General features: G+C 70.4%; 60 protein-coding genes and 1 tRNA gene (1 of these 61 only partly in view). 24 read left to right on the forward strand and 37 right to left on the reverse strand.

What is annotated here, in order from left to right; translation table 11 throughout:
* Nucleotides 1-195: 195 nt before the first annotated feature.
* The 3 genes from ACLQ3K_RS15240 to ACLQ3K_RS15250 form a co-directional block, all read right to left on the reverse strand.
* The gene (locus ACLQ3K_RS15240) at nucleotides 196-405 is read right to left on the reverse strand and encodes a YgaP family membrane protein (RefSeq protein WP_168547854.1); all 210 of its coding nucleotides are present in this window, start codon (nucleotides 403-405) and stop codon (nucleotides 196-198) included.
* Nucleotides 406-630: 225 nt separating this feature from the next.
* Nucleotides 631-1020 carry a carboxymuconolactone decarboxylase family protein gene (locus ACLQ3K_RS15245; RefSeq protein WP_246208423.1) on the reverse strand — a complete coding sequence of 130 codons (390 nt, stop codon included), beginning with the start codon at nucleotides 1018-1020 and terminating at the stop codon, nucleotides 631-633.
* 26 nt (nucleotides 1021-1046) lie between these two features.
* On the reverse strand, nucleotides 1047-3212 hold the full coding sequence (locus tag ACLQ3K_RS15250) for an MMPL family transporter (RefSeq protein WP_168547855.1): 2166 nt from the start codon (nucleotides 3210-3212) through the stop codon (nucleotides 1047-1049).
* 122 nt (nucleotides 3213-3334) lie between these two features.
* Between ACLQ3K_RS15250 and ACLQ3K_RS15255 the strand changes: the two genes are divergently transcribed.
* Both ACLQ3K_RS15255 and ACLQ3K_RS15260 read left to right on the forward strand, forming a co-directional pair.
* Nucleotides 3335-3739, forward strand: a complete 405-nt coding sequence (locus ACLQ3K_RS15255) for a DUF302 domain-containing protein (protein ID WP_426000468.1) — start codon at nucleotides 3335-3337, stop codon at nucleotides 3737-3739.
* Nucleotides 3736-3996, forward strand: a complete 261-nt coding sequence (locus ACLQ3K_RS15260; protein ID WP_426000470.1) for a metal-sensitive transcriptional regulator — start codon at nucleotides 3736-3738, stop codon at nucleotides 3994-3996. The genes ACLQ3K_RS15255 and ACLQ3K_RS15260 overlap by 4 nt, the downstream gene beginning before the upstream one ends.
* A 150-nt stretch (nucleotides 3997-4146) precedes the next feature.
* On the opposite strand, the gene ACLQ3K_RS15265 is transcribed toward ACLQ3K_RS15260, so the two are convergent.
* The 3 genes from ACLQ3K_RS15265 to ssd form a co-directional block, all read right to left on the reverse strand.
* Nucleotides 4147-4488: a hypothetical protein gene (locus ACLQ3K_RS15265; RefSeq protein ID WP_426000472.1), complete on the reverse strand. Its 342-nt coding sequence runs from the start codon at nucleotides 4486-4488 to the stop codon at nucleotides 4147-4149.
* Nucleotides 4489-4599: 111 nt separating this feature from the next.
* A complete protein-coding gene (locus ACLQ3K_RS15270; RefSeq protein ID WP_426000474.1) occupies nucleotides 4600-5697 on the reverse strand; it encodes a TadA family conjugal transfer-associated ATPase in 1098 nt (365 codons plus the stop codon).
* Nucleotides 5694-6797, reverse strand: coding sequence for a septum site-determining protein Ssd (ssd, locus tag ACLQ3K_RS15275; RefSeq protein ID WP_426000476.1), 1104 nt, complete (start codon nucleotides 6795-6797; stop codon nucleotides 5694-5696). Before ssd ends, ACLQ3K_RS15270 begins: the two co-directional genes overlap by 4 nt.
* A gap of 139 nt (nucleotides 6798-6936) precedes the next feature.
* Here ssd and ACLQ3K_RS15280 point away from each other — a divergent pair, with 139 nt between their 5' ends.
* Nucleotides 6937-7767, forward strand: a complete 831-nt coding sequence (locus ACLQ3K_RS15280) for an HAD family hydrolase (RefSeq protein ID WP_426000879.1) — start codon at nucleotides 6937-6939, stop codon at nucleotides 7765-7767.
* Between the two features lie 459 nt (nucleotides 7768-8226).
* Here the strand turns inward: ACLQ3K_RS15280 and ACLQ3K_RS15285 are convergent, their stop codons facing one another.
* Genes ACLQ3K_RS15285 through ACLQ3K_RS15305 form a run of 5 tightly spaced genes read right to left on the reverse strand, consistent with a single transcriptional unit; the run spans nucleotide 8227 to nucleotide 14281 of the window.
* Nucleotides 8227-8964 carry an oxidoreductase gene (locus tag ACLQ3K_RS15285; protein ID WP_426000478.1) on the reverse strand — a complete coding sequence of 246 codons (738 nt, stop codon included), beginning with the start codon at nucleotides 8962-8964 and terminating at the stop codon, nucleotides 8227-8229.
* 39 nt (nucleotides 8965-9003) lie between these two features.
* Nucleotides 9004-10782, reverse strand: coding sequence for a dipeptide ABC transporter ATP-binding protein (locus tag ACLQ3K_RS15290; RefSeq protein WP_426000480.1), 1779 nt, complete (start codon nucleotides 10780-10782; stop codon nucleotides 9004-9006).
* A complete protein-coding gene (locus ACLQ3K_RS15295) occupies nucleotides 10782-11732 on the reverse strand; it encodes an ABC transporter permease (RefSeq protein ID WP_426000482.1) in 951 nt (316 codons plus the stop codon). Before ACLQ3K_RS15295 ends, ACLQ3K_RS15290 begins: the two co-directional genes overlap by 1 nt.
* Nucleotides 11725-12651, reverse strand: a complete 927-nt coding sequence (locus ACLQ3K_RS15300; RefSeq protein WP_426000484.1) for an ABC transporter permease — start codon at nucleotides 12649-12651, stop codon at nucleotides 11725-11727. The genes ACLQ3K_RS15295 and ACLQ3K_RS15300 overlap by 8 nt, the downstream gene beginning before the upstream one ends.
* A gap of 4 nt (nucleotides 12652-12655) precedes the next feature.
* Nucleotides 12656-14281, reverse strand: a complete 1626-nt coding sequence (locus ACLQ3K_RS15305) for a peptide ABC transporter substrate-binding protein (protein ID WP_426000880.1) — start codon at nucleotides 14279-14281, stop codon at nucleotides 12656-12658.
* Nucleotides 14282-14511: 230 nt separating this feature from the next.
* Here ACLQ3K_RS15305 and acs point away from each other — a divergent pair, with 230 nt between their 5' ends.
* The 4 genes from acs to ACLQ3K_RS15325 are packed head-to-tail and all read left to right on the forward strand — an operon-like array spanning nucleotide 14512 to nucleotide 19130.
* Nucleotides 14512-16458 (forward strand): acetate--CoA ligase, encoded by a 1947-nt coding sequence (gene acs / locus ACLQ3K_RS15310; protein WP_426000486.1) that lies wholly within the window; start codon nucleotides 14512-14514, stop codon nucleotides 16456-16458.
* A 35-nt stretch (nucleotides 16459-16493) separates the two neighbouring features.
* On the forward strand, nucleotides 16494-17354 hold the full coding sequence (locus tag ACLQ3K_RS15315) for an ABC transporter permease (protein WP_426000488.1): 861 nt from the start codon (nucleotides 16494-16496) through the stop codon (nucleotides 17352-17354).
* A complete protein-coding gene (locus tag ACLQ3K_RS15320) occupies nucleotides 17347-18174 on the forward strand; it encodes an ABC transporter permease (protein ID WP_224650668.1) in 828 nt (275 codons plus the stop codon). Before ACLQ3K_RS15315 ends, ACLQ3K_RS15320 begins: the two co-directional genes overlap by 8 nt.
* The gene (locus ACLQ3K_RS15325; RefSeq protein ID WP_224650666.1) at nucleotides 18171-19130 is read left to right on the forward strand and encodes an ABC transporter ATP-binding protein; all 960 of its coding nucleotides are present in this window, start codon (nucleotides 18171-18173) and stop codon (nucleotides 19128-19130) included. Before ACLQ3K_RS15320 ends, ACLQ3K_RS15325 begins: the two co-directional genes overlap by 4 nt.
* Here the strand turns inward: ACLQ3K_RS15325 and ACLQ3K_RS15330 are convergent.
* On the reverse strand, nucleotides 19103-19627 hold the full coding sequence (locus ACLQ3K_RS15330; protein ID WP_426000491.1) for a nuclear transport factor 2 family protein: 525 nt from the start codon (nucleotides 19625-19627) through the stop codon (nucleotides 19103-19105). The genes ACLQ3K_RS15325 and ACLQ3K_RS15330 overlap by 28 nt on opposite strands.
* Before the next feature lie 57 nt (nucleotides 19628-19684).
* Here ACLQ3K_RS15330 and mug point away from each other — a divergent pair, with 57 nt between their 5' ends.
* The gene (gene mug / locus ACLQ3K_RS15335) at nucleotides 19685-20284 is read left to right on the forward strand and encodes a G/U mismatch-specific DNA glycosylase (protein ID WP_426000493.1); all 600 of its coding nucleotides are present in this window, start codon (nucleotides 19685-19687) and stop codon (nucleotides 20282-20284) included.
* Here the strand turns inward: mug and ACLQ3K_RS15340 are convergent.
* Together ACLQ3K_RS15340 and ACLQ3K_RS15345 are read right to left on the reverse strand one after the other, a co-directional pair.
* Nucleotides 20241-21137 (reverse strand): 2-dehydropantoate 2-reductase, encoded by an 897-nt coding sequence (locus tag ACLQ3K_RS15340; RefSeq protein ID WP_426000495.1) that lies wholly within the window; start codon nucleotides 21135-21137, stop codon nucleotides 20241-20243. The two genes, mug and ACLQ3K_RS15340, sit on opposite strands and share 44 nt — an antisense overlap.
* Before the next feature lie 3 nt (nucleotides 21138-21140).
* Nucleotides 21141-22460, reverse strand: coding sequence for an MFS transporter (locus ACLQ3K_RS15345; protein ID WP_426000497.1), 1320 nt, complete (start codon nucleotides 22458-22460; stop codon nucleotides 21141-21143).
* A gap of 79 nt (nucleotides 22461-22539) precedes the next feature.
* On the opposite strand from ACLQ3K_RS15345, the gene nhaA reads away from it, so the two are divergent.
* The 3 genes from nhaA (at nucleotide 22540) to ACLQ3K_RS15360 (ending at nucleotide 25336) form a co-directional block, all read left to right on the forward strand.
* Nucleotides 22540-23754 carry a Na+/H+ antiporter NhaA gene (gene nhaA / locus ACLQ3K_RS15350; RefSeq protein WP_426000499.1) on the forward strand — a complete coding sequence of 405 codons (1215 nt, stop codon included), beginning with the start codon at nucleotides 22540-22542 and terminating at the stop codon, nucleotides 23752-23754.
* Between the two features lie 97 nt (nucleotides 23755-23851).
* The gene (locus ACLQ3K_RS15355) at nucleotides 23852-24346 is read left to right on the forward strand and encodes a phage holin family protein (RefSeq protein ID WP_224650652.1); all 495 of its coding nucleotides are present in this window, start codon (nucleotides 23852-23854) and stop codon (nucleotides 24344-24346) included.
* Between the two features lie 24 nt (nucleotides 24347-24370).
* A complete protein-coding gene (locus ACLQ3K_RS15360; protein ID WP_336670845.1) occupies nucleotides 24371-25336 on the forward strand; it encodes an alpha/beta hydrolase in 966 nt (321 codons plus the stop codon).
* A gap of 42 nt (nucleotides 25337-25378) precedes the next feature.
* Here the strand turns inward: ACLQ3K_RS15360 and ACLQ3K_RS15365 are convergent, their stop codons facing one another.
* Genes ACLQ3K_RS15365 through nth form a run of 4 tightly spaced genes read right to left on the reverse strand, consistent with a single transcriptional unit; the run spans nucleotide 25379 to nucleotide 28741 of the window.
* Nucleotides 25379-26578 carry a MarP family serine protease gene (locus tag ACLQ3K_RS15365; RefSeq protein WP_426000502.1) on the reverse strand — a complete coding sequence of 400 codons (1200 nt, stop codon included), beginning with the start codon at nucleotides 26576-26578 and terminating at the stop codon, nucleotides 25379-25381.
* Nucleotides 26575-27285 (reverse strand): CoA pyrophosphatase, encoded by a 711-nt coding sequence (locus tag ACLQ3K_RS15370; RefSeq protein ID WP_336670844.1) that lies wholly within the window; start codon nucleotides 27283-27285, stop codon nucleotides 26575-26577. Before ACLQ3K_RS15370 ends, ACLQ3K_RS15365 begins: the two co-directional genes overlap by 4 nt.
* Nucleotides 27282-27974: a TlpA family protein disulfide reductase gene (locus tag ACLQ3K_RS15375; RefSeq protein WP_426000504.1), complete on the reverse strand. Its 693-nt coding sequence runs from the start codon at nucleotides 27972-27974 to the stop codon at nucleotides 27282-27284. Before ACLQ3K_RS15375 ends, ACLQ3K_RS15370 begins: the two co-directional genes overlap by 4 nt.
* Entirely contained in the window at nucleotides 27971-28741 is a 771-nt protein-coding gene (gene nth, locus ACLQ3K_RS15380; protein ID WP_426000506.1) for an endonuclease III, read from the reverse strand. The genes ACLQ3K_RS15375 and nth overlap by 4 nt, the downstream gene beginning before the upstream one ends.
* Nucleotides 28742-28816: 75 nt before the next feature.
* On the opposite strand from nth, the gene ACLQ3K_RS15385 reads away from it, so the two are divergent.
* Together ACLQ3K_RS15385 and ACLQ3K_RS15390 are read left to right on the forward strand one after the other, a co-directional pair.
* Nucleotides 28817-29032 (forward strand): hypothetical protein, encoded by a 216-nt coding sequence (locus tag ACLQ3K_RS15385; protein ID WP_068626517.1) that lies wholly within the window; start codon nucleotides 28817-28819, stop codon nucleotides 29030-29032.
* Nucleotides 29033-29227: 195 nt separating this feature from the next.
* The gene (locus ACLQ3K_RS15390) at nucleotides 29228-29902 is read left to right on the forward strand and encodes a Crp/Fnr family transcriptional regulator (RefSeq protein ID WP_068523121.1); all 675 of its coding nucleotides are present in this window, start codon (nucleotides 29228-29230) and stop codon (nucleotides 29900-29902) included.
* A gap of 163 nt (nucleotides 29903-30065) precedes the next feature.
* Here ACLQ3K_RS15390 and ACLQ3K_RS15395 read toward each other — a convergent pair whose 3' ends face one another.
* From ACLQ3K_RS15395 to ACLQ3K_RS15405, 3 genes are read right to left on the reverse strand one after another with little or no spacing between them, the layout of a single operon-like run.
* Entirely contained in the window at nucleotides 30066-30881 is an 816-nt protein-coding gene (locus tag ACLQ3K_RS15395) for an MBL fold metallo-hydrolase (RefSeq protein ID WP_426000509.1), read from the reverse strand.
* Nucleotides 30878-31342: a RidA family protein gene (locus ACLQ3K_RS15400; protein WP_224650635.1), complete on the reverse strand. Its 465-nt coding sequence runs from the start codon at nucleotides 31340-31342 to the stop codon at nucleotides 30878-30880. Before ACLQ3K_RS15400 ends, ACLQ3K_RS15395 begins: the two co-directional genes overlap by 4 nt.
* Nucleotides 31339-31503, reverse strand: coding sequence for a hypothetical protein (locus tag ACLQ3K_RS15405; RefSeq protein WP_426000511.1), 165 nt, complete (start codon nucleotides 31501-31503; stop codon nucleotides 31339-31341). The genes ACLQ3K_RS15400 and ACLQ3K_RS15405 overlap by 4 nt, the downstream gene beginning before the upstream one ends.
* Nucleotides 31504-31642: 139 nt before the next feature.
* Between ACLQ3K_RS15405 and ACLQ3K_RS15410 the strand changes: the two genes are divergently transcribed.
* Together ACLQ3K_RS15410 and ACLQ3K_RS15415 are read left to right on the forward strand one after the other, a co-directional pair.
* Complete coding sequence (locus ACLQ3K_RS15410; RefSeq protein ID WP_224650632.1) at nucleotides 31643-32683, forward strand: ArsA family ATPase; 1041 nt, start codon at nucleotides 31643-31645, stop codon at nucleotides 32681-32683.
* The gene (locus ACLQ3K_RS15415) at nucleotides 32680-33780 is read left to right on the forward strand and encodes an ArsA family ATPase (RefSeq protein ID WP_426000514.1); all 1101 of its coding nucleotides are present in this window, start codon (nucleotides 32680-32682) and stop codon (nucleotides 33778-33780) included. Before ACLQ3K_RS15410 ends, ACLQ3K_RS15415 begins: the two co-directional genes overlap by 4 nt.
* A 105-nt stretch (nucleotides 33781-33885) precedes the next feature.
* On the opposite strand, the gene ACLQ3K_RS15420 is transcribed toward ACLQ3K_RS15415, so the two are convergent.
* Complete coding sequence (locus ACLQ3K_RS15420; RefSeq protein WP_224650628.1) at nucleotides 33886-34200, reverse strand: WhiB family transcriptional regulator; 315 nt, start codon at nucleotides 34198-34200, stop codon at nucleotides 33886-33888.
* 245 nt (nucleotides 34201-34445) lie between these two features.
* Here ACLQ3K_RS15420 and ACLQ3K_RS15425 point away from each other — a divergent pair, with 245 nt between their 5' ends.
* Together ACLQ3K_RS15425 and ACLQ3K_RS15430 are read left to right on the forward strand one after the other, a co-directional pair.
* The gene (locus tag ACLQ3K_RS15425; RefSeq protein ID WP_224650626.1) at nucleotides 34446-36971 is read left to right on the forward strand and encodes a penicillin-binding protein; all 2526 of its coding nucleotides are present in this window, start codon (nucleotides 34446-34448) and stop codon (nucleotides 36969-36971) included.
* A gap of 2 nt (nucleotides 36972-36973) precedes the next feature.
* Nucleotides 36974-37762: a hypothetical protein gene (locus ACLQ3K_RS15430; protein WP_426000516.1), complete on the forward strand. Its 789-nt coding sequence runs from the start codon at nucleotides 36974-36976 to the stop codon at nucleotides 37760-37762.
* Between the two features lie 357 nt (nucleotides 37763-38119).
* Here the strand turns inward: ACLQ3K_RS15430 and ACLQ3K_RS15435 are convergent, their stop codons facing one another.
* Nucleotides 38120-39769 carry an acyl-CoA dehydrogenase family protein gene (locus ACLQ3K_RS15435; RefSeq protein ID WP_426000518.1) on the reverse strand — a complete coding sequence of 550 codons (1650 nt, stop codon included), beginning with the start codon at nucleotides 39767-39769 and terminating at the stop codon, nucleotides 38120-38122.
* Between the two features lie 738 nt (nucleotides 39770-40507).
* Between ACLQ3K_RS15435 and ACLQ3K_RS15440 the strand changes: the two genes are divergently transcribed.
* Nucleotides 40508-41227 (forward strand): PaaX family transcriptional regulator C-terminal domain-containing protein, encoded by a 720-nt coding sequence (locus tag ACLQ3K_RS15440; protein ID WP_426000520.1) that lies wholly within the window; start codon nucleotides 40508-40510, stop codon nucleotides 41225-41227.
* Here the strand turns inward: ACLQ3K_RS15440 and ACLQ3K_RS15445 are convergent, their stop codons facing one another.
* The 3 genes from ACLQ3K_RS15445 to ACLQ3K_RS15455 all read right to left on the reverse strand — a co-directional run bounded on the left by ACLQ3K_RS15445 (nucleotide 41228) and on the right by ACLQ3K_RS15455 (nucleotide 43143).
* On the reverse strand, nucleotides 41228-41458 hold the full coding sequence (locus tag ACLQ3K_RS15445; protein ID WP_426000522.1) for a hypothetical protein: 231 nt from the start codon (nucleotides 41456-41458) through the stop codon (nucleotides 41228-41230).
* 117 nt (nucleotides 41459-41575) lie between these two features.
* On the reverse strand, nucleotides 41576-42355 hold the full coding sequence (locus tag ACLQ3K_RS15450; protein ID WP_224648274.1) for a crotonase/enoyl-CoA hydratase family protein: 780 nt from the start codon (nucleotides 42353-42355) through the stop codon (nucleotides 41576-41578).
* Nucleotides 42352-43143, reverse strand: a complete 792-nt coding sequence (locus ACLQ3K_RS15455; protein ID WP_426000524.1) for an acyl-CoA thioesterase domain-containing protein — start codon at nucleotides 43141-43143, stop codon at nucleotides 42352-42354. The genes ACLQ3K_RS15450 and ACLQ3K_RS15455 overlap by 4 nt, the downstream gene beginning before the upstream one ends.
* A gap of 90 nt (nucleotides 43144-43233) precedes the next feature.
* Here ACLQ3K_RS15455 and ACLQ3K_RS15460 point away from each other — a divergent pair, with 90 nt between their 5' ends.
* Nucleotides 43234-43842 carry a class I SAM-dependent methyltransferase gene (locus tag ACLQ3K_RS15460; RefSeq protein ID WP_426000526.1) on the forward strand — a complete coding sequence of 203 codons (609 nt, stop codon included), beginning with the start codon at nucleotides 43234-43236 and terminating at the stop codon, nucleotides 43840-43842.
* The gene (locus tag ACLQ3K_RS15465; RefSeq protein ID WP_426000528.1) at nucleotides 43839-44273 is read left to right on the forward strand and encodes a hypothetical protein; all 435 of its coding nucleotides are present in this window, start codon (nucleotides 43839-43841) and stop codon (nucleotides 44271-44273) included. Before ACLQ3K_RS15460 ends, ACLQ3K_RS15465 begins: the two co-directional genes overlap by 4 nt.
* A 21-nt stretch (nucleotides 44274-44294) precedes the next feature.
* Here the strand turns inward: ACLQ3K_RS15465 and ACLQ3K_RS15470 are convergent, their stop codons facing one another.
* The 3 genes from ACLQ3K_RS15470 to ACLQ3K_RS15480 form a co-directional block, all read right to left on the reverse strand.
* The gene (locus tag ACLQ3K_RS15470; protein ID WP_426000530.1) at nucleotides 44295-45662 is read right to left on the reverse strand and encodes an MFS transporter; all 1368 of its coding nucleotides are present in this window, start codon (nucleotides 45660-45662) and stop codon (nucleotides 44295-44297) included.
* Between the two features lie 41 nt (nucleotides 45663-45703).
* Nucleotides 45704-46540 carry a hypothetical protein gene (locus ACLQ3K_RS15475; protein ID WP_426000532.1) on the reverse strand — a complete coding sequence of 279 codons (837 nt, stop codon included), beginning with the start codon at nucleotides 46538-46540 and terminating at the stop codon, nucleotides 45704-45706.
* Between the two features lie 158 nt (nucleotides 46541-46698).
* Nucleotides 46699-46929, reverse strand: coding sequence for a hypothetical protein (locus ACLQ3K_RS15480; RefSeq protein WP_224648262.1), 231 nt, complete (start codon nucleotides 46927-46929; stop codon nucleotides 46699-46701).
* A 238-nt stretch (nucleotides 46930-47167) separates the two neighbouring features.
* Here ACLQ3K_RS15480 and ACLQ3K_RS15485 point away from each other — a divergent pair, with 238 nt between their 5' ends.
* On the forward strand, nucleotides 47168-47587 hold the full coding sequence (locus ACLQ3K_RS15485; protein WP_426000534.1) for a hypothetical protein: 420 nt from the start codon (nucleotides 47168-47170) through the stop codon (nucleotides 47585-47587).
* 151 nt (nucleotides 47588-47738) lie between these two features.
* Here ACLQ3K_RS15485 and ACLQ3K_RS15490 read toward each other — a convergent pair whose 3' ends face one another.
* Nucleotides 47739-48476 (reverse strand): class I SAM-dependent methyltransferase, encoded by a 738-nt coding sequence (locus tag ACLQ3K_RS15490; protein ID WP_426000536.1) that lies wholly within the window; start codon nucleotides 48474-48476, stop codon nucleotides 47739-47741.
* A gap of 85 nt (nucleotides 48477-48561) precedes the next feature.
* Here ACLQ3K_RS15490 and ACLQ3K_RS15495 point away from each other — a divergent pair, with 85 nt between their 5' ends.
* Nucleotides 48562-48948 (forward strand): YunG family protein, encoded by a 387-nt coding sequence (locus tag ACLQ3K_RS15495; protein WP_224648255.1) that lies wholly within the window; start codon nucleotides 48562-48564, stop codon nucleotides 48946-48948.
* 77 nt (nucleotides 48949-49025) lie between these two features.
* Here ACLQ3K_RS15495 and ACLQ3K_RS15500 read toward each other — a convergent pair whose 3' ends face one another.
* The 3 genes from ACLQ3K_RS15500 to ACLQ3K_RS15510 all read right to left on the reverse strand — a co-directional run bounded on the left by ACLQ3K_RS15500 (nucleotide 49026) and on the right by ACLQ3K_RS15510 (nucleotide 50468).
* Complete coding sequence (locus ACLQ3K_RS15500; protein ID WP_224648253.1) at nucleotides 49026-49277, reverse strand: hypothetical protein; 252 nt, start codon at nucleotides 49275-49277, stop codon at nucleotides 49026-49028.
* A gap of 111 nt (nucleotides 49278-49388) precedes the next feature.
* Nucleotides 49389-49462, reverse strand: a tRNA-Pro gene (locus ACLQ3K_RS15505).
* A 55-nt stretch (nucleotides 49463-49517) separates the two neighbouring features.
* Entirely contained in the window at nucleotides 49518-50468 is a 951-nt protein-coding gene (locus tag ACLQ3K_RS15510) for a metallophosphoesterase (protein WP_426000539.1), read from the reverse strand.
* Nucleotides 50469-50521: 53 nt separating this feature from the next.
* Here ACLQ3K_RS15510 and ACLQ3K_RS15515 point away from each other — a divergent pair, with 53 nt between their 5' ends.
* Both ACLQ3K_RS15515 and ACLQ3K_RS15520 read left to right on the forward strand, forming a co-directional pair.
* Nucleotides 50522-50986 carry a GatB/YqeY domain-containing protein gene (locus ACLQ3K_RS15515; RefSeq protein ID WP_224648249.1) on the forward strand — a complete coding sequence of 155 codons (465 nt, stop codon included), beginning with the start codon at nucleotides 50522-50524 and terminating at the stop codon, nucleotides 50984-50986.
* Nucleotides 50987-50997: 11 nt separating this feature from the next.
* Complete coding sequence (locus ACLQ3K_RS15520; RefSeq protein ID WP_224648247.1) at nucleotides 50998-51489, forward strand: hypothetical protein; 492 nt, start codon at nucleotides 50998-51000, stop codon at nucleotides 51487-51489.
* A gap of 61 nt (nucleotides 51490-51550) precedes the next feature.
* Here the strand turns inward: ACLQ3K_RS15520 and ACLQ3K_RS15525 are convergent, their stop codons facing one another.
* The 4 genes from ACLQ3K_RS15525 to ACLQ3K_RS15540 form a co-directional block, all read right to left on the reverse strand.
* Entirely contained in the window at nucleotides 51551-51907 is a 357-nt protein-coding gene (locus tag ACLQ3K_RS15525; protein WP_224648245.1) for a fluoride efflux transporter FluC, read from the reverse strand.
* The gene (locus tag ACLQ3K_RS15530) at nucleotides 51904-52278 is read right to left on the reverse strand and encodes a fluoride efflux transporter FluC (RefSeq protein WP_426000881.1); all 375 of its coding nucleotides are present in this window, start codon (nucleotides 52276-52278) and stop codon (nucleotides 51904-51906) included. Before ACLQ3K_RS15530 ends, ACLQ3K_RS15525 begins: the two co-directional genes overlap by 4 nt.
* A gap of 7 nt (nucleotides 52279-52285) precedes the next feature.
* Nucleotides 52286-52711, reverse strand: coding sequence for an organic hydroperoxide resistance protein (locus ACLQ3K_RS15535; protein WP_426000542.1), 426 nt, complete (start codon nucleotides 52709-52711; stop codon nucleotides 52286-52288).
* Nucleotides 52712-52825: 114 nt separating this feature from the next.
* Nucleotides 52826-53199: the 3' portion of a Fur family transcriptional regulator gene (locus tag ACLQ3K_RS15540; protein ID WP_336670818.1), read on the reverse strand. Its footprint extends 46 nt past the window's final position; 374 of the gene's 420 nt are visible here — the last part of the coding sequence; its start codon lies beyond the right edge, outside the window; the stop codon is at nucleotides 52826-52828.

The following is a 53199-nucleotide window of genomic DNA, read 5'->3' on the forward strand; positions in this document are numbered from 1 at the left end:
CGAATACGAGACCATCATCAACACAGCCGCCTCGGCGGCATAACACCGCAACTGTCACCTATCGGTGCAGCAGTCCCAACACCGCAACTGTCACCTATCGGTGCAGCAGTCCCGGATGCCAGCGCTTGCTGAGGCAAGCCGACGCTCGCTCGTAATGCGCCCGGTGCCAGGTTTCTAGGCGACCTTAGGTCGGGCTCAAAACGGGCTGCCTTGGCGCAGGCCGAATCGCTTGAGCAGCATTGCCGCGGGGCAGAAGCCGGTGAAGCTTGATTGGATGAGGTTCAGTGATACGAACCCCGACAGTAAGAGCCACCAAGGTGAGGCGGTGACGCTGAGGGCGACGCCGGTGAGGTTCAGGGTTCCGGCGAGGAGCAGGACTGCTTGGTCGATGTTGGGTTTGCGCATGCGGTGAGTTCGTTTCGTGTCGTCGATGTGGTTGGGCGCGCGTGGGTTAGAACCAGCGGCGTTTCGGGCGCGTGGTAGCGGGCTCGGAGTGGCCGGGGCACCAGTTTTCGGGTGGGACAGTCCGTCGGACGGCTTCGATGTGGCTTCCGCATCCGGCCCAGGTGGTTTTGTCGCAGGTTCGGCATCGGGTGGCGTGGCACATGGTGGCTTTCGCTCCTGGGTGGGTCAGTTGTTGTCGGGGTTGGTGAATCCGCGGAAGACGTCGTAGGCGCGGGCTCCGTGGATGGTGGCGGGGCCGCCGTGCATGAGGAAGGTCACGCCGATCGCTTCGGCGGCTTCTTGGTTCGTTGCGCCGGCGCGGGCTGCGGCTTGGCCGTGCGATGCGATGCAGCCGTCGCATCCTTCGACGACTCCGATGGCGAAGGCGATGAGTTCTTTGGTCTTGCGGTCGAGTGCGCCGTCCGCGAACGCCGCCGTACTCAGTGCGCCGAAGCCAGCGTAGACGTCGGGGATCGCTTTGCGCAGGTCCCGATGCTGCGGTTGTAGTCGCCGCAGGGTGGCTGCTCCTGATTCGGAGGAGTGATCGAGTGCTGTGGTTTCGGGCTTGTTAGTCATAGTTGCGCTCCTGTAAGAGGTAGGTGTTACTCGTGGGCGAAGCTGATGTTCGGCAGTATCCGGGCGAGCCATGCAGGGCAGGCCCATGCTGCGCGTCCTGCCAGGCGCAGTGCGACGGGGAGCAGGATCAGCCGGATGAGAAAGGTGTCGAGGAGAACAGCGACGCCGAGGATGACGCCCATCTCCTTCGGGGGCAGTGGCCCGGACAGGGCGAAGGTGAAGAAGACGGCGACCATGACGCCGCCGGCGGCGAAGATGACACGACCGGAGTGGGCAACGGCTCCGATCATCGCTTCTTTCGGGTCACCGGAGCGTTCCCAGTGCTCCTTGGCGGACGAGAGCAGGAACACGGTGTAGTCCATAGCGATCGCGAAGATCATCGCGAAGAAGAACACCGGCGCCCATGCATCGAGGAAGCCTTGGGATTCGAAGCCGAACAGGCCGGCGCCGATACCGTCCTGAAACACCAAGCGGGCCACACCGAACGCCGCCGCGGTGGACAGCAAGCTCACCACGGTGCCGATCAGGGCGATCAAAGGCGCACGTAGTGCGACCAGCAGCAGCGCGAAGCCCAACAGAAGGACCACAGCGATCACTATCGGGGTTGAGGTGTCGAGCTGTGCCTTCAGGTCGAGATTCTCCACTGCAGCGCCGCCGACCAGGGTGCCGTCGGGAAGATCGGAGCGGAGCCGGTCGACCGTCGCAGTCAGGCTCGAGTCTGAGGGGTCAACCTTCGGTACCGCGGAGATCAGTGATAGGCCGCTGTTATCTGCTGCGGCGACGGGCGGCATCGCGCCGGCGATTCCTGGATCAGCGGCCAGCGCCTGGTGCGCCTGCGGGGCGAGCGAGGACGGGGTGATGATTTGCAGGGTTCCAGGAGCGCCGGGGCCGAAGGCCTGCTTGACCTGGTCGTAGCCGACTCGCGCGTTGGCATCGGACGGTAGCACCGCGATCGACGGCATCGCGGTCTTCAGTCCCGCGAGGGGGATCGACAGCGCGATCAGGATCGCCAACGCCGCGGCGCCCCACGCGAACGGGCGCTTCCACAGTCGTTGTCCCCATCGCTCGAAGGCAGGTGAGCGGTGCTCACCGACTCGAGCCCACGGCAACGCCAGCGCGTTGATCCGCTTGTCGAGCTTGACCAGCACCAGCGGCAGCAGTGTCAGCGTCGCGGCGAGGACGAACACGACAGAGAGCATGATCCCGCCAGCCATCGACCGGAACGACGGCGACGGCACGAGCATCACCGCGGACAAGGAGATCAGCACGGTCGCCCCGGACAGCAACACGGCCTTACCGGCGGTGTCCATGGTCTGCGCGATCGCTTCCCGAGGTGACACGCCGTGTCCGAAGCGCGCTGCGCGGTACCGCACCACCAGGAACAGGGCGTAGTCGATGCCCAGCGCGAGGGAGAACATCATCGCGAAGTTCATCGCCCAGATCGATACGGGCACGATCTCGTTGATCAGCACCAGGGCCCCGGCCGAGGCAACCAGCCCGGCCAAGGTGAGCAGGAGCGGCAGGCCTGCGGCGACCAAGGTACCGAAGGCGATCACCAGGATTGCGAGAGTCACGGGCCACGACAGCATCTCCGAGGTGAGCATCGCCTCCAGGTTCGCCGCGTTGAAGTCCGACCAGAGCACCGACGAGCCGGTCGGATTCACCGACACCGCGTCCGTCGAGAGCGCACTGAGTGATCCCTTGAGGTCGGTCGCTGCCCGGACCATCTCGTTCGTATCTGCCCCGGCGCCGGCGAGGACGATCGCCGTCTTACCGTCGACGCTCAAGGTCATGCCCGGTTGTGGCGCGATGACCTGGGCGATCCGCGGATCCGCCTTCAGTTCAGAGGTCACCTGCGCGAGGATCTGAGGCCCCTGTCCTTCTGTCAACGCCGCGGTGTCGCTATGAACGACCACCTGGATTGCGTGACTGGCGTTGCCACCGAAATGTTGCTGCGCCAGCTCCCGCACCTGCACCGACTGCGAACCGTCCGCCTGCCAGCCCGCACCGGAGAGATTCTTCTCCACAAACGGCGCGAAAATCCCCAGCCCCACAACCAACAGCACCCACACCGCCGTGACAACCCGGCCATGCTCACTGACCCAGACGCCAAGGCGCCCCAGCGCGCCGGTCAACGATGACCTCGTTGCACCCGACGCCGATTTCGGCGCATCTCCGACTGTCTCTGCCATTGCCTTCACTCCTCGTATTAACCCCCTGGAGGGATCTTGGTTGCATCGAAGCTAACATCCCCCCGGGGGGTTATGCAATACTGGGTGCACAGCTCCCTCAGATATCGAAGAAAGACGAGTCCATGAACGAATTCACGATGACCAGGTCACTCCCGACGCCGTATACGCAGGCTGTAGCGCAGGTGCGGGAAGGGTTGGCGCGCGTCGGGTTCGGGATCCTCACCGAGATCGACATCGCCGCCACCCTCAAGGCGAAGCTTGATGTGGATGTGCCGCCGAAGTTGATCCTCGGCGCGTGCCGGCCGCAGCTCGCGCATCAAGCGCTTCAGGCCGATCCTCGGGTCTCCACACTGCTGCCGTGCAACGTCGTTGTCAGCGCGGACGGTGAAGGCTCCGTCGTTGAGATCATGAACCCCGACGTGATGCCAGAATTCACCGGAACCCCTGCCCTCAAGGCTGTATCTACCGAAGCCCGGGCGCTCCTCACCGCCATGCTCGATGCACTCACCGACGGCGGTGCCCAGTGAAGATCCCAGAGCAAGCCGCCAAGCCGATCCTCACCAGGCTCAAGCGCGCACACGGACACCTCGCCACCGTCATCAGAATGCTCGAAGACGGCAACGACTGCGAAGACGTCCTCACCCAGCTCGCCGCCGTCAACAAAGCCCTCGGACGCAGCGGCTACGCCCTCGTCGCCACCGGCCTACAACACTGCCTCACCACCGAAGGCCCCGATAACGTCGACCAACAAAAGCTGGAACGCCTCTTCCTCGCCCTCGCATAGATCCAACAATCCGGCAAGGTTGATCGAATGCAGCGAGCTGATTGCGAAGCAAGGGCCCAACGAGCGCTCTGCCCGCCAGCGTCAGGCTGGCGAGCAGAGCGCGCCAGTGAGATGTGCCGCTGACGCTGCGGCGTCTGGCGGAGGCTTACGTCAGAGGAACTTCTTGCGGAACGGGATCAGGTGGTCGAGTGCCTGCTGGACGGGCTCGGGCTGGTCATAGAGGTCGTAGTGGGTCCAGCCTTCGATGACGACGAGTTCCTTGTCCTTGGACGGTGCGCGGCAGGCTTGAAAGTCGACCAGTACACGGCGATCATCGACGCGGTTCTCCTTGCGGATCTCAATGCACCGCGTAAACAGCGGCACACCGTCCGCCGGATCCGACCAACGCCAGGTACACCCAATTCCATGATCAGCAGTGACGACTTCTACGACGGAGTGACCGTCCTTCCACCCTGGGTCGAAGCCTGGTTCGCGCAGCAGCGCGCGGCGCACCGCGCGACTCGAGGCGAACACCCCGCGCCTGGCGGGGACTTGGACTTGTGGGAGCTTCCCGACGACTGCGAGTAGACAACGCCGAGTCCATCTCGCCCCAAGTCCATCGTCCTAGGCACTACAGATAACTCTGTAACGAACAATGCTGCGGCAGAACATCACACCTACCGAGACAGTCTGAGACACCAACTGTTCCGGTACAGATAAGAAGGCCGCGGCCAGCTGGGCGTGGAGCGCCTCCCGGCCGAGGCCGCCGAGCGCCGCCAGCGCTTCGAGCCGGGCGGGCACCTCCCGCGGCGAGTTGGCGTGGACGGTGCCGGCACCGCCGTCGTGGCCGGTGTTCAGGGCGGTGAGCAGATCGACCACCTCGGCGCCGCGGACCTCGCCGACCACGATGCGGTCGGGCCGCATCCGCAGTGCCTGCCGCACCAGGTCCCGCACCGTCACCTCGCCGACGCCCTCGACGTTCGCGCCCCGCGCCAGCAGCGAGACCACGTGCGGGTGAACGGGATCGAGTTCGTGCGCGTCCTCCACGCACAGCACCCGCTCCGCCGGATCCACCGCGCCGAGCAGGCCGTTGAGCAGCGTCGTCTTGCCGCTACCCGTGCCGCCGACCACGAGGAAGGCGAGCCGGGCCGCCACCACCCGCCGCACGAGGTCTGCCACCTCGCCCGGCACCGCCCCACCGTCGATGAGCGTGTCGAGCGTCTGCGTCGCCGGCCGCAGCACGCGCAGCGAGATGCAGGTGCCGTCGTGCGCCAGGGGCGGCAGAACCGCGTGCAGCCGGATCCCGCTCCCGGCGCGGCCGCCCGGGCCGGCGGGCAGGTGCCCGTCGACCCAGGGCTGCGCGTCGTCCAGCCGCCGCCCCGCCGCCAGTGCGAGGCGCGCGGCGAGGCGCCGCACGGCGTCGTCGTCCTCGAAGACGACGCCCGCGGCCTCGAGCCCCCGGCCCCGGTCCACCCACACCTTCCGCGGGCCACAGACCAGCACGTCCGCGACCTCCGGATCCGCCAGTAGGGGTTCCAGCCGGCCTGCGCCGACGAGCTCCGTCTCGAGGTAGGCGAGCCCGTCCAGCAGGTCCGTATCGCCCAGCACGCCCCCGCATTCGGCGCGGAGCGCAGCCGCCATCACGTCGGGCGTGAGGACCGCGGCCGTGTGTGCGAGCCGCTCCCGCACCCGGGCCAGGAGGTCGCCGTCCGGGGACGTCACGCCGCACCTCGCCGCAGGCCGTCGAGCACGCGGCCCGCCGCCACGGCCAACGGTGTACCCCGGCGCAGCCGCAGCCCGCCGTCGTCGAGCTGCGCGGCCAGGCCGGGCTGCGGGCGCATCGACGCCAGCAGCGGTACCCCGACGGCCCGCTCGACGTCGCGCGCCGAGAGCCCGCCCGGCGCGGGACCGCGCACCACCAGTCCGACCTGCCGAGCCCGGCCCGCCACCCCGTCGGCCACCGTGCGCGCGGCCGCGCACCCCCGCACCGTGGCGGCGGCGACGACGACCACCACGTCCGCGACCTCGAGGCACGCGGAGGTCGCGGGGTCGTCCCGCCGGGGCAGGTCGACGACGGTGACGCCCACGCTGCGGCGGCCCGCGTCGATGACCGCGAGCAGGCCCTCGACCGGGATCTCGGGCGCCGACGCCCCGACACCGGCGTCGCGGGTCCCGGCGGGGACCGCCCCGCCCGCCGACAGCACCGCGACGGCACCGGCACGCCCGGGGAGCGCCGCGACCAGCGCCTCGGACGGCACGTGGCCGCCGCGCAGCGCCAGGTCGCCCCAGCGCAGGCCGGGCATGTCCGCGCAGCCGAGCAGCAGGTCGAGTCCGCCGCCCCACGGGTCGGCGTCGACGGCCAGGGCGGTGATCCCGCGACCGGGGGCCGTCACCGCGACGGCCGCCGCCAGGACCGAGGCGCCCGCACCACCGTGCCCGCCGACGACGGCGACGACGCGGGAGCGCGCACCGTCGTCCTGCTCCCGGGCGGCGAGGAAGCGTGCCAGGTCACGCACCTGCCCCGGCAGCACGAAGACCTGCGCCGCCCCCACCTCGACGGCCGCCGCCAGTTCCGGCATCCCCGCCTCGACCGCGACCAGGGCGACGCCCTCCCGGCGCGGCAGACCGCCGGCGCGCGCCGCCTCCGCCATCGCCGTCGCGGCCGCGAGGTCCAGCACCAGCCCGGCGGCCGATGCCCAGCACGCGCGGGGCCTGCCCCGGTCGATGTCCGTGACCGACCGCGCGGCCGCCGCCGCGGCCCGCCGCACGTCGTCGGCCAGTGCCCCGTCAGCCACCGCCATCCCGATCTCGATCCCCCGCATGGGCACAGCGTCACCCCGGAACCTGTCCGGTTCGCCCGATCCCGCCTCCACCTGTGGATGAACCTGTCCGATTCGAGAAAGTTGTGGAGGAATCCGGTCTCCGCTCTTGCGGGGTGCGCAGCGCCACCGCACCGGTAGGCTGATTCCCGTGAGCCCTACCGCGCCCGACGAGGCCCCGGTGCGCCGGGTCGCCGCCTTCTTCGACCTGGACAAGACGATCATCGCGAAATCGTCCGCGCTGGCCTTCTCGCGTCCCTTCTTCGACGAGGGACTGCTCAACCGTCGTGCCGTGCTCAAGTCGAGCTACGCGCAGTTCCTGATGATGCTGACGGCCGCCGACCACGACCAGATGGAGCGCATGCGCGACCACCTCACGCAGATGTGCGAGGGCTGGAACGTGGAGCAGGTCACGTCCATCGTGCGCGAGGCCCTGCACGACGTCGTGAACCCGCTCGTCTTCGCCGAGGCCTCCGAGCTGATCGCCGGCCACCACGCCCGCGGGCACGACGTGGTCATCGTCTCGGCCTCCGGCGAGGAGATGGTGAGCCCCATCGCGGAGATGCTGGGCGCCGACTACTCCGTCGCGTCGAAGATGAAGGTCGAGGACGGCAAGTACGCGGGCGAGGTCGAGTTCTACTGCTACGGCGAGAACAAGGTCGTCGCGATGGAGGCGCTCGCGGCCGAGCACGGCTACGACCTCGAGCAGTGCTTCGCCTACTCCGACTCGATCACCGACGTGCCGATGCTCGCCGCCGTCGGCCACCCCACCGCGGTCAACCCCGATCGCGGCCTGCGCAAGGAGGCGGCGGAGCGCGGCTGGCCCGTGGTCTCCTTCTCGAACCCCACACCGTTGCGCGACCGGATACCCACACCGTCGCGGAATTCGGTCCTCGCGAGCGCCGGCCTCGGCGTGGTGGCCGCGGGAGTCGGTGTCGCGACTTACCTTGTGCTGCACCGCAAGAAGCACTGATACCGATCAGTAGCAACTGATCCGAGATTTTTCCGCCCTACCCCTTGATGTGATGGCGCTCACAGGGTAGAAAGGAGTCACGGAGCGGCGCAAAGCCAAATCCTCACCGGAAGAGAAGGTCGGGGATTCCTGAGCGTCAAGGCTCCCAGCACGGACACCAGGCACCCACGCGGAGCTCGCCACCTATGGCGGAAAGCGCTGTGAGCCTGCGTCGCCGGGGAATCAGTGGTCAGCACAAGATCCGCGGATAGTGGATCTCTCCACCGGTAGACGCCGAGGCCGTAATACAGCCCACCCTCACGCACGCTTGGTAACCGGGATCCGTGCTAGCGAACGGCGATTCGGACCCGTTCTGAGGAAAGCACCTCGAGTGCCCCTTCCTCAGCTCAGGCCGGGTCGCCGTTGCGCATGTCCGGGTCCGTTCGACCGAATACCGGACCGCCGCAGCGGATTTCCCTGTCAGCGCTCCGCGAGCGCCAACGCCTCCCTACCGCCGGCCTCCAGTGCCTGACAGCACAGCACCACCCAGGCCACCACACCGTCGGGGTCGCCCATCCCGAACGCGTCCGCGGCATCGGCGTAGCTGGGCGCGAACTTCAACCACGTGGTCTCGGGAATGCCGAGCGCGTGCGGATCGAGGCCCGAGGCCACAGTCACCAGCCTCGACGCGGCGCGCGCGACCACGCCGTCGGCGACCTCGAAGGGCCGGAGCGACAGCAGTTCCCCGTGCACGATCGCGGCCACCACCGGCGCGGGAGCCTCCGTGCCGCCGGTCACGAGCTGCGCCAGCAGTCCGAGCCGCTCCCCCGCGCCGGCCCGCGGCCGGCCGAGCCGGGAGTCGTCGCCGTCGACGAGGTCCGCCGCCGCCAGCGTGTGCAGCCGGGCCAGCACCTGCAGCGGCGCGCGCCGCCACACCCCGACCGACGCGTCGAGCAGGTCACCGTCGATCGCCTGATAGGCGCGCATCGCCCCGGCGAGCACCGGATCATTGATCAGCTCGTCCCGGCTCAGCGCGACGGCCGCACCGTCGAGGGCGGCCGAGGCGCGGGCGCCTCGGAGCGACGACTCCGTCGCGGTGGCCCGCCACTCCCGGCGGTTCGCGGGATGCCGGTGCACCGTGGCGAGCGCCTCGCGGGCGGCGGCTGCCGCCTCCGCGACGGCGGGGACGGCGACGAGCGGGCTCAGCGGGTCGTTCACACGCCCCACCCTAGCCCGCTCGTCGTCAGTCCCTGCGGGTCAGCCCGCCAGCTCGATCGAACCGCCTGGGATGGCGTCGATCAGCTTGCGGGTGTAATCCGACGACGGGTTGTCGTAGACCTGATCGGTCGGCCCCGCCTCCATCACCTTGCCGCCCGCCATCACCAGCGTCTGGTGCGCGATCTGCTTGACCACCGCCAGGTCGTGCGTGATGAACAGGTAGGTCAGCCCCAGCTCCTGCTGCAGCCCCTCGAGCAGCGTCAGGATCTGCGCCTGCACCAGCACGTCGAGCGCCGAGACCGCCTCGTCGAGCACGATCACCTCGGGGTTCAGTGCCAGCGCCCGCGCGATGGCCACGCGCTGCCGCTGCCCGCCCGACAGCTCGTTCGGGTAGCGGTGCATGGTGTCCGCAGGCAGCGCAACCATCTCGAGCAGTTCCTTCGCCCGCTCCAGCCGGGACGCCTTGTCGCCGATGCCGTGCACCACCAGCGGCTCCGTGATCGCCCGGTAGATCGAGTACATCGGATCCAGGGAGCCGTAGGGATTCTGGAAGACGGGCTGCACCCGCCGCCGGAACGCCTTCGCCTCCGCGCCGCGGAGGGTGGTGACGTCCTTGCCGTCGAATTCGACGGTGCCGCTGGTCGGTTCGAGGAGGCCGAGCACCATGCGGGCCACAGTCGACTTGCCCGATCCGGACTCGCCCACCACAGCGGTGGTCGTGCCTCGGAGCATGGTGAAGCTGACGTCGTCGACCGCGCGGAACTCGCTGCTCTGGAACGGAAGCGAGCCGCGGATCGGGAAGTCCTTCACCAGGTTCGCGGCGACCACGACCTCCGCCGGACCAGTCGCGGCCGAGTCCTTCAACTCGCCCTTGACCGTCTCCAGCTCGACGCCCGACCCGCCCGCACCCGACTCCACGACGTCCGTCACCGCGGCGGCGATGGGCGGGATCTCGGCGCGGCGGGCCGAGAGCGAGGGTGCCGCCGACACGAGCCGCTTGGTGTACTCGTGCTGCGGGTCCTGCAGGATCTCCAGCGCGGGACCGGATTCCACGACGCGCCCCTTGTACATCACGACGAGGTGACTGGCACGCTCGGCGGCCAGGCCCAGGTCGTGCGTGATCAGCAGCACCGCGGTGCCGAGATCGGAGGTGAGCGTGTCCAGGTGGTCCAGGATCTGGCGCTGCACCGTGACGTCGAGCGCGGACGTCGGCTCGTCGGCGATGAGCAGCTTCGGCCGGCAGGCCAGGCCGATCGCGATGAGCGCGCGCTGCTTCATGCCGCCCGAGAACTCGTGCGGGTACTGGTTCACCCGCTTGTCCGGATCCTTCATCCCGGCCTCGGCCAGCAGCGCGATCGCCCGCTTCTTGGCGTCGCCCTCCTCGGCGTTGTTGGCCTTGAGGGTCTCCCGGACCTGGAATCCCACGCGCCACAGCGGATTCAGGTTCGTGTTCGGATCCTGCGGGACCAGTCCGATGCCGTTGCCGCGGATCTTCTGGAAGTCCTTCTCGGAGGCCTTCGACAGGTCCTGACCGTCGAAGACGATCTGCCCGCTCGCCACCTTGCCGGTGCCCTGGAGCAGACCCATCACGGCCGCTGCCGTGGTGGACTTGCCCGAGCCGGACTCGCCGACGATCGCCACCGTCTGGCCCGGATAGACCGTGAGGTTGGCGCCCCGCACCGCGGGGACCGGCTTGCCCTGGACCTCGAATTCCACGACCAGGTCGCGGATCTCGAGCAGCGGCGACGGCGACTTGCCGAGCGCCGAGGCGACCTTGTCCTTGACCTCGCTCAGGCCGTGCTTGCGTTCGTCGGACATCAGCGCTTCCTCGCCTTCGGATCGAGTGCGTCGCTCAGGACGTCACCGAGCATCATGAACGTGAGCACGGTGATCGCCAGTGCGGTCGCGGGGAAGAACAGGATCGGGCTGCCCTCACGCAGACGCGGCTGGCCCGAGGCGATGTCCATGCCCCAGGAGATCGAGCTCTCCGGCAGGCCGATGCCGAGATACGACAGCGTGGCCTCGGTGACGATGAACACGCCCAGCGCCACGGTGGCGACCACGATGACGGGCCCCAGGCAGTTCGGGATCACGTGCGTGAACAGCGTGCGGACCTTGGAGGAGCCCAGGGACTTCGAGGCGTCGATGAACTCCTCGTTGCGGATGGAGATGGCCGCCGACCGTGCGATGCGAGCGATCTGCGGCCAGCTGAAGATCGCGAGCACCAGCACCACCGAGTAGACGGTGCGCGAGGTGACCATCTGCATGACCACGACCGCCGCGAGCATGAGCGGGACGCCGAAGAAGACGTCCGACAGGCGCGCGATCAGCGAGTCGAGCCAGCCGCCGAAGAAGCCGGCGGTGGCGCCGAGCAGGCCGCCGATCACGACCACCGCGGCGGTGGTGAGCACTCCGACGATGACCGAGGCGCGAGCACCGTAGATGGTCCGGGCGTAGATATCGTGGCCCTGCATGTCGGTCCCGAACCAGTGCTCCCCGCTCACGGGGAGCATGGATCGCTCGAGGGTTGCGTAGTGCGGGTCCTTGCCGAAGGCGAAGACGCTGGGAAACAGGACGATCAGCAGGATGAGCGCGAGCAGCGCGACGCAGACCCAGAAGAGCGGTCGCACCTTGAGCTGCAACCATGCCGTCTTCCAGAAGCCCGTGGGTTCCGCGTCCTGGTCGACGGCGTCGATCGCGCCGACCACGACGTCGTCGGCCGCGGCGACGAACCGTTCCTGTCCGGGGTAGGTGTGCTTGTCATGCATAGCGGATCCTCGGGTCGAGGGCGGCGTAGAGCAGGTCGACCACCACGTTGCAGATGAGGTAGATGACGATGAGCACCGTCACGAAGGAGACCACCGTGGCGGCCTCGCCGCGGATGATGGCCTGGTAGATGGTGCCGCCCACGCCGGGGATGTTGAAGATGCCCTCCGTGACGAGCGCACCGCCCATGAGCGCGCCGATGTCGGCGCCCAGGAAGGTGACCACCGGGATGAGCGAGTTCCGCAGCACGTGCACCAGCACGACGCGCGAGCGCGGCAGCCCCTTGGCCGTCGCGGTCCGCACGTAGTCCGCGGTGAGGTTCTGCGAGACCTGCGAGCGGGTGAGCCGCACGACGTACGCGAACGACACCAAGCCGAGCACGATGCCCGGCAGCAGCAGGTGATAGAAGTCCAGGTTGCCGCCGACGGTGACCGGGAACCACTCCAGCTTGATGCCGAAGATGAACTGGGCGACGAAGCCCAGCACGAAGATCGGCACCGCGATGATGATCAGGGAGACGAACAGGATCGACGTGTCGAAGATCTTGCCCTTCTTCAGGCCGGCGATCACACCGAAGAAGATGCCCAGGATCGTCTCGACCGCGAGCGCGATGAGCGCGAGGTTCACCGTGACCGGGAAGGCCCGCTTCATCACGTCCCACACCGGCTGTCCGGAGAAGGAGGTGCCGAAGTCGAGCGAGAAGACCCCCTTGATGTAGTACCAGTACTGCACCAGGAAGGGCTGGTCGAGGTGGTACTGCGCGCGCAGGCCCTCGACGATCTCCGGCGGCAGCTTGCGGTCGCCGCCGAGCGCCGCGATCGGGTCGGCGGGCACCAGGAAGACGAGCGCGTAGATGAGCAGCGTCGCCCCGAAGAAGACGATCACGAGCTGCCCGAGGCGGCTCAGCAGATATCTCGCCATGGGCCTACTCCTTCGTCATGTTCGGGTAGTCGGGCCGGCCGTTCCAAGTGAGCTCGCCCCGGACGCCCTCGCCCACGACGGCGGCCTGGATGTAGTCCCACATGGGGATGATCGGCAGGTCGCGCAGCAGGATCTCCTGCGCCCGGTTCACCAGCTCGGTGGACTTCACCGGGTCGAGGGTGCTCTCCGCCTGGTCGATCAACGCGTCGAACTGCGGGTTGCTGTAGTCACCGTCGTTCGAGCCGCCGCCGGTCACGTAGTTCGGCACCAGGAAGTTCAACTGCGTCGGGTAGTCGCCCTGCCAACCGTTACGGCCCGCGGCCGTGAGCGTCTTCTTCGTCAGCTCGTCGCGGATCTGCTTGAACGTGGCGTACGGCTTGCCCGACGCCTCGATGCCCAGGGTGTTCTTGACCTGGTTCGTCACCGCGTCGACCCAGACCTTGTGGCCGCCGTCGGAGTTGTAGGCGATCTGGAAGGCACCGGTCCACGGCTTGATCGCGTTCGCCTGTGCCCAGCGCTGCTTCGCCAGTTCCGGGTTGTACTTCACGGTCTCGTTGCCGGGCAGGTCCGGCCGCCAGCCGGGGATCGCCTGCGCGGTGAAGTCGACCGACGGGTTGCGCATGCCGCGGAAGACCTTCTCGATGATCTGCGGCCGATTGATCGACATGGAGATCGCCTGGCGTCGCAGGCGACCCTCCTCGTCCGCCCCGAAGTGCTCGAGGAACTGCGGGATCACGAAGGACTGGGTCTGCGCGGTCGGCCGGGTGATCGCCCGGTCGCCGAAGGTCTTCCGGAAGGAGCCCAGCGCGCTGTCGGGCAGCTCGTCCTGCAGATCGAGGTTCCCCGACAGGATGTCCGTGTAGGCCGCGTCGTAGGACTCGTACATGATGAAGGTGATGCCGCCGTTCTTCGGCTTCGCCCCCTTGTACGCCTCGTTGCGCACGGTCTCGAGCTGGACGTTGTGCCGCCACTGCTTGAGCTTGTACGGGCCGTTGCCCACCGGGTTCTGGCCGAACTTCTCCTTGCCCTCGGTGAAGAAGACGTCGGGGAGCGGCGAGAACGGATAGAAGCCGAGCGCCAGCTTGAAGTCGATGTTCGGGGCCGCGAGCCGGATCGAGAAGGTGTAGTCGTCGATCACCCGCAGGCCGCGCAACTCAGTGGCCGGAGAGTCTTTGCCCTTGACCTCGTCGAAGCCGTCGATCGGCGCGTAGAAGTCCTGCTGCTTCTGCAGGTTCTTCCCCGCGGCACCGAAGTTCCACGCGCGCACGTAGTTCGAGGCCTTGACCGGCGTGCCGTCCGTGAACGTCCAGTCCCGCTTGAGCTTGACCAGGAAGTTCTGGTTGTCAGTGGTCTCCACCGTCTCGGCGTTCGCCAGTTCCGGCGTCCCGTCGGGCCGGTAGTCGTACAGCCCGTCGAAGAGCATCTCGATCACCTGACCGCCGCCCTTCTCGTTGGTGTCACTCGGGACGAGGCCGCTCTGCGGCTCGGTCGAGTTCACCCGGACGGTCGCGTCAGGCCCCTTGGTGTCGGCCGATTTCGCGCCGTCCATGCTGCACCCGGACACCGCCAGGCTCGCGGCGACGGCGACGGCGAGGATCGCCCGCGTCGTCGACCACCGCTTACTTCGTATTCTCACAACTACCTCCGCCGGAGTTGGTCAGTTCAGTGCTCAGCACTTTAAGCGCCCCTCACTACTCTGTCCCGGCAATCCACGCCGTCGGGCCCGCTCGGGGCGAGTCCGGCCCGAACATCCTCGTCTCGGGGTATAAGTGAAGGGCAACCCCGTGCAACCCCGCTTCGGCGTGCCCCAGATTCGGGAAAGCTCTGTTCGGGCCGCGGCGAGATCCCTACGATCAACCCATGACTGATTCCGCGACAGCCGCTTACCCGCCCTCCGCTGAATTCGCAGCTCAGGCCAACACGCAGGGCCGTGACCTGTACGACCGTGCCGAAGCGGACCGTCTGGGCTTCTGGGCGGAGCAGGCGAACCGGCTGCACTGGGACACCCCGTTCGGCGAGGTCCTGGACTGGAGCGGCGCCCCCTTCGCCAAGTGGTTCGTGGGCGGCAAGCTCAACGTCGCGTACAACTGCGTCGACCGCCACGTCGACGCGGGCAACGGCGATCGCGTCGCGATCCACTGGATCGGCGAGCCCGGCGACAGCCGCGACCTCACCTACAACGACCTCAAGGACGAGGTCAGCCGCGCGGCCAACTACCTGAGCTCGATCGGCCTCCAGGCCGGCGACCGGGTCGCGATCTACATGCCGATGGTGCCCGAGGCCATCGTCGCCATGCTCGCGTGCGCGCGCCTGGGCCTGACGCACTCCGTGGTCTTCGGCGGCTTCTCCGCCGCGGCCCTGCGCTCGCGCGTCGACGACGCCGAGGCGAAGGTCGTCATCACCACCGACGGCCAGTTCCGCCGCGGCAAGCCCGCGCCGCTCAAGGCTAACGTCGACGAGGCGCTCGACATGGACATCGACGGCGCGACTGCCACGTCCGTCGAGAAGGTGATCGTCGTCCAGCGCTGCAAGAACGACATCGACTGGCACGACCGCGATGTGTGGTGGCACGAGTCGGTGGGCGCGGCATCGTCGGACCACACCCCCGAGGCCTTCGACGCCGAGCACCCCCTGTTCCTGCTGTACACGTCGGGCACCACGGGCAAGCCGAAGGGCATCGTGCACAGCTCGGGCGGCTACCTCACGCAGGCGGCGTACACGCACTTCTACCTCTTCGACCTCAAGCCGGAGAAGGACGTGTACTGGTGCACGGCCGACATCGGCTGGGTCACCGGGCACACCTACATCGTCTACGGGCCGCTGGCGAACGGCGCCACGCAGATCGTCTACGAGGGCACGCCGAACTCGCCGAACGAGCACCGCCACTTCGAGGTCATCGAGAAGTACGGCGTCTCGATCTATTACATCGCGCCCACGCTGGTGCGCACGTTCATGAAGTGGGGCCGCGAGATCCCCGACGCGCACGACCTGAGCTCGATCCGCGTGCTCGGCTCGGTGGGCGAGCCGATCAACCCCGAGGCGTGGCGCTGGTACCGCGACGTCATCGGCGCCGGCACGGCCCCGATCGTCGACACCTGGTGGCAGACGGAGACCGGCGCCGCGATGGTCGCGCCGCTCCCCGGCACCACCACGCTCAAGCCCGGCTCGGCGATGGAGCCCGTTCCCGGCATCAGCGCCAACATCGTCGACGACGACGGGAACACCCTGCCCCGCGGCGAATCCGGCCTGCTCGTGCTCGACGAGCCGTGGCCGGCCATGCTGCGCGGCATCTGGGGCGATCCGGAGCGCTTCGTGGACACCTACTGGTCGCGCTACGCCGATCAGGGCTGGTACTTCGCGGGCGACGGTGCGCGGTACGACGAGGACGGCGCCCTCTGGGTGCTGGGCCGCGTCGACGACGTCATGAACATCTCGGGCCACCGCATCTCGACCGCCGAGGTCGAGTCGGCGCTCGTCGGGCACCCCGCCGTGGCCGAGGCGGCCGTCGTGGGTGCCTCCGACGCGACGACGGGCCAGGCCATCGCCGCGTTCGTCATCCTGCGCCAGGGCGTCGACGACTCGGATCCCGACAAGCTGATCGCCGAGATGACGGCCCAGGTCTCCAAGGACATCTCGCCGATCGCCAAGCCGCGCGAGATCAACATCGTGCCCGAGCTGCCGAAGACCCGCTCCGGCAAGATCATGCGCCGCCTGCTCCGCGACGTGGCCGAGGGCCGCGAGCTGGGCGACACGTCGACGCTGGTCGATCCCAGCGTGTTCGAGAACATCCGCAAGCAAAAGGGCTAGCAGCCCACCGACGAGGGCGGTAACGTCCGGTAGCTGTGTCGTCGCCAACCGCGGCCGCAGTCCCCGGGCGTGCCGCCCTCCTCGCTGTCCGCACCGCCCTCCGGCCCTACGTCCGCCTGACGGTGGCCGGATTCCGCCAGCAGTCCACGTATCTGGGCGCGGCGGCCGCCGGCGTGTTCACCAACGCCGTCTTCGGCTTCGTCAAGATGGCGATCCTGCTCGCGACGCTCGCCGGCGCGGGCGGCGTCGCCGGCGGGTACACGCCGGAGCTGATGGTCAGCTACATCTTCCTGTCGCAGGGCATGCTCACGGCGATCGGCGCCTTCGGCGGCGACGGATCCCTCGCCGAGCGGATCCGCTCGGGCGACATCGCCGTCGACTTCCTCCGCCCGCTCGATGTGCAGTTCGCCACGCTGGCGACGGTGCTCGGCGGCGCGGTCTACTCCCTGATCCCGCGGGCCCTGCCCCTCGCGGCGATCGGCGCCGCGACCTCGATGATGGCGTGGGCGAGCGAGCCCGCCGCCTACCCGCTGGCCGCCGTCAGCGTCCTGCTGTCGATCGTCCTGGCGCAAGCGCTGCTCTACTGCGTGCAGATCCTCGGCTTCTGGGTCGTGGACACGCGCGGCATCCAGATGTTCTACGTCGTCGCGGGCACGTTCCTCATGGGCATGTTCGTGCCGGTGGGCCTGTTCCCCGGCTGGCTGGCCAAGATCGCGGAGGTCACGCCCTTCGGGTGGATCCTCATGCCGCCGTGCGACATCCTCTCCGGCCGCATCGACGCCGCGACGGGCCTGGCCGCCGTGGGGATCCAGGCGGGATGGACGGTGGCCGTGCTCGCGGTCGGCGCGCTGCTCACGGCGGCGGGCCGCCGCCGGTTGGAGGTGCAGGGTGGCTGACACCGCCGCCGAGGCCCGTCCCGGCCCGCTCGCGCCGTACCGCGCGGTGCTGACCTCGCGCGTGCAGGCGCAGGTGAGCTACCGCGCCTCGCTCGCGATGGACCTGTTCGCCGCGCTGCTGCTCGGCCTCGTCGAGCTCGCGGAGGTATGGCTGCTGTTCCACAACGCGAAGGTCATCGGCGGCCTCACCTTCTCCGCCGTGCTCCTGGTCTTCGCGCTCGCCGACCTCTCCTTCTGCGCCGCCGACATCCTCTTCGGGCACCTCGACAAGCTGCCCCGATACGTGCGGGCCGGGACCATCGACGTCTTCTACCTGCGCCCGCAACCGATCCTGCTGCAGCTGATGACCAGCGACATCCGCATCCACCGGCTCACCCGGCCGGCGGTCAGCCTGTTCGCGCTCGGCTACGCGCTCACGCACAACGCGATCGCCTGGGGCCCGGGCACCGTCGGCATGCTCATCATCGCGCTGGTCTGCGGCCCGATCATCTATTCGGCGGTCTTCGTGATCGCCGCCGGGCTCCAGTTCGTGCTCGTCAACGGCGCGGAGTTCACCAGCTCCTTCGTCTACGGCGGCCGCTACGCGGCCTCGCAGCCGGCGTCGGTGTGGCCGGGCGCGATCAAGGTGACCTTCGGCTTCGTCCTGCCGCTCGCCTTCACCGGCTACCTTCCGGCCCTGTACATCCTGGGCCTGCCCGGCGACGGGATCTTCCGGCCGGAACTCGCGTGGGCGCTACCGTTGGCCACCGCGTGGGTCGTGCTCCTGGCGGGCGCGACGTGGCGCTGGGGACTGCGGCACTACCGGGGAGCGGGCGGATGACCGAGCACATCATCGAGACGACCGGCCTGACGCGCACCTTCGTCAAGCGGGGCTGGAACGGCCGTACCAGGACGGTCACGACCGCCGTCGACCACCTCGACCTGCGGATCGCGCCGGGCGAATCCGTCGGCTACATCGGCGCGAACGGCGCCGGCAAGTCGACCACGATCAAGATGCTCATGGGCATCCTGGTGCCCACGTCGGGGACGGTGCGCACCGTCGGGCTCGATCCCCTGGCCCGGCGGCGCGACGTGGCCCGGCGGGTGGGCGTCGTCTTCGGGCAGCGCTCGCAGCTGTGGTGGGACCTGCCCACCGGCAGGTCGCTGGAGATCCTGGCCGCCGTGCACCGCCTCCCCGACACAGTGGCGAAGGAACGTTCGGACCGGCTGATCGAGCAGCTGGAGCTGGGCGCCTACCTCGACCGGCCGGTGCGCCAGCTCAGCCTGGGCGAGCGGATGCGGGCGGAAGTCGCCGCGTCGCTGATGCATTCGCCGGAGCTGCTGATCCTCGACGAGCCCACCATCGGCCTCGACGTGCTCAGCAAGCAGCGGCTGCGCGAGTTCCTCATCGCCGAGCGCGCCGAGCGCGGCCTCACCCTGCTGCTCACCACGCACGACATGGGCGACGTGGAGCGGCTGTGCGAGCGGATCCTCGTCGTCGACCACGGGCGCACCGCGTTCGACGGCACGCTCGACGGCCTCGTCGGCACCGTCGGAGCGCCGCGCGTGCTGGTGCTCGACCTGGACCGGCCCACACCGGATCTCGAGGTCGACGGTGCGCGGCACCTCGCCAGTGAGGGCGGGGGCCTGCGCCAGCGGCTTGAGCTGAGCGCGCCGCTGCCCCAGGTGCTCGCGGCCGTCGCCGAGCGGGCGACGGTGCGCGACCTCACCGTCGACGAGCCCGACATCGAGGACGTGGTGCGGCGGCTCTACGAGCGCTCGCGCCCGAACACCTGAGCCCGCAGCACGTCCAGCGGATCGCCGCCGCCGCGCGCGGGCGGCGGACCGGCCTCGGGGACCCCGAGCGGCCCCGTGAGGTCCTTCTCCCACCGCGTCCAGTCGGTGACCGCCCACCGCTCGGCGATCGCCCACCGCCCGTCCCGCCGCTCGAACCGGTCGACGTACCGCAGGCCCAGGGTCAGGTAGGCCTGCAGCTCGGTGTCCGGCGCGGACCAGTGCGTTGCGGTGCAGTAGGTCTCGACCACCGCGGCGTCGCCCGCGATCTCGGACAGGTGGTTGCCGATCTGGTGGTGCGTGCCGCCGAGCGACTCCAGCTGCCCGCGCACCCAGGGCACGTACTCCTCGACGGGGCCGTCGAAGCCGGTGTGGTGATCGACGGCGCCCGGGTGGTAGCAGGCGCGCACCGCCTCCGGGTCGAGGCGATCGATGCCGCGGCAGTACCGCAGCACCACGTCCTCGATCTCGCGCCGGGCCAGGAGTTCGTCGACCGTCATAGCGCCAGTGGACCACGGGAGGTGGACCACGGGGGCGTGAACCGGTAGGCAGTATCCATGGGTTTCACCCGCGAGCAGCTGCTCGCCTACTCGGATACGACGGTGCCCGACCTCCTCGGTCCCGGCTGCCGGCTGCTGTTCTCCGGCATCAACCCCGGGCTGTGGACCGCGGCGACGGGCGCGCACTTCGCCCGGCCCGGCAATCGCTTCTATCCGGCGCTGTACGAGGCGGGCATCGTCGACCACGTCATCGACGCCGCCGACGGGATGAGCTTCGCCGACCGGAACGCGCTGGTGGACGCGGGGATCGGCATCACCAACGTCGCGCCGAGGGCGACGGCGAAGGCCAGCGAGCTCACCGCGGAGGAGCTCCGGGAAGGCGGCGAGGCGCTGGTCGAGCGGGTGCTGCAGGTGGCGCCACGCATCCTCGCGGTCCTCGGAATCACCGCCTACCGCACCGCTTTCCACGAACCGAAGGCCGTTCCCGGCCCGCAGGAGCGCACCATCGGCGAGACGCAGGTGTGGGTGCTGCCCAATCCGAGCGGGCTCAACGCCCACGAGACCGTGCCGACGCTCGCGGCGGCGTACCGTCGGGCCGCCGAGGCGGCGGGGATCACCCTCGCTGCAGCGCGTCCGCCCGGACCTGCACCAGCGTGAGGTCGAGCAACGGCGTCGCGACGCCCAGCTCGCGGGCGCGCGCCGCGAGGTCGCCGAGGATGTGCTCGGCCTCGTTCGGCAGGCCCGCCACCAGGTCCCGGTAGAGCGACGAGGTCATCGCCGACTCCGGGTCCAGCAGCGTCGCAGCGGTCCGCTCGTGGGATTCCGCGGGCACCGGGTGGCCGGCGGCGGCCGCGACCGCCTCGGTCTCCGCGATGATCGCCCGCACGTGCGGCTCCCCGTCCGCGGCGATGACCGGCCCGACGGGGCTGCGGAACAGGCAGCAGAGGATGCCGGTGGCCGCGATGAACGCCCACTTCGCCCACAGCGCCCCGGCGACGTCGTCGCTCACGGTGAGCCGGATGCCGGGCACGTCGAGCGCCCGCGCGACGTCGGGCGCACCGTCGCCGATGGTGAGGGCCGACCAGTCGGTCATCTGGACCACCGCCCCGTCGTCCAGCGTGGCGACGATCATCGCGAGCGCGCCCAGCACGCGCGGCCCGAATGCGGCCTCGAGGCGGTCCATGTGCGCCATGCCGTTGAGGATCGGCAGGACGACGGTGCCCTCCCCCACCGCGGGGCCCAGATCGGCGATCGCGGCGTCGAGCGCCGGGGCCTTGACCGTGAGGATCACCAGGTCGAAGACCTGCGGCGCGGCCGCGAGCTCATCGGCCGTGAGCGCGGCGACCTGGTGCGTGCGGGTCCCGGCCGGATCGGTGAACCGGAGCCCGTCGCGGCGCAGGGCCGCGGCCCGGGCCGGGCGGACCAGGAAGGTCACGTCCCGGCCCGCCTCGATCAGGCGGGAGCCGAAGGCCCCGCCCGTCGCGCCCGCACCCACGACGAGGATCCGCACGACCTACACCTTGTCGAGTTCCACGTCGCGCGTCTCGTGCATCACGAGGAGGGCGATGAGGGTGGCGCCGCCGGCGATCGCGAGGTAGACGCCCACCCAGCCGACGCCGTACGAGCTGACCAGCCAGGTGGCGATGAACGGGGCGATGGCGGCGCCGAGGATCGACGCGAAGTTGTAGGAGATGCCGCTGCCCGTGTAGCGGACGTTGGTGGCGAACAGCTCCGGCAGCACGGCGCTCATCGGGCCGAAGGTGAGGCCCATGAGCGTGAGGCCCGCGATGAGGACGGCGAGCATCGTGCCCTGCGTGGTGGTCGACGGGTCGAGGATCCACTTGAAGGACAGGCCGTAGACGATGATCGCGATGGTCACGCCGATGAGCAGCTTGCGGCGGCCGACGCGGTCGGCGAAGTAGCCGGAGACCGCCACGAAGGCGGCGAAGAAGAGCACCGCGATGAGCTGCATCTCGAGGAAGTCGATGTACGAGATGCCGAGCTTGATGCCCGACTTGTCGACCACCTTGCCCGTGCCGTAGGAGACGATCCACGTGGTGACCAGGTAGAACAGCGTGTAGGTGGCGACCATGACGAAGGTGCCGATGATGAGCGGCCGCCACGCGGTGCGGAGCACCTCGCCCAGCGGCGCCTTGACCTTCTTGCCGTCCTTGACGGCCTTCGCGAAGACCGGCGTCTCGGTCAGCTTGAGACGGACGTACAGGCCCACGATCACCATGACGGCCGAGGCGAGGAACGGGATGCGCCAGCCCCAGGTCATGAACGCGTGGTTCGAGGTGGAGGTCTTCGAGTCGAAGTCCATCAGCTGCATGATCACGAGGAAGGTGCCGTTGGCCAGGAAGAAGCCGAAGGGGGCGCCCAGCTGCGGCCACATCGCCGCCCAGGCGCGCTTACCGGGAGCGGCCGTCTCCGTCGCCAGCAGCGCCGCGCCCGACCACTCGCCGCCCAGGCCCAGGCCCTGCGCGAAGCGCATCAGCGCGAGCAGCGCCGGGGCCCAGTAGCCGACCTGGTCGAAGGTGGGGAGCACGCCGATGAGGAAGGTCGCGACGCCCATGGTGAGCAGCGAGCCCACCAGGGTCGCCTTGCGGCCCACCCGGTCGCCGAAGTGGCCGAACAGGATCGAGCCGAGGGGCCGGGCCGCGAAGGCGAGGCCGAAGGTCGCGAACGAGGCGAGCAGCGCCGCGGTGTCGTCCCCCTTGGGGAAGAACAGGGTGGGGAAGACCAGCACTGCTGCGGTCGCGTAGATGTAGAAGTCGAAGAACTCGATGGTGGTGCCCACCATGGAGGCGACGACGATTCGCCTGCGATTCATTGGCAGGAGATTACGCGGAGCGGCACCGGCAGGATGCGGTGACCCGGGTCACCGTGGACACCTGCGGTACGGTCGACCGATGAACGACGCACCGCCCCGGTTCCGGGCCTCACGGGCGTTGATCCGCTTCCTCCGCACCGAGACCGTCGGCGGCACAGCCCTTCTCGTCGCGGCAGCGATCGCGCTCCTGTGGGCCAACTCCTCCTGGTCGGAGAGCTACGCCCACCTCGCCGAGATCAAGATCGGCAGCGACGACTGGACGATCTTCGGGCAGTCCCTCCACCTCCGGCTGACGCTCGCCGACTGGGCCAAGGACGGGCTCCTCGCGATCTTCTTCTTCGTCGCCGGCCTGGAGCTCAAACGCGAGCTCGTCGTCGGCGAACTGTCGACGGTGCGCGGCGCCGCGCTGCCCGTGTTGTGCGCGGTCGGCGGCGTGGTGGTGCCCGCGATCATCGCGTTCGGCATCGCCCGCGACAACCCGTACATCGGCAGCGCCTGGGCCGTCCCCATCGCCACCGACATCGCCTTCGCGCTCGGCATCCTCTCGCTCATCGGCTCCCGCCTGCCGTCGGGGGCGCGGGTCTTCCTGCTCGGGCTGGCGGTGGTCGACGACCTCATCGCCATCGCGGTGATCGCCGTGCTCTTCGCGGGCGACCTCAAGGTCGGGTGGCTCGCCGTCGCCGCCGTCGGCTGCGCGCTCTACTGGTTCGGGCAGCACCGTCGGATCACCACGCCCCTCTATTACGTGCCCATCGCGATCGTCGTGTGGGTGGCGATGCTCCAGTCGGGCGTGCACGCCACGATCGCGGGCGTGGCGCTGGGCCTGCTGACCCGCGTGAAGCCGGACCGGGGCGAGCGCGAATCGCCCGCGGAACGACTCGAGCACCGGATCCAGCCGGTCTCGGCCCTGTTCTGCGTGCCGATCTTCGCCTTCTTCGCCTCCGGCGTCGCCGTGAACGGCGAGGTCTTCCGCGAGCTGTTCACCGACGAGCTCGCCCTGGGCATCATGATCGGCCTGTTCTTCGGCAAGATCATCGGCATCTCGGGCGCCAGCGTGATCGCGGTGAAGCTGCGGCTGGCGGAACGACCCGAGGGCCTCGACAACCGGGACATCCTGGCGCTCAGCGTGCTCGGCGCGATCGGCTTCACGGTCAGCCTGCTCGTCGCGGAGCTCGCGCTGCCCGAGGGCGAGGCCGATCTCGCCAAGGCGGCGGTGCTGCTCACGTCGGTCGCGGCGTCGGTGATCGGGGCGCTGTTGCTCATGCGGCGTGGGAGAGTGCACGAGGCCAGGTGACGGGCCGAGCGCGCGGCGCAGAGGTCGACACGTCGTGGTCGCGCGGACACGCCGGGGTGACCTCTGGCACGATGACTGATAACTAGAGGAGGACCAAGTGAGCTTGGACAGCACACCCACCGGCGGGACCCCGCGGACGCTTTCGGCGATCCCGCTCACCGATCCCAACGTGACCGCCTCCGGCGATCCGACGATCGGCAGCCTCGTCCGGGACGCCTCGACGCAGGTCTCCTCGCTGGTTCGCGCCGAGGTCGAGCTCGCCAAGGCCGAGACCATGCGGGACGTCAAGAAGGCGGCCACCGGCTCGGCCTTCTTCGCCGTCGCGGGCGTCGTGGCCCTGTACTCGTCGTTCTTCTTCTTCTTCTTCCTCACCTGGCTGCTCAACGTGTGGCTGCCGATGTGGGCGGCCTCGCTCATCGTCTTCATCCTCATGCTGGTCGTGGCCGGTGTCGCGGCGTTCCTCGGCTACCTCAAGGTCAAGCGCATCAAGGGCCCGCAGAAGACGATCGCCTCGCTCAAGGAGTCGCAGTCGCTGCTCTCGGCCGGCGAGCGCGATGCGGCGGGCGCACCGTCGACCGTCGCGCGACGCTGACGGCACGACCCTGAGGCACCACCGGTGACCAGTCCCGATCCGTCGAGCGTCCGGTTCCCCGGCCCGTGGGAGCACCTCGACGTGCGCGCCAACGGCATCCGGCTGCACGCCGTCGAGTACCGGCCCGAGGGCGCCGATCCCGCCCCGGACCGGCCACTCGTGGTGCTGCTGCACGGTTTCGGCGGCTTCTGGTGGAGCTGGCGGCACGTGCTACCGCAGCTGCACGAGGCCGGCTACCGGGCCGTCGCCTTCGACCTGCGCGGCTACGGCGACAGCGACAAGCCGCCGCGCGGCTACGACGGCTGGACCCTGTCCGGCGACGTCGCGGGGCTCGTCCGCGCGCTCGGCCACACGTCGGCGGCGCTCGTCGGGCACGGCGAGGGCGGCCTCGGCTGCTGGGCCACCGCCACCCTGCACCCGCGCGTGGTCTCCGCGATCGCGGTCATCTCGTCCCCGCATCCCATCGCGCTCAAGCGGTCCGCTCTCCGGAACAAGGAGCAGCGCTCGGCGATGCTCGGCCCCATCACCTTCGCGCAGCTCCCCCGCGTCGCGGAGGACCGCATGGTCCGGGACGACGGTGCCGAGATCGGCGCCGTGTACGCCGCCCGCAGCGGCGCGACGTGGCGGCGCAGCGCCGACTACGCCGAGGCCCTGCCCCGCTACCGCAGCGCCATCCAGATCCCCGGCACCGCGCACAGCGCCCTCGAGTACGCCCGCTGGGCCTGGCGCAGTCAGTTCCGGCCCGACGGGGCACGGTTCCTCAGCAGCATGAACCAGCGGCTGCACATCCCCGTGCTCGCCTTCCGCGGCGAGGTCGACCCGTACGTGCTGCCGCAGCCCGTCTACTCCAGCCACGACTGGGCGACCGACTACCGCGTCCGCGCCGTCGAGAACGCCGGGCACTACGCGCACGAGGAGGCGCCCGGCACCGTCGGGCCGCAGCTCGTGGACTTCCTCGCGGGCCTGCCCGGGCCCCGCCTGCTCCCCTGACCTCCCGCGCCCGACGGTGCCGCCGGCCCGCGCCCGGCGGGCCTAGCGGTTGACGCAGGCCCCCGTCGAGACACCCGCGGTGGCGGTGGTCCCCGCCTGCAGAGCGGGCTCGACCTGCTTGGCGGTGAGCGCGAAGGCGGTGTCGGCGTCGTCGACGGCCACGCCGAAGATCACGCCGACCACGTTGCCCTCGCGGTCGAAGACGGGGCCGCCCGAGTTGCCGGGGCGGACCTGCCCGCGGAGCAGGTAGACGTCGCGGCGGACCTGCGCGTCGCGGTAGATGTTGCGTCCCTCGAGGGTCTGCTGGCTGCGCACCCGCGACGACGACAGCGTCAGCGGGCCGCCGCCGGGGTAGCCGAGCACGAAGCCGGGATCGCCGGGCTTGGCGCCGTTGAAGACGATCCGCAGCGGCTTGGCCTGCAGCCCCGGCACGTTCAGCACCGCGACGTCGGTCTGCGCGTCGAAGTAGACGACCTGCGCGCTGTACTTCTTCGTCCCGTCGACGGTGACCTGCACGCTGCGGGTGCCCGCGACGACGTGCGCGTTGGTGACCACCCGGCCCGGCGTCGCCACGAAGCCCGAGCCCTCGAGCGCGCGGCTGCACGACGGCGCCTGGCCGTCGATGCGGACCACGGACGAGCGGACGCGCTGCACAGCCGGGTCGGTGAAGTCGACCCGGTCGGGCGTCTCCACGCTGACCACCGGGGTGTTCACGAACGGGCCGAGCGCCTGCGGCAGCCCGGAGTCGTCGATGATCGCGGAGAACTTCTGCGGCAGGCCGTCGGCGCCGACGACCTTCGCGAAGTCGTTGACGCCGCCGAGCACCGCCGAGCCGTTGACCGACCGCGAGACCTGCGGCGCGGCGGCCGAGGTGAGCGGGATCGCGACCAGCCAGGCCGCCACCAGCAGCGCGCCGACCTGCACCACGGCGCCGACGCCCGAGTCGACGGTGCGCAGGCCCGTGCTGCGGATCGAGCTGCGCACCGCGCGCCCGAGCACCATGCCGGAGAGCTCGCCGATGATCACCAGGCCGGCCAACAGGCCGACGCCGAGAATGAGGCGGCCCTTGGCATCGTCGACCGAGCCGAGGACGTGCGGGGCGAGCAGGACGCCGGCGGCGGCGCCGAGCACCACGCCGATGAAGGCGAGCACGGACGCGGCGGCGCCCTGCCGGTAGCCGGAGATCGCGGCCAGGATCATGAGGACGACGACGATCACGTCGACCCAGGTCGAACCGGTCATCGAGCGCTCTCCTGCCAGGTCTGGGCGCGGGCGGCCGCGGCGCGCACCTCGTCGGTGAGCGGCCGCACGTCGTCGGTGTCCCAGGGCTGCTCCCAGCCCGCCGCGCCGATCAGCGCGTTCACCAGGCCGCCGGTGAAGCCCCACACCAGCATCGGGCCGGCCGCGAAGGCCGGGCCGCGGTAGAAGGACTTGCGCACCATGAACCGGTGCGCGGGGTCGATGAGCTCGGCCAGCGGCACGCGCCGGACCAGCGCCGTCTCGGCGGGGTCGACGGCGCGGACCTCGGGCGGGCTCGCCGCGTAGCCGATGACCGGGACCACGCGGAAGCCCGAGACGGGCACCTCGATCGGGTCCAGCTCGGCGACGATCTCGACCGATTCGGGGTCGAGACCGGTCTCCTCCCACGCCTCGCGCAGCGCGACGGCCACGTCGTCGGCGTCCTCGGGATCGCGGGCGCCGCCGGGGAAGGCGACCTGCCCCGCGTGCTGCCGCATCGCGGAGGCGCGCTGGGTGAGCAGCACCGTCGCATCCTCGGGCGGCGTCGCCCCGGACGCGGACGGGTCACCGTCGAACAGGATGAGCACGGACGCGCGGCGCGGGTTCCGCACACGCTGCAGGGCTGCGACGGCGCCGCCGCGCTGCTCGATCTCGCTCGCCACGTCGCCCAGGTTGCCGAGCAGCGGGTCCAGCCACCGCGGCGCGCTCACAGGGTGACTCCGAGCTCGGTCCGCAGCAGGGCGGCCACCTCGTCGACGGACGTGAAGGGTTGGGCGTGCACACCGGCCACAGTGCCATCGGAACGCAACAGAACGGTCACGGGGTAGGCCCGCGGCGCGCCGAGGGCCGTCGCGACGACGCCCTGCGGGTCCTGCACGGTGGGCAGCGCGACCTTGAGCTCGGCCAGCAGGTCCAGCCCCGCGACCGCGTTGGGGTCGGCGTGCACGCCGAGCACCGTCAGCCGGTCGCCGGCGCGCGCCGCGACGTCGGCGAGCACGGGTAGCTCGACGCGGCACGGCCCGCACCACCAGGCCCAGATGTTGAGCAGGACGGGCTTGTTCCCCGGGATCGCCAGGTCGACGGGCGCGCCGTCGCCGAGGCAGGTGAGGTTCCTGCCGGCGAGGGCGGTCGCGCCGATGCCCGCCGGGCAGGGCGGCAGGGCCGCCCGGGTGCGCGCGGCCGCCAGCTGGCCGGGGCTCGTGCTGGTCGACGGTGCCGCCGCCGGCGTCGTCGGGGCCGCAGCACCGTCGTTCCCGCGGGGCCAGATGGCCACGGCCAGGGCGACGGCGACGATCGCGCAGACGATGATCCACCGCACGCCGGCGGGGATGCGGCTCCGCTCGCCGGGCAGCAGGGGCGCGGGCTCGCGCCCGGCGTCGGGCTTCTCGGGCTCGGTCACCGGGCGGCCCCCGGCTGGACGCGGCGCCGACGGGGCGGGGGCGGCGCGATCTCGAGCAGGTGGTCGCGTTCGGGGCCCTTGACGAGGTCCGCGGCCTCGGCGGGGTCGATCGGTCCGGTCCCGAACGACGGGCAGTCCTTGGCGAGCACGCAGACGCCGCACGCGGGCTTGCGGGCGTGGCAGACGCGGCGGCCGTGGAAGATCACGCGGTGGCTCAGCAGGGTCCACTCCTTGCGCGGGATCAGCTCGCCGACGGCGTGCTCGATCTTCACCGGGTCGTTCTCCTCGGTCCACTCCCAACGGTGCACGAGCCGCGAGAAGTGCGTGTCGACGGTGATGCCGGGGACGTCGAAGGCGTTGCCGAGGATCACGTTGGCGGTCTTGCGGCCGAAGCCGGGCAGCGTCACCAGCTCCTTCATGGTGCGCGGCACCTCGCCGTCGAAGCGGTCCACGAGCGCCTGCCCGAGCCCCATGATCGACGTGGCCTTGTTGCGGTAGAAGCCGGTCGAGCGGATGTACTCCTCCAGCTCCGCCCGGTTCGCCCCGGCGTAGTCGGCGGCCGTCCGGTAACGCGCGAACAACGCCGGTGTGACTTGATTCACGCGCACGTCGGTGCACTGCGCGGACAGGATCGTGGCCACCGAGAGCTCGAGCGGATCGGTGAAGTCGAGTTCGCAGTACACGTGGGGGAAAGCGGTGGCGAGTGTCCGATTCATCCGCCGGGCACGGCGCACCAGTCCGAGGTGGGTTTCCGGCTCCGGGGGCATGGGAACCGATTCTAACGACGGTGCCGTGGCTCGTTCGTTGCCGTATCGAGACCTTGGCTGTGTTTACTGTCCGGCATGCAAGGATTGCTCGGGTTGCTGTTCCCGGTGGTACTCATGCTCTTCGCTCTGGCCATGGAGCGGATCGAGACGCGGGTGACCGCCGAGCCCGTCGCGCCCCCCGCGACCGGCGACGACGAGGCGCCCGACGTCGAGACGCTGGCGCGCATCGGCCTCCCCAAGGCCGTGGACAGCCTCGACCTCGACGGTGGAGCGGAGCGCCGCGCCAGCTGATCCGGAGGAGTACGGTCGGGGCCCGAGCGGCCCGAATGCGGAACGCCGTCGTGCCCTTCGACATGTGAACGGGTAACCTTTCCAGTAGTCGTCTGTGCGATTTCCCACATCTGCACGGAACGCTGCATAAACTCACACTTCAGGTCGCGGCGATGTCCGCCTGCGACGGTCGTCGATCAAGGAACGAGGTACCCCGTGGACGAGGTCCTGGCGCGGGCCGGCATTTTTCAGGGTGTCGAGCCGGGCGCGGTCGATGCGCTCACCAAGGATCTGCACGAGGTCGACTACCCCCGTGGCCACGTCATCTTCAACGAGGGCGAGCCCGGCGACCGGCTGTACATCATCCTGTCCGGCAAGGTGAAGCTCGGCCGTCGCTCCCCGGACGGCCGCGAGAACCTGCTGTCCGTGATGGGCCCGTCGGACATGTTCGGTGAGATGTCGATCTTCGACCCCGGCCCCCGCACGTCGAGCGCGACCTGCATCACCGAGGTCCGCGCGATGACGATGGACCGCGAGGCCCTGCGCGCGTGGATCCGGGACCGGCCCGAGATCGCCGAGCAGCTGCTGCGCGTGCTGGCCCGCCGCCTACGCCGCACCAACAACAACCTGGCCGACCTCATCTTCACCGACGTCCCCGGCCGCGTCGCCAAGCAGCTGCTGCAGCTCGCGCAGCGCTTCGGCACGCACGAGAACGGCGCACTTCGGGTGACGCACGACCTCACGCAGGAGGAGATCGCGCAGCTCGTGGGCGCCTCGCGCGAGACCGTGAACAAGGCGCTGGCCGACTTCGCGCACCGCGGCTGGCTGCGCCTCGAGGGCAAGTCCGTGGTGATCACCGATTCGGAGCGTCTGGCGCGCCGGGCTCGCTGACCGTTTCCACCCGGGATGGGGCGGAGAATCGCTGCTCACTAGGCTTCGCGCCCTCGGCTATCGCCTCGGGAACTGCAGAAGCGTTCGCAGCGTTTCCCCGCCCCATCCCTGGTTTCGTGGTCGTGCGCGGCCCGACCGTGCCCTCGCTCGTCCGGTCGCCCTGTCAGCCGTGCTCGGCTAGATACGTGAGCTGGACCTTGACCGACATGCGGGCGGCGGGCCAGGCCTTCTTGTCCACGTCGCGGTAGACGTGCTTGACGACCTTCATGGGCTTGGCGTCGGCTGCGCTGACGCCCATCTCCGTGAGCGCGTCGCGGACCTGCTGCAGCCGGTCCTGACGGTGCGCCGCGTACGCGGCGACGACGGGCGCCGCGTCGGGCAGGTCGGGGCCGTGGCCGGGCAGCAGGACGCGGCCGGCGGCCACCGTCGACAACGACTCCAGTGAGCCGAGGTAGTCGGCGAGGGTCCCGTCGCTCGCGTCGAGCACCGTGGTGCCGCGCCCCAGGATGGTGTCGCCCGAGACCAGTGCGCCGGGCTCGCCCTCGGCACCGTCGACCAGGAAGCTCAGCGAGTCCGCGGTGTGCCCGGGCGTGTGCAGCACCGTGATCCGCAGACCCGCGACCTCGATCACCTCGCCACCGGTGAGCGGCGTCGCGGTGTTGATGCAGTACGTCGGGGAGAAGGCGCGGATGGGGCTGCGGGTGAGCTCCTCCCAGCGCTTGAGGCCGCCGGTGTGGTCGGCGTGGCGGTGGGTCACCAGGGTGAGCGCGACCGTGCCCGCCGCCTTGGCGACCCGCTTGAGGTGCTTCTTGTCGCCCTTGGGCCCGGGGTCGACGACGACGGCCTCCTCGCGCCCCGGGGCGCGCAGGATCCAGGTGTTGGTGCCCTCGAGCGTCATCACCGACGGGTTGTCGCAGAGCAGCACCGCCGCGTAGGGCGTGACCTGCCGCAGCTTCCCCGGCGCCGGGTGCTCGGTCATACCTGGACCGTGAGCTCGACCTCGACGGGCGCACCCAGCGGCAGCTCCGCGACCCCGACGGCCGACCGGACGTGCACGCCCGCGTCGCCGAAGATCTCGCCGAGCAGCAGCGACGCGCCGTTGAGCACCTGCGCCTGGTTGGAGAAGCCGGGCGCCGAGGCGACGTAGCCGGTGACCTTGACGATCCGCTTGACCGAGTCGATGCCGACGAGGGAGTGGATCGCCGCGAGCGCGTTCAGCGCGCACTGCCGGGCAGCGAACTGCGCGTCCTCGAGGTGGACGATGCCCTCGCGGTTCTCGCTGACCTTGCCCTGCGCCACGAGCTCGCCGTCGCGCATCGGCAGCTGGCCGGAGGTGTAGACGAAGTCGCCGACCTGCGTCGCGGGGACGTACGCGGCCAGCGGGGGCACCACGTCGGGCAGGACGATGCCCAGCTCGGCGAGGCGCGCGGAGGCGGTCACGACGTGGCCCGCTTCATGTACGCCACGTGCTGCTCACCGGTCGGGCCGGGGAGCACGGTGACGAGCTCCCAGCCGTCGGCGCCCCAGGTGTCGAGGATCTGCTTGGTGACGTGGGTCAGCAGCGGGATGGTGGAGTACTCCCAGGTGGTCTTCTCGCTCATGGCATCACCCTATCCACCGCGGGCGCGGCGCGACAGGCGCGATCCCTACGCCGGCGCAGAACGTGTTCTCGGTCGCATTGCCGGGGAAGGTTCACGTTAACGGCCCGGCCGTGTACGGAGGTATGGATATGCTCCGAACGTGGTGGTGAGTGAGGCGGACCCCGGCGGGGTCGCGCAGGACGCGGGGACGACCTGGCCGGAAGGGCTGCGGGAGTCCCGGCTGCACTTCGTGTCGGGCAAGGGCGGCACCGGCAAGTCGACGGTGGCCGCGGCACTCGCCCTGGCCCTCGCCTCCGGCGGCAAGAAGGTCCTCCTCATCGAGGTGGAGGGCCGCGGCGGCATCGCCCCGACCTTCGAGGTGGACGAGCTGCCCCCGACCGAGACGAAGATCGCGACGGCCGACGGCGGCGGGGAGATCCACGCGCTGGCGATGGACGTCGAGGCCACGTTCCTCGACTACCTCAAGACCAATTACGGCATGGGCCTGGCGGCGCGGGCGCTCAAGTCGATCGGCGCCATCGAGTTCGCGACGACGCTGGCGCCGGGCCTCAAGGACATCCTCATCACCGGCAAGATCATGGAGTGCACGCAGCGCCGCGCGCGCGACGGGCGCTACACCTACGACGCGATCGTGGTGGACGCCCCGCCCACGGGCCGGATCGGGAAGTTCCTCGACGTCACGCGGGCGATGAAGGAGATCGCGAAGGCCGGGCCGATCGCGGGCCAGGCCGACCGCGTGGTGCGCCTGCTGCACTCCCCCGACACCGTCGTGCACCTGGTGACGCTGCTCGAATCCCTTCCCCTCCAGGAGACCGCGGAGGCCGTGAAGGAGCTGCACGCGCTGGACCTCAAGGTCGGTGCCGTGATCGTGAACCGCTCGCTGCCGCAGCTGCTCTCCGACGCGGAGCTCGACGCCGCCGCCGACGGGACCGTGGACGGTCCGGCCGTGCGGGCCGCGCTCGACGGTGCCGGGCTGCCGCTCTCCGACGACGACCTGGCCGGGCTGCTCACCGAGACCATCCAGTTCGCGCGGACGGTGCGCGGGCAGGACGAGGCGCGCGAGGATCTGGACGCGATCGACGCTCCCGGCCGGCTGGAACTGCCGCTGCTCACCGGCGGCGTGGACCTGAACGGCGTCCGCGAGCTGTCGGGCGCGCTGGTCGAGGCGGGAGTCCGATGATCGACCTGAAACTCGGCCCGCAGCTCCTGGATCCGGGCACGCGCGTCGTCGTGTGCTGCGGCAGCGGCGGCGTGGGCAAGACGACGACGGCCGCGGCGATGGCGCTGTGGGCGGCGGAGCACGGCCGACGGGTCGTGGTGCTGACGATCGACCCCGCGCGCCGGCTGGCGCAGGCGCTGGGCGTCGCGGACCTGACGAACGAGCCGCAGGCCGTGACCGTCCCGGGCGACGGGACGCTGCACGCGATGATGCTCGACATGAAGCGGACCTTCGACGAGATGGTCACCTCCAACGCCGATCCCGTTCGGGCGCAGGAGATCCTGGCGAACCCGTTCTACCAGACGGTGGCCTCGTCGTTCTCCGGCACGCAGGAGTACATGGCGATGGAGAAGCTGGGCCAGCTCACCGCCGACGACCGCTGGGACCTCGTGGTGGTCGACACCCCGCCGTCGCGCAACGCCCTCGACTTCCTGGACGCCCCGAAGCGCTTCGGCTCGATGCTGGACTCGCGCCTGATGGGCCTGATCGCGGGGCCCACCCGCGGCATCGGCCGGCTCGTCTCCGGCGGCATGGGCATCGCACTGAAGCTCGTGTCCACCATCGTGGGCAGCCAGATGCTCTCGGACGCTTCGACGTTCGTCTCGCAGATGGATTCCCTGATCGGCGGCTTCCAGGAGCGGGCCGACCAGACCTACGCACTCCTCGCCCGCCCCAGCACCCGGTTCGTGGTGGTCGCCTCGCCCGAGGAGGACACGCTCCGCGAGGCCACCTACTTCGTGGAACGACTCGCCGGCGAGTCGATGCCGCTGGCCGGGCTCATCGTCAACCGCACCCATCCGGGGCTGGCGGCGATCGGCGCGGAGCAGGCCCGGGAGGCCGCGAGCCGCCTCGGGTCCGACGATGCCGCGCGCACCGCGGAGGGTCTGCTGCGGGTGCACGCCTGGCGCGCGGAGATCGCGGCGCGGGAGGTGCAGATGCTCGGCGCCTTCGTCGGCCGCTGCCCGACGGTGCCGGTGGTCGGGGTGCCCTCGCTCCCGTTCGAGGTGGCGAACCTCGAGGCGCTGCAGGCCGTCGCCGAGCAGATCGTCGGGTCCTGAGCCCCGGTCGGCTCGCACGACGAAAAGGGTAGCTGGACAAACGAAAGGGCCCCGCACCGTCGAGCGGTACGAGGCCCTGGTCACTCCCGGACGGGAGCCGGGGAATCAGCCCGCGGCGACGCGCTTGCGGTCGCGCTGGGCTTCGAAGAAGGAGCGCCAGCTGGTGACCTCGGGGTGCTGGCGGAGGAGCGCGCGGCGCTGACGCTCGGTCATGCCGCCCCAGACGCCGAACTCGACGCGGCTGTCGAGCGCATCGGCGCCGCACTCGAGCTGGACGGGGCAGTGACGACAAATGGTCGCGACCTTGCGCTGCGCGGCGCCGCGGACGAACAACTCGTCGGGATCGACCTCGCGACACTTGGCCTTGGAAACCCAAACCAGGCGGTCTTCGTCGTCGACCAGAACGCGTGCACTTGTCATGTGACTCCCCTTTCGCGTGGTGCGGCCCGGACCCGGTGACGGCCCATCCCGGAGGTGTGCGGGGGGCCGATCGAGGTGCTCGCCACATCGTCTGCAATAGTGTTACCTGAATCACACGACGGACACAAGTCGAGGGCCGAGGGAAATCGAACAGTGGTCCAAGAAATCCAGCACGCCCGTACCGATCGCCTGGTCGGCGCGTCGGGACCGGGGTTCACGGCGGGTCGGCACGTATCCTGGTGACCGTGTCGAAACCCGGAGTGATCGCGAAGCTGGCCGGCTGCGTCCTGCTGGCCGGACTGCTGGTCGCCGGCGTCCTGTTCCCCTACGTCGGCGGGCTCGGCCTGATCTCGAACCGCGCCGCGGACACCGTCGACAACATCAGCTCCGAGCTGCTGGAGGGCCAGGTCCCGGAGGTCACGACGGTCGCCGACTCGACCGGCGCGCCCATGGCCTACCTGTACGACCAGCGCCGCGTGCAGGTCCCGTTCGATCAGATCTCGCCCGACATGGTGCGCTCGATCATCTCGATCGAGGACAAGCGCTTCATGGAGCACGACGGCGTCGACTACCAGGGCACCGTGCGCGCCTTCCTCAAGAACCAGTCCGCGGGCGAGGTGCAGCAGGGCGCGTCCACGCTGGATCAGCAGTACATCAAGAACTACCAGCTGCTCGTCCTCGCGAAGTCGGACGCGGACCGGCGCGCGGCGGTCGCCACCACCCCGGCGCGCAAGCTCCGCGAGGTGCGGATGGCGCTCACCCTCGAGCGCACGCTCACCGAGCGCGCCAAGCAGGAGCACGGGGTCGACGACGCCAAGGCCAAGGTGATCGCCAAGGAGCAGATCCTGGCGCGATACCTCAACCTGGTCCCCTTCGGCAACGGCGCCTACGGCATCGAGGTGGCCGCGCAGACCTACTTCGGCAAGCGCGCCTCGCAGCTGAACATCCAGGAGTCGGCGATGCTCGCCGGGATGGTGCAGTCGAGCTCGTCGCTCAACCCGTACGCCAACGCGCAGGGCGTGATCGAGCGGCGCAACACGGTGCTCGACACCCTCGTCGCGAACTTCCCGGACAAGGCGGCGGAGTACGAGGCCGCGAAGCGGACGCCGCTCGGCGTGCTGCCGCGCCCCAACACTCTCCCGGGCGGCTGCATCTCCGCGGTCGCGAACCGCGGCTACTTCTGCGACTACGTGCTGCAGTACCTCTCCGAGGCGGGCATCCCCAAGGAGACGGTGATGCGCGGCGGCTACACGATCCGCACCACGCTCGACCCGCGGGTGCAGGACTCGGTGCAGGCCGCGCTCAACGCCACCGCCAGTCCGACCCTGTCGAACGTCGCGCAGGTCATGAACGTGATCAAGCCGGGCGAGACGTCGCACGACATCGTCGCGATGAACTCCTCGCGGGTCTACGGCCTGGACGTGGGCAAGCGGCAGACCGTCCAGCCCGAGCCCTTCGCCCAGGTCGGCGACGGCGCGGGCTCGACCTTCAAGATCTTCACCGTCGCGGCGGCGATGGAGAAGGGCATGGGCCTGGACACCAACGTGACGGTCCCGTCCACGGTGCAGGTCAAGGGCATGGGCCACGGTGGTTACGCCGGTTGTCCGTCGGACTCCTACTGCGTGAAGAACGCCGGGCCCTACCCGTACTCGATGTCGCTGACGCAGGCGCTCGCCACGTCGCCGAACACCCCGTTCATCAAGCTCATCGAGCAGGTGGGCGTGACCCCGGTCGTCGACATGGCGGTCAAGCTCGGCCTGCGCTCGTACACCCAGCCCGGCAGCTCGGGCTTCGGCAACGACAGCCTCGCCGACATGTTCAAGAAGCAGAACCTGGCGTCGTTCACGCTCGGCCCGACCGCGGTGAGCGCGCTGGAGCTGACCAACGTCTCGGCCACGCTGGCCTCGGGCGGCGTCTGGTGCCCGGCGAACCCGATCCAGTCGATCACGCAGCCCAAGCGCAACAGCGATGGCATCCAGACCGTCGGGCCCGACGGGAAGCCGGAGACCACGCCGGTGCCCTACAAGTCGGAGAAGTGCGAGCAGGTCATCGAGAAGGGCCTGGCGAACACCCTCGCCAACGCGCTCAGCGCGGACGACCGCGGTGCGGGTACGTCGGCCGGCGCGGCCTCGCGCGCGGGCTGGACGCTGCCGCTGTCCGGCAAGACCGGCACCACGGAGACCTTCCGTTCCTCGGCCTTCCTCGCGTACACGAACCAGTACGCCGGTGCCAGCTACGTCTACAACGACGGCAACTCCCCCGGCCCGATCTGCACGAGCCCGCTGCGCCCGTGCGGCGACGGCAACGTCTACGGCGGCAACGAGCCGGCGACGGCCTGGTACACAGCGCTCAAGCCGATCTCGACGATCTACGGCCCGGTCTCCCTGCCGCCCGTGGATCCGAAGTACAAGGACGGCTTCGGCCCCGGCAAGATCCCCAACGTCATCGGGCTCACGCAGGCGGCGGCGAAGTCCCGCGTCGAGGCGGCGGGCTTCAAGACCACGGTGGCGTGGGTCAACAACTCCGCGGCCAACGGCACCGTCGTGTCGACGTCGCCGTCGGGATTCAGTCAGCCCGGCTCGACGATCACGCTGAACCTGTCGAACGGGATCGCGCCGGCACCGTCGAACCCGTCGGCACCGGGCGTGCAGACGGGGCCGGGCGGCACCACCATCACCATCCCGGGCTTCGGCCAGTTCACCATCCCCGGCGCGGGCGGCCGCGGCGGCGGCCCGGTGGAGACACCGGCGCCGGAGCCCCCGGGCAACTGACGATGGACGCACGCCGGGTCGCCACCGGTCTCCTCGTCGCGGCGACGGTGACCGTGGTGACGGCGTGCGGCGACCGCCCGGCCGAGCCCGCCGGCACGACCGGTGCCTCCGCCGGTTCCGTGGTGGTCTCCGCCGGCCCGTCCACGACCTCGCCCGCGTCGGCGGCGACCGTGCCCGCCCGCGATGGGTACGCCGCGGGCACGGAGCGGCGCACCGGCACGGACGGCCCGGTGACCTTCGACGTCGGGATTCCGACGGTGAGCGGCGGGTCGCCCGCGGTCGCCGAACGGTTCAACTCGTCGATGCGAGCATCGCTCGAACCACAGCTGAAGCTCCCCGATCGGATCCAGGGGACGATGACTGTCCGGGACGGGAGCCTGGCGGACGGGCGTCGTTCCGGCGTCACCCGTCTCGGGCCGGGCGTGGTCGCGGGCGTACTCCTGACGAGCACCTACATCTCGCGTGGGGCCCACCCGACCACCCTGATCGGCACGGTCGTCATCGCGACGGAGACCGCGCGCCCCGTGCTGCTCACGGATCTGTTCGCCACCCCGGACGCCGGGCTGGCACGGCTCGCCGCGCTGGTGAAGCAACACGCGGCCGCGGTCGGGACCGTCCCGTTCCTCTCGGACCCGGCGCGCGACATGGCCGATTGGATCCCCGGCACGGACGGGCTCGTCGTGTTCGCCGGTGTATCGCACGCCGAAGGCGACTACCGAGGGATCACCGTCCCGTGGGCTGAGCTCAAGGACGTCATCGCTCCGGCGATGTGGCCGATACTGACCTCATGACTCGGGAGCGTCAGCGCGACGCTCGGAACGTCGAAACGGTCTCCCACAGACCGATGATCACGAGCAGAAGCCCCAGTGGTCGCCCCTGGAACCACAGAAATCTGAGATCGGGGAACGCCACCGCGAGCACGGCTCCGACGAGGATCAACGCGGGCCCCAGTGATCGGTGGAGTTGCGATGCAGGCGAACGACGGCCGCGCGTCGTATCCGGTTGCCGTGGTGCGGAATTCTCCATGCTTCGCATTGAAGCGGGTATCGCCGGCGTTGTCGTCCCCCGTTCGACGGACCCGGGAGCCGTGCCCGGTCGCACGACCGTCGATCGGTCGGGGCGCGCGACGGTCGATCCCACCGGAGCCTTCAGCCGACCTTCGGCGTAGCGCGGTCGAGGATCGCGGCGGTGTCGACGCCCTGCGGGAGGGTGCCGAAGACGTCGCCGCGGTCGCCCGCGAGGCGGGTGCGGGTGTAGGCATCCGCGACGGCGGGGTGCCCGTAGCGCACCAGGAGCGAGCCCTGCAGCGCGGCGGCCATGTCGCCGACGAGGCGGCGCGCGCCGAACTGCATCGCGACCTGGTCGGTGAGGTCCAGTGCGCCGAAGGAGCCCTTGAGCTTCGCGACGGCCTCGTCGTACGCGGTGTCCGCGCCGGTGGCGGCGTCCAGCTCGGCGAAGAAGGCCGCGACGGCCTGCGGCTCGCGGGCCATCGCGCGCAGCACGTCGAGGGCGGCGACGTTGCCGGAGCCCTCCCAGACCGAGAGCAGCGGCGCCTCGCGGTACAGCCGCGGCATGCGCGAGTCCTCGATGTATCCGTTGCCGCCCAGGCACTCCAGTGCTTCGGCGGCGTGGATGGGGCCGCGCTTGCACACGTGGTACTTGGTGACGGCCAGGGCGATCCGGCGCAGCAGCGAGGCGTCCTCGTCTCCGGCGACGGACCGGTCGGTGAGGCCCGCGAGCCAGAGCCCCGCGGTGGTGGCGCCTTCGGCCTCGACGGCGAGGTCGGCGAGCACGTTGCGCATGAGCGGCTGGTCGATGAGGTCGGCGCCGAAGGTCTTCCGATGCGCGGCGTGGTGCGTGGCCTGCGCGAGCCCGGCGCGCATGCCGGTGGCGGTGCCGAGCACGCAGTCGAGGCGGGTCATGTTGACCATCTCGACGATGGTGCGGACGCCGCGGCCCTCCTCGCCCACGAGCCAGCCGACGGTGTCGTCGTACTCGACCTCGCTGCTGGCGTTGGAGTGGTTGCCCAGCTTGTCCTTGAGCCGCTGCAGGGCGAAGACGTTGCGCGTCCCGTCGGGCAGCACGCGCGGGATGAAGAAGCAGGAGACGCCGGATTCGGTCTGCGCGAGCGTGAGGAACAGGTCCGACATCGGCGCGGACGTGAACCACTTGTGGCCCGTGATCCGGTACGTCCCATCGGATTGCGGGATCGCGCGCGTGGTGTTCGCGCGCACGTCCGAGCCTCCTTGCTTCTCCGTCATCGACATGCCGGCGATGAGGCCGCGCTTGCCCAGCGGCGCCCGGAGGCCGAAGTCGTACTCCTTCGCGGTGAGCAGCGGCTCGTACTGCGCGGCGAGTTCGGCGTTGGCGCGCAGCGCGGGGACCACGGCGTAGGTCATGGAGATCGGGCAACCGTGCCCGGCATCGACGTGACCCCAGACGCTGAACTTGGCGGCGCGCACCAGGTGCGCGTTCGGGTCGGCCTCGGCCCACGGCGCGGCGTGCAGGCCGTGCTCGACGGAGACCTTCATGAGCTGGTGGTAGGCCGGGTCGTAGACCACCTCGTCGACGCGGTTGCCGTACCGGTCGTGCGTCTTCAGGACGGGCGGGTGCGCCTCGGCCAGGTCGCCCCATTCGAGGGCCTCGGCCGTGCCGCCGAGCGCGCCGAGCGCGTGGATCGCGTCCAGCTGCGCAGCGTCGACGTGGGCGCGCCGCAGCGCATCGTCGATCATCGGGGTCTCGGCGGTGTTGAAGCCGATCAGCGGCGGCGCCTGATTGGTCACGTCATGGGTCGGCACGCCTGCTCCTTCGTTCGACGGTGCGCGGCCCGTCCGGGCCGTCACCCCAGTGTTGCATATCGGCGACAGTCGCACCAGATATGCAATGAACTCGTGGTGGGCGGCCCAACCGAGCACCCGACCGCCCGCCGTGCCGCGGGGGACGAGGGGCGTGGGGCGTGGGGCCGCGCCCTTGCCTTCGGCGCTCACGCCGCTCTCGGATTCTGTCCGATTCGGACACGGCCCAGGTCTCACGTCTGGAACATTCGGACGAGCAGCGCGGCACCGCGCGGAGGACGGCTGAGGGCACGCGGCACGCCACGGGGAATCGGCGTTGGGCGTGGGAGAGCTGGCTTCTCGTGCGGGAATCGGTGCCGCGCGGGGGACGACTGGTCCCCCACCTCACGCACGACGTTCCGTAGGGAAGCGAACGCCGGAGCCTCCTTTCGGCGCCGCGCGGGGGACGACGGAGCCTGCATCGACGGCACGGTGGCCGGTGCACTATGCGCCGCCGCGCGCCGGAGACCGCCGACGGATCGACCGCTCTGACCAGGGCGGGCGCCGCACATCGCCCGCCGAGCCGCACGCATCCGAGGCGCGGCCGCCCGTGCACCGCACTTGTCCGAACCGGACAGAATCCGAGAGTCACGACCACGCAGCACCGTCGCCCGCCCCTGCAGTTCCGCAGGGCCACCGACGGCGCCGGCTCGCACACCGCTGACCCGGCGACCCCACCCCCGCGGTGTAGCGTCGACGCCGATGTCCACGCCCCTCACCACGACGGTCTCGGCGCGCTCGGCCGTGCTGAGCCTGCTGCTGGGCGCGCACCCGCCGGAGCTGGAGGGTCGCGAGATCGTGGCCGCGATGCGGCTGTTCGGAGTCTCCGAATCCACGACGCGAGCGGCGATGTCGCGCATGGTGTCCGCCGGTGATCTGGTCCGCGACGGCGGGCGCTACGCGCTGTCGGACCGCCTCGCCCGGCGCCAGGCGCGCACCGACTCCCCCGTGACACTGCCCTGGGACGGCACCTGGGAGACGGCGATCGTCACCACCAGCGGTCGCAGCGCCGGCGACCGCGCCGAGCTGCGCACCGAGATGACCCGACTGCGCCTCGCGGAGCTGCGCGAGGGCGTGTGGATGCGGCCCGCGAACCTCGACCGCATGCTCCCGACGACGGTGCGCCAGGTGACCGCGCGCTTCACCGCGCGGCCGGACGACGACCCCGTCGACCTGGCGCGCACGCTGTGGGACCTGCCGGAATGGTCCCGGCACGGGCGCGCGCTGCTGGGCGCGATCGCCGACGCCGGCGACGACGGGCAGGCGCGCTTCCTGACGATGGTCTCGGTGGTGCGGCACCTCTACCGGGATCCGCTGCTCCCGCCGGAGCTGCGGCCGGCGGACTGGCCGGCGGACGAGCTCACCGCCGCCTACGCGGACTTCCGCGCGTGGCTGGCCGCGATGCGGATCGGCCGGGGCTGATCAGGCGAGCGAGTCGACCACCTTCGTGATCCGCGCCTGCAGGCGGCGCAGCTGCAGCCCCTGGTCGTCGAGGCGGCGGGCGATGGAGTTGACCGCGTCGCACGAGCCGGTCTCGTGCAGGCTGCGGGCGTCGATCTGGAGGTCGTCGCCGGTCCGGCCGATGGACGCGGCGATGGTCGTGAGCTGAGTGGTGAGATCGTTGAGTTCGCTGCGGACGCCGGCGAGCCCCATGATGTTCCCTTCTGCGCGGCCCCGAGCGGGCCGTTCACCTGCACACTAGGTGGCTGCTGTGACCGGTGTGACGAATTGCAGGTGACCGTTGCGTGTCCGTTACCCGACGAATCGTCGCTATCGCACAGGTCCTTCGTCGCGGAACGCGCCGTGCCGTCCCGCACCGTCGGAGAACCGGGTGGCGCCCGCGACGGCGCCGTCGGCGAGGGAGGCGAGCCCGTACCGGTACTCGATCCCGAGCGCCTCGGCCTCGGACTCCGCCTCCCCGTCGAGCATCGAGAGGCGATCGTTGCGCAGGCAGGTCTGCGGAAATCCGGCGAGCTGCAGCCCCAGCTCGACGGCGGCCTCCAGGGCCGTCCCGGGTTCGACGGTGCGGTTGACCAGGCCGATCGCCTCGGCCTCGGCCGCGTCGACGGGCCGCCCGGTGAGGATGAGGTCCATCGCGCGGCTCGCGCCGATGAGCCGCGGCAGGCGCACGGTGCCGCCGTCGATGAGGGGCACGCCCCAGCGGCGGCAGAAGACGCCGAGGACCGCGTCGGTCGCGGCGACGCGGAGGTCCGCCCAGATGGCGAGTTCGAGGCCGCCGGCCACGGCATGCCCCTCGATCGCCGCGATGACGGGCTTGCTCAGCCGCATCCGCGAGACTCCCATCGGCGCGTCCCCGTCGGGCTCCACGCGGTTCGGGGTGCCGGCGGCGACGGCCTTGAGATCGGCTCCCGCGCAGAAGGTCCCGCCGCGCCCGTGCAGCACGGCGACGGCGGCGTCGGGGTCGGCGTCGAAGGCGCGGAAGGCGTCGGCGAGGGCCTCGGCGGTGGCGCGGTCGACGGCGTTGCGCACGTCGGGCCGGTCGATCTCGACGACGGTGACCGGTCCGCGCCGGCTGACGACGACGCTCATGACGACGTGGGCCCGTGGACGGCGGAGCCGGTGGCGATGCCGGTGACGGTGCAGACGCCGAACCGGCCGTCGCGGTCGAACATGCTGGCCGAGGAGATGCTGATGCCGTCGACGATGACGAACTGATCTGCCTCCAGGCCGATCTCGTCGCCGCGGGGCGCGCGGGCGATGGCCATGGAGACGTCGCCGTTGATGGTCTCGACGCCGCCGGTGCCCATGCCGGTCACCAGGTTGGTGCAATCGGAGACCATCGCGGTGCGGGCGAAGGGCGTCGTCTCCTCGCCGTCGAGGACGCGCCAGCCGCGGGTCCAGACGCGCTTGCGCTCGGCGGTGGCCCAGTGCTCCGGGGTGTCCGACGAGACGTATTCGCCGCTGCCGCCGGCCATCGCGAGGCGCGGGGCGCCGGGCGGCGGCGGGGCGGGGACGTGCGGATCGGACCAGACGGCACCGTCGGGCTGCGGGGCCCGGTGGTAGAAGGTGACGGCGGCGCGGACGACGGTCTTGTCGTTCTGGATGATCTCCGCCTCCGCAACGCGGATGCGGCGACCCGAGCGGACAAGGCGGGTGCGCACGTCGAGGTGGCCGGAACGGACCATGCGGAACATATCGCAGTGCCAGCGGGTTCCGACGAGGCCCTCGCCGAACTCGGTGTCGAGGACCTGCGCGAGCAGGCCGGCGATCGCCGGCCCCGACAGGGTGCCGGGCGCCCACCGGCCCTCCGCGGCGGGCAGCGAATCGAAGCCGCCGCCGCTGCGGGCGAACTGCGCGGGTACCTCCGGGGTGGTCATTCCATTGGGTTTACCAGGCGCCGCCGCGCGCCCTGTACTCGCATCCACCGGAACGCCGCCGCGGAGGCGGCCATGGGGTACTGATGGAGCATGGGCGATTCGTTCTTCGTGAAGATGTGGCCGCGGCTGGTGCGCAACGAGCCGCCGCTGCTGACCGAGCTGCGGCGACGCAACCTGGCCGGGCTGTCGGGACGGGTCCTGGAGGTGGGCGCGGGCACCGGCACGAACTTCGCGCTGTACCCGCCGGAGGTCACGACGGTGGTCGCGCTGGAGCCCGAGGACGCCCTGCGCGCCGAGGCGTCTGCGGTGGCGGACGCGCGCGTCGAGGTGCGGCCCGAGCGGCTCGACGAGTACGTCGCCGCGGAGCCCTTCGACGCCGTGGTGTTCAGCCTGGTGCTGTGCTCGCTGCCCGACCCCGAGGGCGCGGTCCGGCAGGTCCGCGGATTCCTGGGGCCCGACGGCGAGCTCCGCTTCCTCGAGCACGTCGCCGCGCGGGGCGGGATGCTGGAGGGACTGCAGAAGGCGGCGGACGCCACCGTCTGGCCGCGGCTGTTCGGGAACTGCCATGCGCACCGCGACGCCGTCGGACTGATCAGCGGGGCGGGTTTCGCGGTGACCACGGTGGAGGACCGGATGCTGGCGCCCGCGTGGGTGCCGATCCCGACGTCGCCGCTGGTGCTCGGTCGCGCGCACGCATGACGATCGACGCCACCGCGCTGGGCCTCGACACCCGGCTGACGCTCCTCGCCTCCGGTCTCGTCTTCCTGTGGGCGCTGGCCCTCGGGGTGTGGAAGTACCACGGGATCATGACCTCCCCGGAGCACCACGCGCACGTCTACGTGGACATCGCCCACCGCGCCGCGCTGCTGTACTCCTTCGCCATCGCACTGGCGGCGGTCTTCGTGGAGCTCAGCGCGTGGCCGCAGTGGGTGGACCTGACCGCGGCCGCGATCCTGGTGTTCTTCTTCGTCGCGGCGATCGCCAGCTACTGCTGGCACGGCGCGCGTCGGGACACGGAGAACCAGCTCGCGCCGCCCGCGCCCGGGGTGCGGGGTTTCATGCTGGCACTCATCGTCGCCGAGATCGGTGCGTTCGCAGTCCTTCTCGCGGGGTTCGTCGCGGCCTGGTGACCGCCGCCGGCGCTGCGGCGGTCAGGCGGCCTGACCGCAGGTGCACTGGCATTCGGTGAGCGTGCCGCCTGCGGCAGCCGTGTGCCGCCAGGCGGGGCTGCCGGGCACCAGGTCGGGCTCGCGCTCCGGCGTGCGGTCCTCCGTGCCCGACGGTGCCGCGACGGTCGCGCCCGCGGTCGTGGGCGCGGGGAGCGCGACGGGACCGCGGCGCCACAGAGCGGGCGCGAGGATCGCTCCGGCGGCGGCGATTCCGGCGAGGAGCGCCCAGGCCGGGACGAGCCCGAAACGGTTCGCGCCCCAGCCGGCGATCGGGTAGGCGATGAGCCAGGCGAGGTGCGAGAGGGAGAACTGGGCGGCGAAGACGGCGGCCACGTCGCTGGGTGCCGCCGCGGCGCGGAGCACCTTGCCGGTGGGGGTGATCGCCATGGCGGAGCCGGCGCCGCTCGCGAACCACACCGCCGCGGTGAGCGCCCACGACGGGGTGTCGGCGGCGGCCATCGCGACGGCGCCGACCGCCGCGACGGTGAGTAGCACTGCGCCCGTGAGCATCACGGACCGCTCCGAGAACCGGTCCAGCAGGCGCGGGACGGCCAGCGCCACGAGCAGGGTGCCGCCGCCGGAAGCGGCGAGCATCCATGCTACCTGGGACTCGCTGCCGCCCAGTCGATCGCGGACGTAGTTGACGGTGTTGACCACCACGATCGAGCCGGCGGCGGCCACCGCGAAGTTCACGGCGAAGACGCCCCGCAGGCTCGGGGTGCGCGCGAACAGCCTGACGCCGGAGAGGATGCGGTCGGCGGGACCGCCCGCGGGCGCGCGGCGCGCGTCGGGCACCGTCGCCCTGAGGACGAGGAATGCGGAGACGACGAATCCGACTGCGGTACCGAGGAACAGGACGTCGAAGTCGATGAGCAGGAGCGCGAGCGCGGCGAGGACGGGGCTGACCAGGCTCTCCATCGTGTAGGCGACCTGGGACGCGGACAGCGCCGTGGTGTAATCGCGCTCGTCGGTGATGATGTCGGGGATGACGGCCTGGAAGGTGGGCGTGAACGCCGCCGACGCCGCCTGCAGCGTGCCGATGAGCACGTAGATCTGCCAGACCTCGGTGACGAAGGGCAGGGCGAGGACGATGCCCGCGCGCACGACGTCGAGCGCCACCAGGAACGCCCGCCGCGGGAGCCGGTCGACGTACGCCGCGGCGAGCGGCGCGATGACCACGTACAGCACCATCTTGATCGTGAGCGCGGTGCCGAGCACGACTGCGGCCGAGGAGCCCGCGATCTCGTAGGCGAGCAGGCCCAGCGCAACGGTGGTCAGGCCAGTGCCGAGCAGGGCGACGATCTGCGCGCTGAACAGCAGCCGGAAGTCGCGGTTCGCGAAGGGACCCACGGTATCTCTCCTGAGTTCGGTGCCGAAGTAGTGGATGCGGGTCAGTGGTGGTGCGCGGCGTGATGGCTGCTGTGCGGGCCGCCGTGCGCGACGGGCTCCGCGCCGTCGACCGGCGCCTCCGACGCCGCGGACGGAGCGGGCTCGCCGGCGACGAGCGTGAAGTCCGCGGTCCGGACGGTGCCGGCGTGCTGGAAGTCGAGGAACAGCCGGTACGTGCCCGCCGACGGGGCCATCGCGTGGAACCGGATGTCCGGGCCGGCAGGGGTGGCGGGGTCCGTCGGGTCGCCCTCGGGGTGGACGTGCAGGAAGGCGAGGTCGCCGGCGCGCAGCGCGACGAGGTGGCCGTAGGCGGCGAGGTACGGCTGCAGGTCCGTGACGGGGATCCCGCCGCGGGTGATGCGGGCGCGGAGCTCGGCCCCCTCGCCCGGCAGGAGCGCACCGTCGAGCGTGACGACGTAGTCGTCGACCGTCGAGACGGTGCGGCGCTCGAGCAGGTCGCGGGGCCGGTAGTCGCCGGGAACGGCGACGTCGGCGCCGAGGACGATGCCCGCGCCGAGCGCCGTCGGGGCGATGTCGGCGAAGAAGCGCCACACGCCCGGCGTCAGGTCCAGCTCGACCGACCAGGTGCCGGCCGCGTCCATGACGGGGTGCACGTGCTGGAATCCACTGGTATCGCGCTGGACGGCGATGAAGTGCAGCTTTCGATCGTGCTGCACGTCGAAGGCGGTGACCGGCGCGTCGTCGGGGCCGAGGATCGCGAACTCGACGCGGGTGCGGCCGGCGTCGATGATCGTCAGCGCCGGGGTGATGCGGTAGCCCTGCTCCGCGGTCTGCAGCCCTTGCGGGAACGGTGCGGCGGCGTGTGCGCTGTGGTCCATGACGTGCTCCTTCGGTGTGCGTGCGCGGCGGATCCACCGTCGTGCGGGTACCCCCTGAGGGTACTTGGATTTATACCCCCTGGGGGTATCCGCGTCAACCGTCTTCACGAAACAGACACACCGATGGATCCGTCCGCCGGCGGTGGATTCACGCGGCCTCAGTCGTTGGGTACCGCCGCGAGCCGCGGCTTCGAGTAGTAGAGCGTGAAGCTGAGCCAGCTCCCGTCCTCGGTGATCTCGTCGTGCATCACGAGGTCCTCCACCTCGACGGTGCCCAGCGCCTCGACGGTGTCGGCGAACCGACGCAGCAGCGCCGGCAGGTCGCCCTGGCCGGCGCCCCTCGGGTTCGCCTGCGAGATGGATCTCAGCAGCGTGTGGTCATCAGCCATACAGCGATGGTGTCACGGTCGTCGTGCCTGGTCGAGGAGGTTTCGCAGCAAGCCGACCCGGCGAACACTTCCAGGCGCCACGCGCCGAATGCACCTTTCACGAACTGGATAGACTCCCACCATGCGACGTCGATCGTCGGCCGCACTGATCGTGGCCACCATTGCACTGGGAGGTGCGAGTTGCAGCCTCATCAGCGGAGATGACGAAGGGCTCCCCAGTTGCGCGTCACTCGGAGACGTGCAGAACCCTTCGTACGAGGAATTGAACGGCGCGTTCAGCCGACTGGTCGAGAAGGACTGGCAGCGGATGACCTCGCCCGCCTACGCGGGCGACGCCGACTGGAAGTCGCAAGAGGAGTTCACGACGTCGTGGCGGATGCAGTTCGACGAGACGAACTGGGACCAGCTCCTCCCGACGCTCCAACCGGGCGCCGTCGGTAAGCACCGCGTGCTGCTCTGTGAGCAGAACCGGGAAGTCCTGCACCGAACGAAGAGCGACACGACCAAGGAGCAGGTGCGAGTCACCAACCGGCTCATCGGCGACGAGCCCCTGTACGCGCTCTACGTCAATGGACGAGCGACCTGCCGGTTCACCGCGACATCGTCTCCCGCGACACAACGAGCACTGCACGAGACTCTCTGCCCCAACGCGCAGTAGCCCGACGACGGTCCCGCCGCTAGCTCAGCCGGAGGATCTCCGTGCCCTCGGCGGCGCGGGCGATCACCGCGCTCGGTGCGATACCGAGCTGCGCCACACCGTGATGACAGACTGCGCTCGCCGGTGGCGGCGAGCCTGCGCAACAGCGAGGTCACGCCTCCATTACGACGAACAGGAACGCGAGGAACCGCGGATCGTCCTTGTCCGCGAAGAAGTCGGGGAACCGCTCCAGCGCCTCGGGCGCGGGGCCGGGTTCATCCATGTGGGTGACGCGGAATCCGCTCTCGACGAACGTCCGGAACATCGTGGCGAGCGATCGGTCCCAGAAGGTGAGCTCACCGGTGATCCCTGCCATCTCGGACTCCGTGCGCGGCCGAGTGTCGAAGTAGTTCGGCGTGTGACCGGCCTGGAGTTGGGTGAACAACATGACGAACGGGTGCTCCACGGAGAGGATGACCCGGCCACCGGGCTTGAGCACGCGGCGGAACTCCGCGAGCGGGGCGTGCCAGTCCTCGAGGTAGTGCAGGGCGAGCGAGCAGACCACGTCGTCGAAGACGGCGTCGCCGAAGTGCAGAGGCGCGGCGAGGTCAGCAACCTGCAGCTCCACGTCGTTGCCGACGCGCTCGCGGGCGATATCGATCAGGGCCGCGCTGCCGTCGATGCCGACCGCCGTCGCGCCATCCTCGACGAGGTCGACGAGCGTCGGACCGGAACCACAGCCTGCATCGAGGATGTGCTTACCCGCGACATCGCCGAGCAACGCTCGGATCGCCGGCCGGTTGTAGTACTCGTTGAGGAGGCTCGTCGCGTTCTCCTGCGCGTACGCCTCGGCTATCGGGTCGTACGCTGCGGCGGTACCCGATCCGGGCGGTGGCGTCGAAGTCCCCATGCTTCGACGGTACCGACGCAGGATGCGGGCGGCACTGGGACCGAAAGTCGATCAGCATGTCCGACCTCCTCGCTACGCTCCTCCCATGACGCCGACTCTGGATGATCTGCACCAGGCGCTTCGCGCGTCGTGGGGCCCGGATACCTGCGCTCCGGAGGATGTCCGCCAGTGGTCGACGACTAATGTCGCACGCGGCCAATGCGGCACTTCCGCCCTCGTCGTACACGACCATTTCGGTGGACGCCTCGTGCGCGGTGAGGTCCATATCCATGGCGAACGAGTGGACTATCACTGGTGGAATCTGCTCCCGAGCGGCGAGGAGGTCGACTTCACCCGCGCACAGTTCGACACGAAGGAGGTCGTCGTCGGCGGCAATGCAGTCGAGCGTCCAACTCAGCCAGGACGATTGGACACCGAGTACAGGATTCTTCGGCGCCGCGTCGATTGCCTGCTCGCGCAACGGCACGCCTGAACAGACGCTGATCTCAGCCGGATCAGGAAGAGCTGCTACACACTGCAAACCACCGTCCAAGAACGACGATCCCTCCGCTAATTGAGCCTGTGGAGTTCCGCGCCCTCGGCGTCGCGGGTGACCACCGCGCCGGGTGCCCAGACGGAGACCCCGCCCTGCCAATGATCTATCTCGAGTTCATTGCCATAAGGATTCACGACGTCGGCCAGCATGAACTGCCCGCCGCCGAGGTCGTACGTCATCCCGCTCGGTTCGAACATGACCGTGAAGGGCGCGTCCCCGTCTGCGGTGAGCTTGATCCGCAGGAAGGGCTCGGGTTCAGCGTTCATGCTCTTCCCCTGCATCGACTCGACCCAACGCCCGGGCCATTGAGGAACAAGTAAGGCCCCTGGCCAGTGTTTCCACTGATCAGGGGCCCTGCTGTCGTCTCAACCAACGAGTCGGGGTGGCGGGATTCGAACCCACGACCTCTTCGTCCCGAACGAAGCGCGCTACCAAGCTGCGCCACACCCCGTGGTGACAACCTGCAATAGATTACTACAGCCACCGTCGGGCAGGAAATCGCCAGGTCAGGCCTGTACCGCCTCCGGCGCGATGACGGGCCCGAGCTCGACCTCCCGGTCGCGCACCGGCGCGCCGACGAGGGTGAGCAGCGAGGCCTCCGGCCGGCAGAAGGTGCGGAACGGCGCCCACGGCGACGTGCCGAGCCCGGCGCTCACGTGCAGCTTCATGTGCGCGCCCCACGCGGAGGCACCCTTCACCCGCGACCGGTCCAGCCCGCAGTTGGTGATCAGGGCGCCGTACACCGGCAGGCACAGCTGCCCGCCGTGCGTGTGGCCGGCGAGCGCAAGGTCGTAGCCGTCGTCGGCGAACCGGTCCAGCACGCGCGGCTCCGGCGAGTGGGTGAGCGCGAGCCGCAGGTCGACGGACTCGTCGGCGCGCCCGGCGATGGTCTCGTACCGGTCCCGCTCGATGTGCGGATCGTCGACACCCCCCACCTGGATCGTGACCCCGCCGGCCTCGAGCCGCCGCCGCTGGTGCGTCGCGTCCAGCCAGCCGCGCTCGGCGAACGCGGCCCGCAGGTCCTGCCAGGGCAGGGGCTCGCCGTGCTTGCGCTCGTGATCCTTGTCGAAGTACTTCGCCGGGTTCTTCGGCGTGGGCCCGAAGTAGTCGTTGGAACCGAAGACAAACAGGCCCGGGCGGCCCAGCAGCGGGTTCAAGGTCTGCACGACCGACGGGACCGCCCGCGGGTGCGACAGGTTGTCGCCCGTGTTCACCACCAGGTCCGGCTTGAGCGCGGCGAGCTCGTGCACCCAGGCCTGCTTGAGCCGCTGGCCGGGCGTCATGTGCAGGTCCGAGATGTGCAGGATCCGCAGCGTGGGCGTGCCCGGCGGCAGGATCGGCAGCGTGTGCTCACGCAGCGTGAAGGCGTTGCGCTCGAAGACTCCCGCGTAGGCGAGGGACGCGACACCCGCGCCCGCCAGCCCGGCGCCGGCCTTGAGAAGAGGATGAACTGCCATTCCCCCAGGATACTCAGCTGCCGCACCCTCGCACACCGCGTAACTTGGACGTCATGTCAGAAGTGAAGGCCGCTATCCGCGACGACCTCAAGACCGCGATGAAGGCCAAGGACGTCCTGGTCACCGGCACGCTGCGCATGCTGCTGTCGGCGATCCAGAACGAGGAGACCTCCGGCACGGCGCACGCGCTGACCGACGAGGAGTTCCTCAAGGTGGTCGCGCGCGAGGTGAAGAAGCGCGGCGAGGCCGCCGAGATCTTCGACGCGAACGACCGCGCCGAGCTGGCCGCCAAGGAGCGCGCCGAGGCCGAGGTCATGTCCCGCTACCTGCCGAAGCAGCTCGGCGACGACGAGCTGAACGCCCTCGTCGACGCCGCGATCGCCGAGGTGACCGCGGAGCTCGGCGAGGCGCCGACGGTGCGCCAGATGGGCCAGGTCATGAAGGTCGCCAACGCGAAGGCCGCGGGCGCCGCCGACGGCAAGCGGCTCTCGTCCGCCGTCAAGGCCCGGCTGGCCTGACGGTGGCGAGCGTGCGCCGGCCCGGCGCGATGTGGCTGTGGGTCCTCGTCTCGCTCGCCGCGGGCGCGGGGGCCATCGCCCTGTACGTCACCGCGATCATCCAGTGCTCGGCGCTGCTCGGCACCACGGGCTACCCGGGGAACTTCCCCTCGTCGCCGCTGGGCGTGCGCACGATCACCATCCTGGTCATCGCGATCGCCGGGCTCGTGGTGGTCGCGGCCATGGCCTTCACCGGCCTCTTCGCGCTGTTCGGACAACGCTGGGCGACGGTGCTCTACGGCCTCGCAGTGTTCGTGGGCTTCCTCCTCGCCGCCGCGTCGGTGCTGCTCGGCAACGAACGCGACTACAGCGATCCGGTGAGCCGCTTCGGCGTCGACCACAACGGCGCACCCCTGGCGGGCCTGCCCATGTGGGGCGCCCTCATCGTGATGTTCCTGATGCTGATCTCGCTGGCGCTCACCCGGCCGGTGTACCGGTACGCGGTCGAGCGCAACGGCGCGTGACGATCCTCGGTGCGTGTCGGCGACGGAACGCCGGACACGCATCGCAGAGTCGCACCGAAGGTCACAGCGCGCCGAGGGCGTAGCCGCCCCACACCGCCACGACGCTCGCGCCGAGCGTCACCAGCCCGTACAACGCACCGTCGCGGTAGTGCTTGTCCCGCAGGAGCGTCAGGGTCTCGACGGTGGCGGTACTGAAGGTCGTGTAGCCGCCGCACACGCCCGTGCCCAGCACCGCCAGCGCCGTCCCGCCGAGCCCTCCCCCGGCGACGGCTCCGGCGAGCAGTCCGAGCACGAACGAGCCCGAGACGTTGATCGCCGCCGTGGCCCAGAAGGAGAGGCGGGCGCGGAGTGCACCGTCGACGAGGTAGCGCAGGACGGCCCCGAGGCCCCCGCCGACGGCGATCAGGAGGGTCGTCATCGTCGTGTCACCGCCGCCCCGGCGAGGGCCGCGACGAGGCCGAGGAGCACCGTCGCACCGGCGTACAGCGCGCCGACGGCCGGGGCCGCGTCGTGGATGTCCAGCGCGAACGCGCTGTAGGTGGTCAGGCCCCCGCAGAAGCCGGTGCCGAGCAGCAACCGGATGCGACGGTGCCGCTCGTCGTCGGGCCGCTGGGACAGAGCCTCGACGATGCCGCCGAGGAGGAACGCGCCGAGCATGTTCACCGTGAAGGTGGACCAGGCGAAGGGGCTGTGCGGCAGCCAGTGCCCCACCTCGGCGCGGACGAAGGTGCCGGCCGCGCCGCCCAGGAAGACGAGCCCCAGGGCGGCGGGCCGCAGTAGCGTGCTCAGGCGCCGATCAGACCGCGGTGGTCAGGTCGACGTCGATGTTGCCGCGCGTCGCGTTCGAGTACGGGCACAGCTGGTGCGCCTTGGCGACGAGGGTCTCGGCGTCCGCTTGGGCGAGGCCGGGCAGCGTGGCCTTGATGGCGGCGTTGATGCCGAAGCCGGACTCGGTCTTGCCGAAGCCGACGGTGACGTCGACGGTGGTGTCGTCCGGGACGGCGACCTTCTCGTTGCGGCCCACGGCGCGGATCGCACCCAGGAAGCACGCCGCGTAGCCGGCCGAGAACAGCTCTTCGGGGTTGGTGCCCTCGCCGTTGCCGCCCATCTCCTTCGGGGGCCGGGTGTCCAGGTCGATGCGGCCGGTGGCCGACTTCACGTGCCCGTCGCGACCGCCACCGGTGGCGGTCGAGGAGATGGTGTAGACGACGTCCAAGCTCATATCCGGCGCTCCTTCGCGTTGTGCCCGCCCGGTCCGGGCGGAGTTCCCTCCCGACAGTAGTCCGAATCACAACCGGCCTCCGGCCGATGGTTCGATCCGCCGCCGGGCGGTGGATCAGGGGGCGCAGTCGGGGCAGTAGCCCCAGAAGGTGACCTCGGCCTCGTCGATGACGAAGCCGTGGTCGTCGTCGGCGGTAAGACACGGCGCGGCACCGACGGCGCAGTCGATGTCGACGATCTTCGCGCACGACCGGCACACCAGGTGGTGGTGGTTGTCGGCGACGCGGGCCTCGTAGCGAACGGCGGAGCCCGCGGGCTCGATGCGGCGGAGCAGGCCCTTCTCGGCGCACACCCGCAGCACGTCGTAGACGGTCTGCGTGGCGACGGTGCCGAGCCTGCCGCGCAGGTACTCGGCCACGTCGTCGGCCGTGGCGTGCGGGTGCCCGTCGAGGTAGCCGAGCGCGGCGACGCGGGGCGCGGTGATCCGCA

Source organism: Tsukamurella sp. DT100 (assembly GCF_049844855.1).
Classification (GTDB): domain Bacteria; phylum Actinomycetota; class Actinomycetes; order Mycobacteriales; family Mycobacteriaceae; genus Tsukamurella.

What these genes read in the sequence shown, in the direction of transcription:
- ACLQ3K_RS15445 (WP_426000522.1), bottom strand. Translation starts at nt 41,458, where the DNA reads ATGGGGCTCGCCGGCGTCCGCAGCGAACTCAACGATCTCACCACTCAG.
- ACLQ3K_RS15420 (WP_224650628.1), bottom strand. Translation starts at nt 34,200, where the DNA reads ATGACAAGTGCACGCGTTCTGGTCGACGACGAAGACCGCCTGGTTTGG.
- ACLQ3K_RS15245 (WP_246208423.1), bottom strand. Translation starts at nt 1,020, where the DNA reads ATGACTAACAAGCCCGAAACCACAGCACTCGATCACTCCTCCGAATCA.
- ACLQ3K_RS15535 (WP_426000542.1), bottom strand. Translation starts at nt 52,711, where the DNA reads ATGAGCTTGGACGTCGTCTACACCATCTCCTCGACCGCCACCGGTGGC.
- ACLQ3K_RS15295 (WP_426000482.1), bottom strand. Translation starts at nt 11,732, where the DNA reads ATGCATGACAAGCACACCTACCCCGGACAGGAACGGTTCGTCGCCGCG.
- acs (WP_426000486.1), top strand. Translation starts at nt 14,512, where the DNA reads ATGACTGATTCCGCGACAGCCGCTTACCCGCCCTCCGCTGAATTCGCA.
- ACLQ3K_RS15405 (WP_426000511.1), bottom strand. Translation starts at nt 31,503, where the DNA reads ATGAGCGAGAAGACCACCTGGGAGTACTCCACCATCCCGCTGCTGACC.
- mug (WP_426000493.1), top strand. Translation starts at nt 19,685, where the DNA reads ATGGGTTTCACCCGCGAGCAGCTGCTCGCCTACTCGGATACGACGGTG.
- ACLQ3K_RS15510 (WP_426000539.1), bottom strand. Translation starts at nt 50,468, where the DNA reads ATGGCAGTTCATCCTCTTCTCAAGGCCGGCGCCGGGCTGGCGGGCGCG.
- ACLQ3K_RS15475 (WP_426000532.1), bottom strand. Translation starts at nt 46,540, where the DNA reads ATGGACCACAGCGCACACGCCGCCGCACCGTTCCCGCAAGGGCTGCAG.
- ACLQ3K_RS15255 (WP_426000468.1), top strand. Translation starts at nt 3,335, where the DNA reads ATGAACGAATTCACGATGACCAGGTCACTCCCGACGCCGTATACGCAG.
- ACLQ3K_RS15440 (WP_426000520.1), top strand. Translation starts at nt 40,508, where the DNA reads ATGTCCACGCCCCTCACCACGACGGTCTCGGCGCGCTCGGCCGTGCTG.
- nhaA (WP_426000499.1), top strand. Translation starts at nt 22,540, where the DNA reads ATGAACGACGCACCGCCCCGGTTCCGGGCCTCACGGGCGTTGATCCGC.
- ACLQ3K_RS15325 (WP_224650666.1), top strand. Translation starts at nt 18,171, where the DNA reads ATGACCGAGCACATCATCGAGACGACCGGCCTGACGCGCACCTTCGTC.
- ACLQ3K_RS15480 (WP_224648262.1), bottom strand. Translation starts at nt 46,929, where the DNA reads ATGGCTGATGACCACACGCTGCTGAGATCCATCTCGCAGGCGAACCCG.
- ACLQ3K_RS15465 (WP_426000528.1), top strand. Translation starts at nt 43,839, where the DNA reads ATGACGATCGACGCCACCGCGCTGGGCCTCGACACCCGGCTGACGCTC.
- ACLQ3K_RS15330 (WP_426000491.1), bottom strand. Translation starts at nt 19,627, where the DNA reads ATGACGGTCGACGAACTCCTGGCCCGGCGCGAGATCGAGGACGTGGTG.
- ACLQ3K_RS15490 (WP_426000536.1), bottom strand. Translation starts at nt 48,476, where the DNA reads ATGGGGACTTCGACGCCACCGCCCGGATCGGGTACCGCCGCAGCGTAC.
- ACLQ3K_RS15250 (WP_168547855.1), bottom strand. Translation starts at nt 3,212, where the DNA reads ATGGCAGAGACAGTCGGAGATGCGCCGAAATCGGCGTCGGGTGCAACG.
- ACLQ3K_RS15450 (WP_224648274.1), bottom strand. Translation starts at nt 42,355, where the DNA reads ATGAGCGTCGTCGTCAGCCGGCGCGGACCGGTCACCGTCGTCGAGATC.
- ACLQ3K_RS15300 (WP_426000484.1), bottom strand. Translation starts at nt 12,651, where the DNA reads ATGGCGAGATATCTGCTGAGCCGCCTCGGGCAGCTCGTGATCGTCTTC.
- ACLQ3K_RS15455 (WP_426000524.1), bottom strand. Translation starts at nt 43,143, where the DNA reads ATGACCACCCCGGAGGTACCCGCGCAGTTCGCCCGCAGCGGCGGCGGC.
- ssd (WP_426000476.1), bottom strand. Translation starts at nt 6,797, where the DNA reads ATGCGGGGGATCGAGATCGGGATGGCGGTGGCTGACGGGGCACTGGCC.
- ACLQ3K_RS15500 (WP_224648253.1), bottom strand. Translation starts at nt 49,277, where the DNA reads ATGAACGCTGAACCCGAGCCCTTCCTGCGGATCAAGCTCACCGCAGAC.
- ACLQ3K_RS15415 (WP_426000514.1), top strand. Translation starts at nt 32,680, where the DNA reads ATGATCGACCTGAAACTCGGCCCGCAGCTCCTGGATCCGGGCACGCGC.
- ACLQ3K_RS15365 (WP_426000502.1), bottom strand. Translation starts at nt 26,578, where the DNA reads ATGACCGGTTCGACCTGGGTCGACGTGATCGTCGTCGTCCTCATGATC.
- ACLQ3K_RS15385 (WP_068626517.1), top strand. Translation starts at nt 28,817, where the DNA reads ATGCAAGGATTGCTCGGGTTGCTGTTCCCGGTGGTACTCATGCTCTTC.
- nth (WP_426000506.1), bottom strand. Translation starts at nt 28,741, where the DNA reads ATGCCCCCGGAGCCGGAAACCCACCTCGGACTGGTGCGCCGTGCCCGG.
- ACLQ3K_RS15345 (WP_426000497.1), bottom strand. Translation starts at nt 22,460, where the DNA reads ATGAATCGCAGGCGAATCGTCGTCGCCTCCATGGTGGGCACCACCATC.
- ACLQ3K_RS15460 (WP_426000526.1), top strand. Translation starts at nt 43,234, where the DNA reads ATGGGCGATTCGTTCTTCGTGAAGATGTGGCCGCGGCTGGTGCGCAAC.
- ACLQ3K_RS15430 (WP_426000516.1), top strand. Translation starts at nt 36,974, where the DNA reads ATGGACGCACGCCGGGTCGCCACCGGTCTCCTCGTCGCGGCGACGGTG.
- ACLQ3K_RS15290 (WP_426000480.1), bottom strand. Translation starts at nt 10,782, where the DNA reads ATGTCCGACGAACGCAAGCACGGCCTGAGCGAGGTCAAGGACAAGGTC.
- ACLQ3K_RS15395 (WP_426000509.1), bottom strand. Translation starts at nt 30,881, where the DNA reads ATGACCGAGCACCCGGCGCCGGGGAAGCTGCGGCAGGTCACGCCCTAC.
- ACLQ3K_RS15240 (WP_168547854.1), bottom strand. Translation starts at nt 405, where the DNA reads ATGCGCAAACCCAACATCGACCAAGCAGTCCTGCTCCTCGCCGGAACC.
- ACLQ3K_RS15515 (WP_224648249.1), top strand. Translation starts at nt 50,522, where the DNA reads ATGTCAGAAGTGAAGGCCGCTATCCGCGACGACCTCAAGACCGCGATG.
- ACLQ3K_RS15495 (WP_224648255.1), top strand. Translation starts at nt 48,562, where the DNA reads ATGACGCCGACTCTGGATGATCTGCACCAGGCGCTTCGCGCGTCGTGG.
- ACLQ3K_RS15525 (WP_224648245.1), bottom strand. Translation starts at nt 51,907, where the DNA reads ATGACGACCCTCCTGATCGCCGTCGGCGGGGGCCTCGGGGCCGTCCTG.